We start from the raw sequence: 42,915 nt of genomic DNA, 5'->3' as shown, positions 1-42,915 counted from the left end.
GCACATGTTAAGAAGTCTAAAGAGTTGGATGATAATTCTCCAACCAAGAACGATGTAAAAGATGCCAGAGTGATTTCACGTTTAATTCAAGATGGCCGTTATTCTGAACCGCACTTACCAGAAGGAATCTATGCAGATCTTCGGGAAGGCATGAATATGTACGAGCAGTTAATGAAAGATCTTCAAGCTGTCTGATTGATAGTTTAATGGGAATAGTAATAATCGTTAATGAAATGGAGAACGCTGTAATAAAAGTAAGATAGTTTCGTGCTTAAAACTTTTTCGCTATTTCATCAATATTTCGTCGCCACGATAGGTGTATTCAGTATTTTCCAAGTCATTCAAGCTTTCCTTCTCCATTTTTCTTACATTTCTAAACTGCTGTACTGCTAATGTAAGAGCAATAAAATGTTTACTGATTAAAGCCGACATAGCGACTGTATCCAATGAAGAGCGGCGACAAATACGGTATGAATTAAATAATCATTTGAATAGCTCAAATATTGGTGGTTCTTTTAGTATTCAGACTCTTGACACTATTCCTATAATTACCGCTGTTATAATAATCGTTAAATCATTCGTAACTAGAGCTTGTTTGCCACTCATCATGATTAAAGCAGGAACAGTGAAAACTAACGATGAAGATAGCCTTTTATTCGCTATAATCCCATAAAGCTAATGAAAGAATCTAGTTTATCCCGCATGTAAGGTGCCGTAAGACTCCACTTCAAGACCTGAGTTGATACAAAAGGGTCTAAGTGGGAGAAAACGGCACCTAAATGCCCGATTCGTTCAAGGGCCTTAGGTCATACCCTTTTAGGTACTAACATTCAGTAGGAGATGGAAGAAAACTCCTACTGAATGAAGTTTCACTTTATTAGGATTGTTTTAGTAGTTTTGCCGATGAGAAGAGAAATAAGTATCGTTTCGATAGTTTTTTAGATAGATTTTTTTAAGGGCTATTGGACGGGAAAGGGAGGTAAAACTCAGTTGTTCCATGTAATAATCTTTTTCATTGGAATCGAAGTTTAAGGGGAATGTAGGTAATACGATTCCCCCAATTTCCGATTAGTAAAATGAACTCAATCAGAGCTCTAAAATAGGAGGTGTAAATTGTTTGTAAGTTAGCAGTCTATGAATCTTTAAGGTTAATAATTCCATAATATACTAAATTTTTATATTGATTTTCTTTCTTTACATGATCCATTAATATTCCTTCTTTTCTCATTCCTAATTTTTGTAGAACTCTTCCTGAAGCCAGATTTGAATGAAAGTATCGAGCAAATACTTTATGATATTGTTTTTCGTCAAATGCAAACTGAATGATAGCTTGTGCTGCCTCTGTAGCATATCCATTTCCCCAAAAATCTTCACCAATCCAATAGGCAATTTCCCCATTATTGAATTTTTGATTGTTAGATAGGGCTATCGCTCCATATAATTTTCTTGTTTCCTTATCTGTTATAGCAAATTCATATATTTTATTAGCGTTAAAATTATCGAGATGCTGCTCAATCCACGATAAAGCATCGTCGATGGAATATGGATAAGGCAGGTATAATGTATTTTTATACATATTATAACTGTTACAAAGCTTAGTGACAGTAGCGGCATCCATCTTTTGAAAAAGTCGCAACAATAGCCTTTTCGTAGTAATTGTTTTATTTTCTCTATCATATTGCATCATACATCACCCCATTCCCTATTTAATTGATCAAAAGATCTAAACTGATATAATTTTCTATTTCTATAATTCGGCAAAAAAGGTCGGAAACCTTTATTAAATATATTTTTAAAAACATAAAATAACGGCTTTATTAATTATTCTATTTAAGATGAATAACGTTATACGAATTCTTTAAATAAGAGGATGGAATATTCTATTTATATTAACTACGATGCAAGAAATGTAAAGATAGATGCTTTTTATTTATAAACTGAACCATAGAATTAGATTAAGAAATACTGTGTGGATAAAAAAATAGCAATCAACGGTTAAAAATGCCAGCGAAAGGAGGAATTGTCTTTATGAAGCAAAGCAATATGAAAAAAATCCTCTTTTTACTATTCATCTTAATTTTAGTTGCATGTCGAAGAAGATAGTAAGAAATCCATCAAAACTGCTAGGGATGAACAAGAAATTTTAGATGCGAAAGTCGCTTCTAAAAAATGAAGTAGGTACTAGTTATGATCAATCCTGTTCATGGAAGAAGGGATCCAGGTAATAACCTTTGTGAAAAAGATTTAACCTTAGTAACCACATAAGCGATTGAAAAATCCTTACGAAACACTGGTGCAGATGTTATAATGACAAGGACAGAAGATGTTAAAATATCTTTAGATGGTAGAACAGCAATGAGAATAAACAATCACCGAATGCATATATTAGTATCCATTATAATGCTTTCGAAGATTCAAGTGTAGGCGACTTTAACATTTATCCCGCATGTAAGGTGCCGTAAGACTCCCACTTCAAGAGCCTGAGTTGGTACAAAAGGGTCTAAGTGGGAGAAAACGGCACCTAAATGCCCGATTCGTTCATCTAACATTTCTTGGGAAAAGCATTCCAAGAAATGAAGTTTCACTTTATCCCGCATGTAAGGTGCCGTAAGACTCTCACTTCAAGAGCCTGAGTTGGTACAAAAGGGTCTAAGTAGGAGAAAACGGCACCTAAATGCCCGATTCGTTCATCTAACATTTCTTGGGAAAAGCATTCCAAGAAATGAAGTTTCACTTTATCCCGCATGTAAGGTGCCGTAAGACTCCCACTTCAAGAGCCTGAGTTAGTACAAAAGGGTCTAAGTGGGAGAAAACGGCACCTAAATGCCCGATTCGTTCAAGGGCCTTTAGGTCATACCCTCGTGGTACTAACATTCAATAGGAGATGGAAGAAAACTCCTACTGAATGAAGTTTCACTTTATTACTCACAAGAAACCGATTTAAGGTTAGCTGAGGCAATTCATCGTTCTCTTGCATCATCTATTGAGTTAAGGGAGCGAGGTGTTCTCCGTAATAGTTATCATGTTTTAAAAGATAATCAAGCTTTTCTATATTATTAGAGTTAGAATTTATGATGAACCTGAAAGAATTAGTAACTATTCAATCGGATGAATATAATCAACAAGTAGGTAAAGTAATTGTAGAGGATTTAAAAGCTATTTTGAATTAAAATAATCCACCTTAGAGGTGTCAATTACTATCGTTTAGCTATGGTAATTTTAAATATTTAATAGATTTATCGTTTATAGGGAGAGAAAGAAATGAAGCGAAAACATATTATCAGGTTTATCGTGTTATTATTTGTGTTTGTATTCACAACGGCATGTGCAGATACCGATAAACAGTCAGCAAAAGAGGAACAAAATGGTAGTGAAGAAAAAAATGTGCAGCTTCCTGATGGAGAATTGCAGAAACTAGATAGTGGTCAAGATGTTGAAGCATTACAGCAAGTTTTAAAAAAAATTGGTTACCATATAGATAGTAATGGGAAGTTTGATGCTGCTACAGTTTGGGCAATAACCGACTTGCAACTGCAACATGATTTACCAGTAACAGGTATATATTCTCAGGAAACTGCTGAGATGATAGAACAGCTGCTTGCGAAAGATTCCAGTAACTATCAGCCGGGTAAAGCATTACCTGCTAAAGCAGAACCTGTAACAACCAATGGTGGTGTGAATGTTTTAGCAAATCCGCATGAGCAATTAGCATTGGTAAATAAAGAAAATGCATTGCCGGAAGATTATATTCCAGTCGATTTAGTTACTCCTAGTGTTCCTTTTCCTTTTAAGGAAGATTTACCAAAGAAAAAAATGCGTGATATTGCAGCTCCTGCATTAGAAGAACTATTTGCTGCTGCAGAAAAAGAAGGGCTCGAATTGTATGCACAGTCCGGTTATCGTTCCTATGATCGGCAAGTCACTGTCTTTAATTCCAATGTGCAGTCTTTAGGAGAAAAAGAGGCTAATTTAGTTAGTGCCCGACCAGGAGAGAGTGAACATCAAACTGGCTTAACAATGGATGTAACAAGCCCGGCTATTAATTTTGATTTAACGACGGAATTTGCAGATACAGATGAAGGAAAATGGTTAGCGGATCACGCAGCAGATTATGGATTTATTATCCGTTTTCCTAAAGGGAAAGAGGATATAACTAAGTACCAATATGAGCCTTGGCATATTCGTTATGTAGGGAAAAAAGCAGCTAAGGAAATTATGGAAAATAATCTTACACTTGAGGAATATCTAACAAAATAAATGAATGAGTTAAGGCACGTAAACAGCACAATAGATTGGGCGGTGTTACGTGTCTATTTTTACGATCAGCACACAATTGATAAGTTCTTATGAAATATTCCGTTAATGAATCCTACGTGTCGGCTCTTCTTCTTCCACACTTTTGCCATTGTCACATACGTTGATAAAGTATTCGCCGTCTTTAAAGGGTCCGCTTAATGTAACTTTACCAAGATCATGATCATGATGAATCGCTTTTTTGCTATTATCCAATCGATTGATATATACGGTTCTTATTAAAACGGTTCTATTTACAAAGTAGCATTCTCTATTTCAAGATTAACATCAACATTTGCTTTAGTAGTAACAATAGGTACTATAAGTCAACATTGGCTCGAATCTAAAGGAAGGCCGACTAAAAAGTGGGCTTACCGCTTAGGCGTTGGCATACCCCTGTTACAGGGGCACGTTTTCTTTACTCGTCAGGAGTTCCAGTATACGTTGCCAATCAAACGCTTTTCGTTTTTGCTCTATGTATAGTGTTGAGTTCATTTTCGCTGTAATAAGTCTAAGCTTAACTAGTTGTTAATAAAGTTTTGCGTGATCTGAGCAAGAATGGGTTTTTAAATTAGTGAAGAATTGTTAAGGGATAATGAATTTCGTTTTTTATTAAAAAATAAAAAGCGCAGTTACCATTATGATATGACCTTCTGCGCTAATTTCTATATTCATAAGTTCCTACTTCTATAACATACCAGTTAGAAGCAAGTTCATGATGAATACATCCTCGGGCAGGACAATATGGGAGATAGTTTAAACCGTAACGGCACTAGGAATAGGCCACATCGCTTTATTTTCTGCCATATCCCAAAACATATATTCAAAATAGCTTGTTTTTACAACAATATCTTCTAAAATGGCAAGTTCATGTTCCGGTTTATCTTTGGCGATCGTATTTATTAAATCAATACAATCATTTGCTAGTTTCGTAAATTCATCGGAAGAATACATCTGTACCCAGTTGCCGTAAAACTCATGTTCTAAAGCATTTGGCCATGTTGCTAATGTTTTTCCAATAAAATTGTAGCTCCAAGCACAGGCTAGTACCGAGGCAACTGTATTTTCCACCCCACCACGCTGAGAAACGTTTAGCATATAACTTGTATAAGCAGTAGTTGTTGCTGCTGCTTCTGTTTCTTCCAGTTCTTGTGCGCTAATATTAAACTTGCTTGCATAGCTTCGATGTAGATCCATTTCCATATTTAATGTTCCATGTAATAGGTTGGCAAAAGTAGTCATCGTTGTTAAATCCGTTGCTTTTGCACTTCCTAAAGCAAACAAACGAGAATATTCAATTAAATAAACGTAATCCTGCTTCATCCAGTGCTTAAACTTCTCTTTATCCAGCCAACCTTCGCCTAAGCCTTTGACAAAAGGGTGTTCTAAATAGGTCTTCCAAATTGGTTCGACCTTTTTCCATAAACGGTCTGTAAATAACGGTTGCATGTTTTAAGCTCCTCTCAAATCTTATATTATTTTAATGCTGGAGAGGGTAACTTGTGGCAATTAAAAACCCATTCACTAGATAAGCAGGAATGGGTTATGTAAGCAATCATGATAGTTTTGTGCCTACAAACGATTTCCACTTCCCTACGCTAGTGCGAACTAGATCAGGTTCAAAGGGTCAAGTTTCCTCTCTCAGCAATAAAATTGCTCCCCTAGTGAAACAACATATTTAGCTATTTACATGTAATTAAACCATATCGTATCGAAAAGAGCAAATAAATGCAAAAGAATTTAGATAATAAAAACAATAGCTATGGTATGATTATTTTAAATATGTGTTTAAAACTAAAAAATAGGATATATCCTTTCTTGAGGAATTTTTGAATTTCTTATTGAGTGGGGTTAGTAAAGTCTTAGAATCCAAAAGAGCTAGCATTATTACAAAGGAGTGAAATCCCTACGGACTTGGAATTTTTACAGTCCATAATTATATCTAGTTTAATTGGGATGATTTTTTTATTGTTTGGATGGTTAATTTGGAAGAAACAGCAGCTTATCCTTCTTACTGGTTATGATGAATCGACTTTTAAAGGGAACAAAAATCAACTCACTAAAGAAATGGGTATATTTTCTATCTGTTATGGAATAGCTATTATCTTTGTGCCTATCGTTGAAAAATTTCTTGCCGATTGGGTGTTGTAGGGATTACTAGGACTGCTTATTATAGCACCAATAGTAATTTTGCTAAAAATAAAATACCTTAATTGATTGGTGGGTTGGTACAGAAAAAAGGTTTTTATTAAGGAAATCACTAGTTTTCAAATAATGTTCATTTAAACATACGAAAAAGGTGAACATTGCATCCAATTGGTCTGTTAAATCTATTTTAAATCAGGTACGATATAGGTAGGATTATAATAAGGAGAGGGTATCAATGCTTTTAGAAGTAATTGCAACGAATTTAACAGATGTAAAGGATGCAGCGCAATTTGGTGCAGATCGAATTGAACTTAGTCCTGCCATGACTGAATTAGGCATAACCCCTAGCTACGGTTTAATTAATAAGACAATGGAGGCTGTGAGTATTTCGGTTAATGTTATGGTGCGGCCTCATAGTCAATCATTTGTTTATAATAAAAATGATATAGAGACAATGAAATCTGATATTGAAATGATAAAAAATCTTGGTGCAAATGGAATTGTTATTGGTGCTTTGACACCAGAACAAACGGTAGATGAGGAAGTAATTAAGCAGTTATTGGATATAGCAGATGGTTTAGAAGTGACATTTCATCGTGCATTCGATTTTGCTCGTAATCAATTAGAAGCATTAGAATGCTTGGCAAAATATGACCAAATTACAACGATTTTAACTGCTGGCGGTGATTATAAGGCTCCGGATGCCATTCCTCAGCTTAATCAATTAATTCATTTGGCAAAGGATACGCATTTATCCATCATGGTTGGCCACGGCCTAAGAGCAGAAACATTTACAGATGTTTATCATCAATTGAAGCCACAAGCTTTCCACTTTGGCTCAGGGGTACGAGTTAATGATTCATTTGATAATTCGCTTGATGCAGACAAAATAAAAAAAATCAAACAGATAATGCAAGTGTCTTGAAGCAATAAATTAAATGGTAAAAAGCATAAAAACACTCTTTTCTAGGGGGACATTAACCACTATAAAGAGTGTTTCTATGCTTATTATTAAACTTATATCTATATAAATTAGATTTTGTTCCTGCAATTGGTAACTTATAGGAAAACAGGGATCCTGCTAGCTTCTCTAAATCAGTCCTGTCATGGGATATGCATTCACTTGCCGTTGTAATATAGAGCGTTTGCAAATCTTTACCACCAAAAACACAACTCGTAACATTTAAAACTGGCAGGGAAATCGACTGGAACTATTTTTCCCAGTTTTGGATCTACGCATACTACTCGTGACCCACCCCAAAGCGCAATCCATAACCTATCATCTATATCAATGGTCATACCATCAGGCACCCCATTAATTGTATTCAAATCAATTACAACTCGCCCGTTAATCAATTTAATTGTTTCCATAGAGAATGGGAAGGCCATAACTTTTTTAGTTGGAGTATCAATGAAGTACATTGTATCGGCAGATTGATTCCAAGCCATTTCTTTAGAGATACTTAATCCCTCTTTTGCTGTGGTTATATTTCCATGTTTATTTATAACATATAGGTTTGCTTTACCAGTTTCTCCTATCTCACTCATAGTTCCTATCCAGAAACGATTATATGGATCACACTTACCATCATTAAAACGAATGGTATTGGTTGGAATAGGTAAAGTAAGAAGGTTTTTTGTTTCTTTTTGGTTCTCATCATATAGTATTAGTTTATTTCTAGTTGTTAAAAGAAGTTTTGAATTATTTATTTTCGCTACACTAGTAATATTTGTTAGAAATTCAATATGGTGCAAAGACTTAGAATCTGGACTATAAATATTTAGTCTATTATTTAATATATCTACAAATAATAGTCTGTTTTGCTCATTATCCCAAATTGGTCCTTCAGATAATTGACCTTTATATAACTTTTCCAGTTTGGCTTTCATTTTTTTCTCCTTTTAGTTAAGCTTTTTTAAATTTTAACCTGCTATAAAATGGGAACGATTCAATAACGCTATTTTAGCTTTTGAAATGTATTGGATAATAGTTTTTAATAATTACCAGGGGAACTAGGTAAAATAATAGTAAACCAATCTGTTTTATGTAATAATATTTTAAATAAATTTGAGTGAAATAACAAATTTTTCTTATAATTCTACAATAGAGTAGGTGAGGCTTATGAATAATCTATTTGATCAAGGATATCTTGGTACGTATGTGTTGAAAAACCGGTATATTTTAGCTCCAATGACAAGAGTTAGTTCTGATGAGGATGGGACACCGAATGAGCGGGTACACCGTTATTACGAACGATTTGCCAAAGGTGGTTTTGCTGTAGTTATTACAGAAGGTGTCTACCCTGATACAAAATATAGTCAAGCGTATGAATTTCAAGGTGGTTTAGCGACCGAGAAGCATGCCGCAGCTTGGAAGCCAATTGTTGATAGTGTGAAGTCGCATGGTTCACTAATGATTGCTCAACTAATGCATGGGGGAGCACAAACACAAGGGAATTACTATACAGAAGTTACTGTAGCGCCATCGCCGTTTACTCCACCAATAGATAAAGCCGAGATATATTATGGAAGTGGACCTTATCCGGAAGCTAAGGAGTTGACACTTGAAGAAATCGAAGAAATAAAACAGGGCTTTGTGCAATCAGCTAAATATGCAAAAGCAGCCGGATTTAGTGGTGTTGAATTGCATGGAGCTAACGGTTATTTACTAGATGAATTTCTGTCTGAGATTAGTAACCATCGTACCGATCAATACGGCGGGAGTATGGAAAATCGAGTTAGATTGCTAAAAGAACTGATTAAGGAAGTCCATCAAGCTATTGGAGGGACGATGATTTTAGGTATTCGAATTTCCCAATTAAAAGCAACCAATAAAAGCTACAAGTGGCCTGATGGGGAAAAAGATGCAGAAATAATTTTCTCCGAGCTGGGAAAAACGAATGTTGACTACATTCATATTTCAGACGATGATGCAACTACTTCAGGATTTGGCGAAGGAACGATGACAATGTCAGAAGCGGCTAAAACATTTTCAGGAAAACCTGTCATTGCTTGTGGTAACTTAGGCGATCCCAAAAAAGCGGCTGCTGTTATTGCAAAAGGTGAAGCAGATTTTATTGCAATTGCTCGTCAGGCGCTAGCTAATCCAGATATACCACATCGTGTTCGAGAAGGGAAACCACTAGACACTTTTAATGGTAAAGCGATTCTGACGCCAAAAGCATATGTTAAGGATTTTGAATTAGAAATGTAATGTCTATACTGTCGTAAAAAGGATAAGTATTACGTACGGTTTATCCTTTTACGACAGTTAATTAGTATTGAAAAAAGTAAAGTATTAAAACTAAACACCTGAACTTTTTTTGTTACATGCGTGATACTTCTATTTCCTCATAATCAATTTCAAATCCGAGATCTTCTATCATTTGATAATCTTTCGTATCCGTTTGTCCAGCTGTCGTTAAATAATCTCCAATAAAGATCGAGTTTGCTGGATATAAGCTAAGCGGTTGCACGCTTCTTAAGTTGACTTCACGTCCACCTGAAACCCTTATTTCTTTTGTAGAATTAATAAAACGAAATAGGCAAAGAACTTTTAAGCAGTATAATGGATTCAATTCATCAGTACCTTCTAATTTGGTTCCTTCCATTGCATGGAGGAAATTCACGGGAATGGAATCAACGTCTAATTCTTTTAGAGAAAATGCCATTTGTATAACATCTTGTTTTGTTTCTTTCATACCAACAATAACTCCAGAACAAGGAGATATTTGTGCAACTTTTATTTTCTTAATTGTTTCAACGCGGTCTTGATAACTATGGCTGGTAGTAATATTAGGATGATGATTTTTCGATGTATTTATATTATGGTTGTAACGATCTACACCAGCTCCTTTAAGTTGTTGTGCTTGTTCTGGTTTTAGTATTCCGAGACAGGCACATATTTTTAAATCATAATTTTCCTTAATTTCTTGAACAGCACTTGAAATATGATTTAATTCACGACTGGTTGGTCCTCGACCGCTTGCAACGATACAATATGTGCCAGCTTTTAATTGATGAGCTCTTTTTGCACCTTGTACGATGGAATCTTTGTCTAGCATTTTGTATTTTTGGATAGGATGTGTAGAATCTCGTGATTGAGCACAATACCCGCAATTTTCAGGACACGCTCCGGATTTAGTATTTATAATCATATTTAGTTTAACTTTATTGCCAAAATAGTGTTTTCTGATGAAATAGGAACTGTGTAATAACGGTAAAATATCTTCATCCGGACATTGTAATATAGATAATGCCTCCCTTTCTGTTAATGAATAACCTTCCAAAACCTCATTTGCTAAAGATAGATAATACATTGTTCATTCCCGCCCTTTTTATTATTGTTAACCTATAAATGTTTTATGTTAACGATAATGAAGTTGTAAGATGATGTCAACATCATTCTAAAGTGGGCCATACTTCTTTCCTTTGTTATAAGGGTTTAAAGTTGTTGTTATTAATGGATGTTGCTTCCATATAGTTTAAATATGAGGATTACAGAGCTGATTGAATACTTCCTTTGATAAACCTTTGCTTCCTAATATGAGTTTCTTTAATTGGAGGAACTTAAGCAGCTATCTTTCTCTTTTGATGTGATTAAAAGATTTTTATCGAGTTTATTTTTTAAATATTGTTAAAATAATCATATGATTTTATCAAAATAGTTTCAGATCTTTGCTTCCTACTTAATAACTAATAATCTACTATTGTATAGGTATTTAACTCTAATATGGTTAAAAAAGCAGACAAAAAAGAATCATCTGATAAATGCTGTTTATTAATATTATAAAGTCTGCACGTGACGAAATATATACGCTTGCTTTATGAGTAACGATTCAATAATTTTTTTTAAATTAGATGAAGTGGAGAATGAAAATGAATTCAGAAAAGATATTGAAAAAAAGTTGGATGGAAAAGTGTATGTTCGCATAATAAAAGTTAAGTACAAACTAAACATACTCAATTTGATTTTCAACCAACGCATCCCGGTAACTAATAAGACTAAAAGTAGTGTTAAAAGTGTTGGTTTAAAATAAAGTTTAATCAAAAAGCATCCTACAAATTCTTATTTTACAGTAATTAAAAAGAATCCATTTTGAGAAAAGATTGATCAAAATGGATTTTTCTCTAGCAGGTTTAAGTTAAGTTTTCATAAAAAAGTTTGATCATTTTATAGCTGTGAACGTCCATAATCGTGGCAATAATTAACATTAACAGCGTTTTTCATCTTTCTCTAGTTCTTTAAAGAGCAAGTAAATGTCGACATTACCTGTTAATTAAAAAATTCTAAACAAATTCAAACATACTACTCCCACCTTTATATAATGAGTTACATGGTTATTTTTTTCAGCCAAAAGAGAGCATTGCACGTTAACCTATACTATTATCTATATAGTGGATATCTGCATACCCTTTTTTCGACGGTACCAAATAATAATTATCGATGCGAGAATGAGAATGACGGAAATGAATTGCGCCATTCGTAAATTTTCCGTTAACATTAAGCTATCCGTTCTCATACCTTCGATAAAGAAACGACCAAACGAGTAGTACATAATATATATTAAAAACAACTCTCCTTGCCTTAAATTTGAGCGACGGAGAAACATCAACAAGATAAAACCGCTAAAATTCCAAAAAGACTCATATAAAAATGTAGGATGATAATACATCTCGTCTATGTACATCTGATTAACGATAAATTCGGGTAAATACAAATTCATAAGAAATTCTCGTGTCACTGGGCCACCATGTGCTTCCTGGTTGATAAAGTTCCCCCAGCGACCAATTGCCTGAGCTAAAATAAGGCTTGGTGCTAAAATATCGGCAAGTTTCCAGAATGAAATGTTTCGTACCTTTGCAAATACAATCATCGTTAACATTGCTCCGATCAATACACCGTGTATAGCGAGTCCGCCTTTCCAGACGGCAATAATTTGTCCAGGATGATCCACATAATATTCCCATTCGAATATAACGTAATAAATTCGTGCAAATATAATCGAAATTGGAATTCCAATAGACGCGAGATCAACAAAGGTTTCTTTCGGAAGACCGCGCCGCTCACTTTCACGTATGGCGACCCACAGGCCAAGTAGTGCACCAGAAAGAATGATAACAGCGTACCAATGAAGTTGTATCGGACCGAGGTCGATTGCAACTGGGTCGATTGCTTCAATATTTGTTTCCATATAGCCACTCCTTGATATTATATGGATACCTTATCCAATTAAAATTTGATTTATAAATTAAATACTTTGAAGAGTTACTTTCAGATATTCCCATATTTTATAGTGTTTGGTATTGAATGGTTCATACAGTGCTATTGACTTGAACTTTCTCCAAGAATTCCCTATCCATTATCAACTTTTAAAGAATGATCCGTATCTCGAACGGTAGCATAAAAAACGTCTTCCAATCTAAAGTACCCAGTAGCTTTTAGTTCTCTCCTTAACCATTGTTCATCTTTTTGAATCAAATTCAAGTTGTGTAGCTGGACCTTACCTTCAAGTAACAACAGCAATAGGTAATCCTTTATATTTCACTTGTTGATCTAACATTTTAGGAGTAGCAGGTATACTATCTTCTTTCGCCAAAACACTCATTTCACCATTTGGTTCAAGAATTGCATATTGAATATCAATGATATCTGGATACCTATACTTGACAATAGTTCTGACAAAGGAAAATGATTTTTTTCAAATTCGATTTAACTAGTTTTCCGTGTTTAATTAAAATGGCCGGTTCACCGATAACAAAATGATTAAAAATACTATTGAAGTTTAGTTTTGATAAAACACCATATGTATGAGTATAACGATTCCAATTCCGATTAAAGCTTGTTTAATCCCCTTAACCACGATAGGTTGTATAGCTATCGTGATAATAAAAATATAGCTGTTAAGTCGTGGGACAATGCTGACTTACCCATAAATCGAATGGCAATAGTAGTTACTAGTACTATAAATATCAACGTTCCTATAAAACTTAACATATAAGCCACACCTTAATTGTATATAGATGGGTTCATACCAAGATAAATGCATGCTTTTGAGCCAATATAATATTAACTTTCTATCAAAAGACCATAACCATACTACTATTGAGACGTTATCCTTTGTTGTCCACTCGTCCTCAAGGTTTAGAGTGATCAGTAACCAAGGAATATGTAATTGTTGTGGCGAATTACCACGATAGACAAAGGAATTTATGGAAGCTGAAGGAATTCCCCATTTCTGCCAGTTTTGCATATATCGTGGTAACGTCGCTACTTAAATCCTCATTTATTAATCTATAGAACATGTTACAATTACTCGGTGCACCCCTAAGCATTTATTGAAAACCTGTTCCGTAGTTTATAATCATGGTAATTGTTATGTTCATTAAAATTCACATAGAAACGCCGTTAGACCATAGGTACTTGTTGAACGACTTTTCCTTCGATACGTTCAAAAATATCATCCAAATCATGACCTGTAATCGTAAGACCGTGATTCTTCAACCCAATGACGGCCCTTGAAGGATAATCCGCATTGCGTACTAAGTCCGATACCGCCTCGGCTAATTGTATGGTTCCACAAGGATAATTAACCTCTGTTGCTTTTATACCATCCATCCATGCATGGATATGAACAATCGCTCCTACATCAGGATGTTCTTTATAAATCATCCAATGTTCAATTGCATCTACAGAGGCTCTCTTTGGGGTAATGTTAGGTGGAACACTAATTTCCATTGCATTACTCCCCTCATTAAACCCAGTTATATATAAAATATCCTGCCCAATATTGCGCATATTCGCTTTATTGACACCGCTTGCACTCATCCAGAAATGCTTCTCATCTTCCCTGCTACTCAGATTACCGTAACTCAAACCACCGATTCCGTATAATTTTTTTAACTGCCGCATATCACGTGAGGTCAAATAATTCTCCAAAGGAAACGGAGCAGGCAGAAGATTCATAGCATCCAATTTCTTACCGGATAAGTACATTTTTTCAGTTAGTCTATTTCCATTCCATAAACTTTCATGGAGATTTTCGTTAAAGTTATTATTAATGACTAGTTGAGAAGAGGCGACAGGTTCCAACCTTTCATAAACTTTTTGGAAGAAAGACTCCGTCTCTTCTGGTTCATACTCTAATTTATAAAAACCTTGTTCCGGTGTAACAAAATAAATATATGTTTGACTTTGATTATGTAGGATATAAATTAAATGGTTTGACAAGGACCTTATTAAATAGGGATAGGCATCTTCAAAGTTATTGTTCGGTTGTATTTCCTGTTTGTCTAAATGTCTTTCTATAACCGAAATGACAAACGTTGCTTGTGCTTTACGGCGAAAAGGACGTGGTTTTTCCTTGTCAAGAATATTAAAAACAACTTTGATATTATCTACCGGTTCTTGACAATATTCGTATCCTTCTGTCGAAAATTTATCCTTTAATCCTTCCATAAACCATGTAATAAAAGGACTGCTCATGTTCCCTGTTATTGTGAATTGATTCAATTTTATTCCTCCTTATTCGGTCATTGTGTTTATGTTATGGTTCAAATACCACTTTCATTGCTGCACGAGTTTCTTTATTTGCAGCTGTATGTAAAGCAGTTTTAAAATCCTCAAGAGAGAATTGATGTGTAATTAATGAAGAAAGATCAACTTTTCCTTGACGCATTAACTCGATTGCAATATCAAACGTTCTTAGTCTCTTTCCCTGATAATCCTCTGTACTATAAGCAAAGCTTCCTTTGATTTCCAACTCATTAAGCCATACCATCGACCAATCAATACCATCAATAATTCCAGCAAGCCCTACAAGTACAACTTTTCCACCGCTTCTCGAAAAACGGAGTCCATCATTGATACTTTGCTTTCTTCCAACACATTCATAAACAATATCAGCCCCACCCTGTATTACTTCTGGACCAAATAATGGCTTTAACACCTTTCCGCTAAGGGATTCAGCTAAATTCTTGGTATACAATGATTTACGTAAGAAAATAATTTCATCTGCCCCATATTTAGAAGCAAACTCCGCTTGAATATCATGTTTAACCAAAGCAATAATTTTACAATCAATATTTAGTGAACGGATAGCTGCGATCACACATATTCCAATCACGCCTCCTCCGATCACAAGAACGGTGTCTTCTTTATTTGGAGGATTTTGTAAAACACTATGTAAGGCACAGCTAAAAGGTTCAACCATGACGCCATTTAAATCATCTACTTCATCAGGGAGCTTAAATACCTGGCTTCTATGAGCAACGACATAGGAACTCCATCCACCACCTGTGTCCCTGCAGGAACCAATTAATAAACCTGGTGCTATATTTCCCTCTGCTTTATGTACACATAAACTGAAATTCCCTTCACGACATGCCGGACAAGGGTCAGAAAACCCTCTTGGTTCACATGAAAGAATGGGATCAATGACAACCCGTTCCTCCATATTCAGTTGCTTTACTTGAGCACCGAGTTCTGTAATTTCACCAACAATTTCATGACCAATGGTAAAGGGGAACGAAGCAAACGATGAAATTGCCGGGCTATCATGTAGAAAGATGAGATTAAGGTCACTTCCACAAATACCTCCAAGCTTCACTTTCACCTTTACCCAGTTTTCATTCGGAAGCTTTGGTTCTGGTCCATCGCCAAATCGTAAACATGAAAACTTTGAATTCCAATATTGGGAAGGCATGAATTTTCCTGCTACTTTACTAAAAGCATAGCGTGGTAACGTATAATCGAATTTCAACTCTTTCAACCTATATCACCTCGTTCCTTTACCAACTAATTAACAGTATGTTTTCAAATGAACTTCTAATTATTTAAGATTTGACTATAAAGTGAAAATCCTTACTTTTCATCATTTAAATAAGGATTTTCTTGATTAATACTTTTCTCTTCCATTTCTTTCAAAGCCTCATCATAATCAAATTCAATTAACGCTACAATCATTTGATTTACGTTTGCAGCAATCCTCTTAACAAATTGAATCATTTTCTTATTAAAGACTCCTTCCTTATAAGTATTTATTTACATAGATGTTCGATGTCCAATCTTTAATAATTTACACAAAAATGATTTTTTATATACATATAATTTAAGTTTCTGTAAGTCGATAAATAAAAAATACAATTCTTAACCATACTATTAGAGATTTGAACGATAGAAAATCTCCTAAAAGGATGATAGTTGTATGATGAAAAAATTAGTTATAATGCTTATAGGTTTAGCTCTGATTTTAGCCGGATTAACTGGTATGGTTTTTCTACGCCAACAAATGATTTAGAGGATCTAACTATTACCTCTTCTTCTAAACCTGTTGTATTTTTACTTATCGATACCCTTATGGATGAACCTTTGCAAAAAGCCATGGAAGAAGGGCGAGCTCATTTTTAGCTGAACATGGACAGTATTTTCCTCAAATTGTAAGTTCGTATCCTACCATGTCAGTAACAATTGACAAGCTCCCTTTTAACAGGAACTTACGCTGATCAGCATCGAATCCCGGCACTTGTCTGGTACAATGCAGAGGAAAATCGTTTAGTGAACTATGGAAGTAGTGCAATGGAAAATTTCAAACTTGGTGTAGAGCCCAAGTCCTGGAAGACAATGTTTATAACTTAAATCAGGAGCATTTAAGTAAAAATACAAGTACCATTTTTGAAGAATTAGATGAAAGACAAGACCAATCTGCCTCAATAAATGGACTGGTCTTATGAACAGGAGCAGGGAACTTGAAACAAGTTTAGAGTCATAGTAAATGAGGTGTTACGATGAATAAACAAGCATTAATGATTTACAATCCCGTTTCAGGTAAGAAGAAGAATCATAAATATACCGATATGCTAATAAAAAAACTGAATGATATAGGCTATGAAATTACTGTTCACTCTTCTATCGAAATGAAACAAAATGGAAATGCCATTCAAGAAGCATGTGAAAACAATTGGGATGCCATCTTTATTGCCGGTGGAGACGGTACAATTAACGATACACTACAGCATTTAGCGGAACAGGAATATAGACCGACTGTCGGGATATTCCCATTTGGGACAAGTAATGAATTTGCAAAATTCATTGGTATTCCTTCTAACATCGAAAAAGCCGTATCCGTTATCGAAAAAGGGAAAACCAAAAGTATTGATATCGGAAAGTTTGGCAACCAATATTATGCTAACATTGCAGCAGCCGGTTGGCTAACAGATATTACATATAAAACTTCACCTTTACTTAAATCTTACTTTGGTGAATTAGCTTATAGTATTTACTTTATAAAAATACGACAACACACCTTAATGATGGTTATTTCCACCTTCTTACATGCAAAAATACGAATCGATTGAAACTACTTTTTGCCTTACTCGCTAAAATGCTTCATCTTACCGAAACCGTTGCACCTTTAAATTATTACAAGGTTCATTCAGCATCTTTCTCCATTCCTGATAACTTATTTGTAAATCTGGATGGAGATCAAGTGGATGTATACAGTATGGAATTTGAGGTTCTTCCAAATTATCTTCATGTATTCACACCAGAGGAAGAATAACTCAAAGAAGATTAGTATATTTATGAAAAATAAAGGATATATTTGTTAAAAATTAATCTAAAAGAATAGGTGATGAAATTGTATTATTTTATTGTGAATAAACTTTCAGGAAGTGGCAGGGCCTTAAAAATCTGGTATCGAATCAAAAATTTACTTCAAGAAAACCAAATTGATTTTGATGTATTTATTACGGAACGTCCACATCATGCAACAGAATTAGTAAAGGAAATCATACAAAAAAAAGATGTAAAAGCGATTATTGCGGTTGGCGGAGATGGCACGGTACATGAAATCATTAATGGACTAGTAGGTTCTAAGATCCCACTGGGAATTATTCCTGCAGGTTCAGGAAATGATTTTTGCCGAGGAATGGGTATCCCACTCCAATATGAAAGAGCATTGGAAAGGGTCCTAAAAGGGGAACAAAAAATCATCGATGTTGGTAATATTAACAATAAGTTCTTTGCTACAATTGTGGGAATTGGTTTTGATGGACAAGTAGCCCAGCAGACCAATCAATCTCAAAACAAAAAAATCCTGAATTTAGCGGGAATGGGCAGTATCTCCTATATCATTAATGTACTGAAGGTTTTATTTTACTATAAGCCGACAAATATCGACTTGGAGATTGATCAAAAGCTTGCTAAACATCAAAATGTATGGTTAATCGCCATTGCAAATTCACCATTTTATGCAGGAGGAATGATGATTTGCCCTAACGCAAAAAATGACGATCAGCTTTTTGATATTTGTATTGTGAAAGAAATATCAAGATGGCAGCTTTTACGGATATTTCCTTCTGTTTTCAAAGGAAAACACGTAACTCATCCATCTGTTACCATACTAAAAGCAAAACAGTTAAAAATTATGTCCAATACACCGATGACAGCACATGGAGATGGAGAAATCATAGGGGAAACTCCTTTTAAAATTATGATATCTCCATCTACTCTATTTGTTCTATAGCTAAACTAATGACTCAATCCATTCTTTCAAATCTACCGTTCGTAAATATTTAGGGGTGGAATTTGTTCCGCAGATAATGATGGAAACTAGTGAATCCTGTTTATGCAATCCTCCGTGACTAGCACCGCCAACGTGAGTCGGAGAACCCTCCCCTTTAAATTCATAGCCAGGTTTTGCGCTTGCCACGATATAATTCCCATCATGTGAATGAAGGGAAGCATACAATCTTGCTAACGGGTCTGGATAATCCTTATAGATGAGTTTTTTATTGCGAATTTCTATATTTAATAACTCATAATTTCCCTCAATAAACCAGGATTGTCCATAATCATCCGTAAGATCCCCATCTGGATGAAAATGAAGTTCTCCATCATATATCCCTGACAAAACAGTTATTTTTTTCCCGTTTTGAAAGGCAATGACGTCTATTCGTTTATCTTGCTTCAATCGGCTTACAATGTCTGCTAAAGGAACCTTTTCTGGTTGAAGAGAATATATATAAGTCATTCTTTCATTAACCCCAAGTACAATATCATCTTCAGAGGTGACACCTCTTTTCAACTTCACAATTTGATAATCTGCTAATAGCTCTTGTAAATGAATTAAAGCCTTTTTCCGATCTTTCTTTATCGTTGCTTGGCCATTATCACCAAGGATAATCCAAATATTATTTTCAAGTGCCTCCTCCCACGAATCAAACTCATTTAAAATTCGCTGTAATTGTTTGTCTACTTTCTGAAGCCCTTTTATATCTGTTCTCCCGTTTTTATGTACACGCTGATCAAAATCGGGAAGATAAACAAGGGTAAAAGGCGGTAGATTATCATTACTAATAAGATGATTCAATTCATTTACGGAAAACTTGTCGTTAAACCCGTACTTTTTTAGAGCAAACAAATTCTTAGCTGAGGAAGTTCGTTTAGCAAGTAATCCATATGAAAAAATATCAGGTACATTCGTAGTTAATTCTTTATCCATAACTGTTAAGTAAGATAAAACGAATGGAATTTTCAATTTGTGTTTCTTACTTCCTCTGTATAATAGTGTATTTATAGATGCCGTTTGATATCCCTTCTCTTTTAATGACTCATGAATAGTGAGTTTTTCTCTGCTTAAATGTTCGTGATTTAAATTATAAAACGTATCTAAAACGGTTTGCCTGATTCCAAGTTTAAACATTTCTATACTGCTGCTACCATAATTCACAATTCTGTTTTCTTTTTTATTAAACCAAACTAATCCTGGAACTTTATGTTTATCACAATATACACCTGTTAACAATGTACTGTCAACGTTCACAGACATCGTAGGAAAAGGACTAACAACATTCGGGTAATAATACCCATGTTCCATAAAAAATTTTAAAGCAGGAACCTTATCTCTTTCTACAGATGCTTGAATGGAATCATCTATCAAGGTATCAATCATAAGGAGAATAACTCTTTTTTGTTGTGATTCTTTTGAAGTCATATTTAATTATCCTTTCAACAGAAGTTTTTTCTTATTATGGAACACTTGGAAAAAAATATTTAGAAAAACTTGATAAAATAACACTTAAATACGAAGCTGGGCTCTTAATGGTAGGTGATCAGAAGCTTGTGGTAGATGTTTCACGACTTCTGCTTCGATAATCTCCATTTTTCGGTTAACAAAAATATAGTCCAATCTTAATCTTGGATGGTGAGAAGGAAATGTGTATCCACGTCTGTGATTCGTTTCATACCATACGTCCTTGTATGTATGATGAATTTTCTTCCACCCTCTTGATCCAGGTCTCATATTCCAATCTCCCATCATGACTACCGGCTGAGACTTTTTATGAATAACTTGCTTCATGTAACTGGTTTGTAGATGATGAAGATAGGGATTAACACTCAAATGGGTGACATAAACCTTTATCGGCTTATTATTTATTTCAACTGATGTATCCAAAAGTGATCTTCCTTCAACAAGGCCTGAAATAAAATTAAAATGAAAAACCTCTTGATAAATGATTGGATATCTGGACAAAAGTGCATTTCCATACTGTCTTTTCGAGGAGGATGACGCGTTCGTTTTTAAAGAAACAGATGGAGCAAAAGCCTTGTTCATATGTAATTCATTGGCAAGAAAGCTGATTTGATCCTCATAGTTGCTTCGCTTCGAAAAATGTTTATCGACTTCATTAAGGCCAATAATATCCGCATCACTTTTTTCGATTACTTCAGCAATTCTTGACAAATCCAGTTGTTTATCCGTACCCACACCATGGTGAATGTTATACGTCATAACCTTAAGTATCAAAAAAGCGCACCTCCTCATTTGAATGAAAGTAATTATTCATCATTTTACCCAATCACTTCATATAGATACGGAAATATGGAAAACATAGGACCGAATATTTTTTAACCGACTTATAAAAACTAAAACCGATTCTAAAAGGAATCTTAGAATCAAATTTATAACAATGTATGAAGGATGGTGAATGCGATGAATAACCGTGGCATGATAACTTCACTGCTTACAATTGGAGCTGCTGGAGCTGTTATTTATGGGATTACAAGAGGAATTCAAAATGGAACCTTTCAAAATTTACCTAAAACTATTTCGAATACGCTAAACAATCAAAACGTTCAACAATTAACCAAACCATTACAGAATATGATGGACAACCAAAATAGTCAACAATTAACGAATGAATTGCAGCAAGGTGCAAGTAATTTAATGGGAGATAATAATCAAAATATGCAGTAAATGGCCAGTTTTAAAATAGAAAGTAACTTATCACGTCTCTTCAGGTGTTACCATCCATTTAAAACACATTATAAAAGAGGCTGGGACATAACTAAAACAGCTGATTAAAAAACGAACAATAAATCGTCCTTGTGTATACGCAAGTTTTTAGCGTAGTCAAAATATGTAGACTCCTCTCGGGAATAGCTCGAGCTGAAGATCCCGCAGGAAAGCGATCTTTGCTTTCCGAGGAAGCTGAGGCCGTGCCCGCGGAAAGCGAAATAGTTTGACGTAGCGATGATAGGAATTTTTTTAACACAAACAAACCGAACAATTATAAATGAATTGTTCGGTTTTTGCTATTTAGTATTTGCTTATGTCCCAGCCTCTATTGTAACTTCTTTTAATTCTACGTTATTCTCTTCTACCTTGGCATGTAGTTGCAAATCGTGGTAGGTAATTTCTGTACGGCTTCCAACTCGTATGTTTACCCCTGTTTGACCTAGTCCTTCACTTATATAAAATGGTTGACCATCGTGGTAATGCAATCCTTTGACCATGTTCATTCGAACTAATTTCCCCATTTTTACAAGGTGATATGGTTTAGGGCAATGTATTTGTCCACCATGAAGATGGCCAGACAAAAGGTAGTCAAAATGATGGTCTAGCATGGTGAGAACGGGTCATGGATTAGAATTAGATTGTAGCCTTTTTGTATTTTCTTATAGGATTTATCTATGTTACTACGATTTGTGCTAAAATCATCAATCTCAATGATATTTAAACGTTTCCCGTCAATCTCTAACTTTCATGCTCATTTTGCATCGTTTTAAATCCATGTTTATTTAATAATTCTTTTAACTGATTAAAATTTGAATCGCGTAAAACATAATCATGATTGCCGAAAAAAACATAGGACCCATAACAGGGTTCAACTTATTTAGAGCTTCTAAATAAGGAACAAGCTTTGGAATGCTTCGTTTTCGATCGAGGAAATCCCCTGTCAAGGCAATAAGATCAATTGGTCGATCTTTCAAATTCGTAAATAACTGTTCTGGTGTAATTGATATATTTTCAATATGTATATCAGAAATATGAAGTATGCGTAATGAAGTGGTATTAGTTGATGGAGAGTAAAAATTGCGATCATTTAATATATCATCTTTTCCCCTCCTCTCCATCATTATAATAGAGTTTAGGTGGAATTTTTAGTTGTAATATACGGATAAAGAGGTGGAAGTTCATTCTAGGGTACTTTTCTCTACAGAATATTAGTTGAAGATTCGCAGTTTGACTATTCCCTCAAAATTAGCGTCTTACTGTCTTTCAATACGGGATTAGCGCTTCATTAAACCCTCTCATATTTGTCAAATAGCCCATCCTTTGACATGAATAAATAAAGGGGATGGTATTTTTTTGTTTATTTTATTGCTTGATAATAAATGAATAGGTAAAAGAGCTACTTGTTTAAACAGTTTGTGGTATCGGTTATGAATAGGATAAATTTCAAACCCTAATTTCTTACATCCTTTATGCAGTATTGTAATACCAATTAACCCCTTGATCTTATTCGTATACCCTTTTATTTGAATATAATGGGAAATTTCCGGGAGTGATTCCTGTACAGTCTTATAAATCGCTAAAGCTCTTCTAACTTCACTATCGTAATCTTGGATTTGCCCTAATATTTTAATATTATGCAAATGAATTTTTAGAAGCAAATCATTTTTATTAATTTCTGTACCATCCGACGTTACTTTTCTTCCTTTGTACTTTGTTAAACGGACACGCATAATTGTCCAAATGGAAATAAATTGGATCGAGTTTTTCTAAAGTTAATACTCATTCTATTACCCCTCAAGATGATATAAGTGACAGTTTTATTATTAATTAGTCGATGTTCAACTATTACTGGGAAAATCAGGTATAAGGAATCAAAATTCTTTTGTTTCACAAACTAAAACTAAAAGGAGACGAAAGTGAGATGTACAGGATTTTATTTATGCCTTTTTTACAAATCCCTTCAGGACATCATCAAGTTGCTGACACTATAAAAAATCAATTACATCAATCATCAAATGATTACAATTGTGAAAAAGTTGAAATTTTATCACATTGCTATGGCAAGGTAGAAACGTTCACTTCCTCCATCTATTTAAAATGTATTTATAAACTTCCAGGAGTCTATAGCAAAATTTATAAAGCTGTAGTAAAAGGAAAGCAAAGCAAAAAACGTTATTACATCTATGAAGTCTTATTTTTGAAAAAAATTAGAGATTTAATTAAACAAATCAAACCAGATGTAATTATTTGTACGCATGCTCTACCATCTTACCTTCTAAACCATTTGAAAAAAGAGAATTTATGGAGTGGACCAGTTATTAATGTTTACACCGATTACTTTATAAATGATTTGTGGGGAGTTGAACATATCAACTATCATTTTGTACCAAGTTTACACATCAAGCAGAAGTTGGTAATGCAAGGAATAAAACCGGATCAAATCTTTGTAACAGGAATCCCCATTGATTCAGTATTCAGAAAGGAAAAGAAAACTTCTAGAAGTAATGATCAATTAAATATTTTGATAAGTGGAGGTAATATGGGTGCTGGTTCTATTCAGCAACTGCTGCAAACTTTAAATCCCTCAGGTTCTATTCAATATAAAGTACTTTGTGGAAAAAACGAAATATTGTTTCAATATATAGAGCGTCTAAACAATCCACAAATTAAGCCACTTCCTTATCTAAGTTCAAAAGAAAAAATGAATCAATTATACGATGAAGCAGATGCGATTATTTCGAAACCTGGGGGTGTAACGATTACCGAATGTCTATCGAAAAGGCTTCCTATCTTTGTGTGTGAAGCGTTACCTGGTCAAGAGGAATTCAATTTAAGCTATTTGAAAAGTCAAGGGTTAATATTTCATTTGGATAATTGGAATTCATCAAGTAACGTAGAGGATAGGATAACCGATATATTAATGAACGGTTTATCGGATTTCAACGAACGGTTAGAGGAATTTGATAAGTATCTTGAAAAAAATGATACATCAAAAATAATAGAAAAAATATTAATGTCATTATAATGTATCCATAGGCTTGAACACTAAAAATAAGATAAACTAGAACTATGAGTAAAAAAGAAGAAGGTATAGTCCAGATGCCAGCTGTTTTTGATAAAAAGTCCACAGAAATAAAAAAGATTAAGGTGTACCCGTCTGTTCTACCCTGGGATTAGCCTATCTTGGCTCTTGTCCGGCTTCCCTCCTTTATTAGTCATGAATATACAATTTATTATATATTTAATCAATGAGATCCATTTCTTGAATTCACTAATGTTATTTTCAACAGTTTAGCTTGGTACTATATTCTAAAAACTCTTCTCGTTGTTCACGTATTTCTTTTTCAACTAAAAATTCTTCGTCTTTCCATACCTTGAAGATTGTTTTAATGATAATCCAAAAGCATCAATAAGATACTGTGATCCATACATAGCTGAAAAAGCGCTAAAACAAGAAATACGTAATTTCTTGGGTGTATGACCAGTAAGTTCTTTTACATATCGATTTATAAATCCTTTGCTAACTGGTTTATCTTTATAAGTATGTGCGATAGTAACGAATAGATAAGTTTTTTTATCAACATTTTTAATTTCCGCCATTCTTCTGCATATCTCTGAAGAATTAATAAATCCTGATCTGTTAAGTATACAGGAGGTCTATCATTGATATAAATACATTTCCTCCCTAAATTAATATGACTGATTTTTATTAAACTAATTTCCCTCGACGATAATTCATGATAAAAACAAAATCCAAGCTAAGACAGGATAATGGTGTGTTATAAAATAGTATTACTAATTACTCTTGCTAAAGCTTTTTGTTCTTCAGTAGTTAATGATTTCATATTCCTTGGATACTCTCTTGCCGGCATATCCATAAGAGGTATATGTGTGATCATTCTTTTCTTCCTAGCCAATTTAAATAAATTTTCTGTAACCTATATCATAGTTTCACGTGAAACTTAACAAAGCTAAAAAATTTTTATGGATATGATCAATTGTGAACTAATACTTATAAATTAAGTAAAATCAACGAATTTGCAGCTTTTAATAACTTAAAGTACAGGTGTGTTTATTATGAAGAATACAGATTCCCCAAAAAATAGGTCTATTCATTCGTCAAAGAAAGTGTTAAAATAGAAAAGCAACTCTAAAAAATTGTCCTAACCTTTACAAAAAACTACAATTTATTTCATTTCTTGATTCCACTATCTACTATAATCGTATGCCACGGTTGTTTAAAAATCGATAAAAAAGGAAAAGTGAATGTTAGAATATTATGCACAGTATATGTATACTATGCGAATTAATAAGGTTTTTTTACAGGATATTAAGCGAAAATTTTATGTAGTTAGAATTTTTGCCCTCTTCTAACATTCTGTTTCCACTGCTTTTAACAACCAATTTAACTTATATCATAACAACGAAACAACAAGAAAGGACGATGCTTATGAGTCTTACCAAGAAAATTTTGATTGCCTTAATATTGGGTGTAGTTGCAGGTGTTGGTTTAACCTTTGTCCCTAATAATGTATTTTCTGCAATTGATACGTATGCATTGAACCCAGTTGGAGAAATATTTTTAAGCTTGATTATGATGATCGTAGTACCAATCGTGTTTGTTTCCATCGTGCTGGGAACCGTTGGGTTAGGAGATCCATCTAAATTGGGGAAAATAGGAATTAAAACAGTTGCATTTTATTTAATTACAACTGCTATCGCTCTTGTTATTGGTCTTGGAATAGGGGTTGTGTTAGAGCCTGGTAAAGCAGGAACATTTGATACCAGCAATGTATCCTATGAAGAAGCAGCAGCTCCACCAATCATGGACACATTAGTTCAAATTATTCCGAAAAACCCAATTGAAGCGATGTCCACAGGAAATATGTTACAAATAATTGCTTTTGCTATATTTATTGGTGTGGCATTAGCAGCGCTTGGCAATAAAACAAGAGGAATTCGTAACTTATTTGAGCAGGCAAATGATATATTAGTATTTCTAGTTAATGGGATCATGAAAACGGCGCCTTATGGAGCGTTTGCACTAATTGCCTCAGCAGTTGGTGAAGCAGGACTAGACGCATTAGGTCAGATGGTTATGTATATGGTAGCGGTCATTTTATCACTTATACTACATGGTTTAATCACGTATGGAATTGCTATTAAAGTATTAGGAAAAGCAAGTCCAATAAATTTTTATAAACAGTTTTTTCCCGCAATGTCGGTAGCTTTTAGTACTTCCAGTTCAAATGCTGCTTTACCGGTTGCAATGAAAATGGCCCAAGAAAGACTTGGTGTTAAAAAGTCTATTAGCAGCTTTGTACAGCCGCTTGGAGCGACGATAAATATGGATGGTACGGCAATTATGCAAGCTGTTGCAACGGTCTTTATTGCTCAAGTTTATGCTGAGCCGTTAGGTTTAAGTCAAATGCTTATGGTAGTTTTAACAGCTACACTTGCCAGTATTGGAACAGCTGGAGTACCTGGTGTGGGATTAATTATGTTGGCGATGGTTCTGAAGCAAGTAGGCTTACCAGTTGATGGAATTGCCTTAATAATTGGTGTTGATAGATTACTAGATATGCTACGTACTTCTTTAAATATTACTGGGGATGCCGTTTGCGCATATATTATTTCAGAAGATGAAAAACGAAAAAGTGATAATCAAGTTGAGCAAACAGCTTAACCTAATAAAAACACGTCTATATTAGGCGTGTTTCATATATGCATATTTGTATTTGTAAAATAAACAAGACTTCTTAACAAGATTAATCTGATCATTTTGTATATTTTTTAAAAAATATTACTTTAAAATTGTCATAAAATATTCTAAACTAAATAATAGTTAAATAAAAAATTTTCACCATTTTAAATTAACTATTTATTAAGCGTTTTCATTTGTGAGATCTAAAAAGGTGTTTTAAATGTAAGGTCTCATTGCAAGTGAAAAAGTCTGGAGGGAACAACCAAAAAGATTGACTCCCATTGTAACCGATATCAATTCTTAATACGAGGTGATTGGATGAAAGTAAAAAAAATACCTGCTAAAGAAGGGAATTTTAATCTCCAAGACTATGAAAAAATGAGAGAAACGTTTTCTTGGGATCAAGTAAATGAAAAGTTTTCGTGGCATGAAACAGGCAACGTAAATATGGCATATGAAGCAATCGATCGGCACGCTGAAAATCCTGATAAAAGTGATCAGATCGCATTATTATATTCTTCTCCTGACCGTGAAGAAAATCTTACATTTAACGATCTTCGCAATGGAAGTAATAAGTTTGCCAATGTACTTCGAAAGTATGGAATTAATAAAGGGGATCGAGTTTTTCTATTTATGCCTAGAAGTCCGGAATTCTATATTTCATTCCTTGGAATTTTAAAGGTTGGTGCAATTGCTGGACCTTTATTTGAAGCATTTATGGAACAAGCGGTTCGAGACCGGCTTCAAGATAGTGCAGCAAAAATGCTGATTACAACTCCAGAACTATTGTATCGTGTACCTCAGAGTGATTTGCCTGATTTAGAAAAAATTATACTTGTTAGTGAACTTGGAGAAACAGAAGACAAATATATTGATTATAAGCAAGAAATGGAAGCGGCGTCGAGTGAAACAAAAATAGAGTGGGTGGATTTGGAAGATGGGATGCTGCTTCATTATACTTCTGGTTCTACTGGAAAGCCAAAAGGTGTTTATCATGTACATCATGCGATGATTCAGCATTATATTACAGGAAAATGGGTGTTGGATTTAAAAGAAGATGATGTATATTGGTGTACAGCTGATCCAGGTTGGGTTACCGGAACGAGTTATGGAATTTTCGCTCCTTGGTTACATGGAGTAACCAATGTTGTTCGTGGAGGCAGATTTACACCAGATGATTGGTATGGAACGATAGAAAAGCATAACGTGACTGTTTGGTATACAGCCCCAACAGCTTTGCGTAAGTTAGCAAGTGTAGGCGAGGCCATGGTAAAACAATACGATCTTTCGTCCTTACGTCATATTCTAAGTGTTGGTGAGCCATTAAATCCAGAAGTATTTATGTGGGGTTTGAACGCATTTAATTTGCGAATTCATGATACATGGTGGATGACAGAAACGGGTGCACAACTAATTGTTAACTTTCCTTCCCTAGAAATACGCTCTGGATCTATGGGTAAACCTATACCGGGTGTTGAGGCAAGTATTGTTGATAATGAAGGAAATGAATTAGAACCCTATCAAATGGGTAATTTAGCGATTAAAAAGGGATGGCCGGCAATGATGCGGACAATCTGGAATAATCCTGGAAAATATGAAAGCTACTTTATTAAAGACTGGTATATTTCCGGTGACAGTGCTTATCAAGATGAAGATGGTTATTTCTGGTTCCAAGGACGTGTAGATGATGTGATTATTACATCAGGTGAACGTGTCGGACCGTTTGAAGTAGAGAGTAAATTAATTGAACATCCGGCTGTGGCTGAAGCTGGCGTTATTGGAAAGCCTCATCCGGAGCGAGGAGAAATAATTAAGGCGTTTATTACCTTAAATGATGGTTATGAGAATTCAGAAGATCTGCGGGAAGAAATCCGGCAATTTGTTAGAACAGGATTAAGTGCTCATGCGGCTCCGCGTGAATTGGAAGTAAGAGATACGATTCCTAAAACACGCAGTGGTAAAATTATGCGACGTTTATTAAAATCATGGGAACTTGGATTACCAACTGGAGATACTTCTACTTTAGAAGCATAATTGAAGGAAAACGAGGCAACCACCAAGCTTTTGCCGCCGGTGTTGTCTCGTTTTTGCTTATATGTTTAGTTGTAAAATTGTATAAGGAACTAAAAGCTGGCTGTTCTAGGATAGAGGTTGGCGTTTTGTTACTGGGTTTTTACAACGTGGACATTTTTTGAAAAGAGATTCCTCTAACTAATGTGTTAAAGATATAGACAAACATAGAGCGCTTGTTTTTTCGTTGTTTATGTAGTATTTATTTGACCCTACTCAAAAATGACTCTGAAGTCTATTTATCCTTTTTTAACACATACTACAAGCATTTATGTTTTCATCTGTCTTCAAATAAGAGAAAATAGGGAAAAAGGAGGATTCGTGCTGCACCAAGAACGAAGGAAATTCCCCAGTCCGTATAACTTAGGATTGGGTGATCCGGCGGCAAATTTAGGTATTGGTTACGTTTATGGACACTTTATTAATCCAGATAAAGGACAGGCATTGTATGTATAATTAAAGTGAGGGATGGGAATGTCAGAGAAATTTTGGGATAACAGCTATTCTGATAAAGCATTCGTTTATGGTAAACAGGCAAATCGATTTGTTCAGGTGATGAGCAATCGATTAAATTCGCGCTCCACGGTTGCCTGTTTTGCAGAAGGAGAAGGAAGAAATGCAGTTTATTTAGCAGAATTAGGACATGATGTTATAGCTTATGATCAGTCTAGCGTAGGGCTTAAGAAAGCTCAGCAGTTGGCTAAGGAAAAAGGCGTATCCGTACAGGTTGAGCAAAAGGACCTTACGAAAGAAATTGTACCTGTGAATAAATATGATGCAGCGGTAATGGTATTTGGACATGTTCCGAGAGAAAAGCAACGATTTTTGATTCATAATATGTTAGCCTCCGTAAAAACAGGTGGTTATCTGATCTTAGAAGTCTATTCAGAGGATCAATTAGCATATCGGACTGGTGGTCCAAAAGAAACGGCAATGCTATATAATCCTATTGATTTATTAACATGGCTTCGTGAACAAAAATGGATTCATTTTTATTATGGCGAAGCAGAGCGTCATGAGGGAATACGTCATTCCGGATTATGTCATGTTATTCAAGTAGTAGTTCAAAAGCAATAAAAACGTAAACTTCAGTCAGTGGAAGTGAAAAACACTTCCACTGATTAGCAGTTATATTAATCTAAGTCACCTGAGATGTCGTCCTATGATGGGTATTTTTAAACCTGTTACTTTGCAAAAAAGTATTTTACGATGCTGTAATATCCTCTAAAGGACCGAATATTTCATAATGAATATCACTATCATCTACCTTTAGTTGTTTGAGAATAAGATGCGTCGTTTTCATAAATTCCTTTGGTCCACAGAAATAAAAGCTGGCATCTGTACTAGGAATAATTGTTTTCAGCCACTCACAGCTAATATGACCGCTTAGATCATATTTATCAATTTCTTCAGGCTTACTATATATCGTATAATTTAAAACCTGTTCATTTTGTTTGCTAATAGTAGCTACTTTATCTTTCATAGCATGGTATTTACTAGATTTTGCCGTATGAATAAAAATAACTTCACGTGTTGGTTGTTCGTTAATAACGGTTTCCAGCATGCTCATCATCGGTGTTAACCCAACACCACCACTAATTAATACAAGAGGTCTTGTATCATCAAGGTCAAGAGTGAAATAACCGGCTGGAGCGCTAATTGGTAAGATACTTCCTTCGGTAATAGAAGAATGCAAAAAGTTTGAAACAATGCCTCCTGGGGAATGATCGGTTTTATCCTCACGCTTTACACTAATCCGATAATAGTCTTTACCTGGAGCTGTAGACAGGCTGTATTGGCGGAGATGAGTATAAGGTTCGCCTGGTATTTCTGCTTTAACGGTTAAATATTGTCCCGGAGTGAAGGTAGGAAAAGGTAATCCATCAATAGGCTGTAAATAAAAAGAAGTAATGACATCGCTCTCTTTTGTTTTTTTCACAACTTTAAAATCACGGAACCCTGCCCAACCGCCTTTTTCTTGTTGAGTTTCATCATACAATTGCTTTTCTACTTGAATAAAAATATTTGCGATGACTCCATAAGCTTTTTCCCATGCAGTTATAACATCGTCACTGGCTACCTCTCCTAAAACGTCTTTCATCGCTAATAATAAATACTTTCCGACAATTGGATATTGATTTGGTCGAACCTGTAGACTTTTATGTTTATGGGCAATTTGATAAACATGGGGTAAGATCGTTTGTAAATTATCTATATTTGCTGCTGCAGCATATACCGTATTTGCTAGCGCTGCAGGTTGATCCCCTCTACGCTGATTTGTTTGGTTAAATATATTCTTTAATTCCGGATGATTGCTTAACATAAGGTGATAAAATCGCTTTGTAATTGCCGTCCCATGTTTTTGCAGAATTGGTACTGTAGCTTTGATCAATTGTTTTGTTTGTTCATCTAAAGCCGTTGATGTTATTTCCATAACGAAAAATTCCTCCCATACAATAAAGATGTATTTTAAATACATCTTTATTGTATAATATTAAAATATTAATAAAACCGGAATTTAAACCTTTTGTGTTACAATATTGTGAAACGAGCGAGAGTGGGGGAAATAAATGAACCTTAAAAAATATACAGATTATGCACTCCGAGTTTTAATTCTTACCGGAATGAAATCGGATAAGGAATTAGCTACAATTAAAGAAATTTCTGCTGTTTATCATATATCTCAAGAGCATTTGCGAAAGGTCGTTCATGAATTGGCTAAGATGGGTTTCATTGAATCCATTAGAGGAAGAAATGGAGGAATTCGGTTAGCCAAACCAGCAGAAGAAATCAATATTGGAAAGCTGATTCGTATACTTGAAGCGGATTTTGAATTACTGGAGTGTTTTGATAAAGGAACTAATCATTGTGTCATCTCTCCTGCTTGTACTTTAAAGCATGTATTAAATAAGGCATTAATTGCTTTTTTTAACGTACTTGATGAATATACATTGAAGGATTTAATTAATAATGAAGAGGAGCTTCGCAAGCTGATGGGGATTTAATGTTTAAGTAAGCTGGCTTTGGGAATATGTAATTATGTATTATTTTTTAAAGGAGTGAATCGACAATGGGTAAAAAAATCGCAACAGTGATTACCGACATGTTTGAAGATGTCGAGTATACGGATCCAGTAAAAGCGTTTAAGGATGCGGGGCATGAAGTTGTCACCATAGAAAAAGAAAAGGGAAAACAAGTAACGGGTAAGAATAAACAAGCTACTGTTACAATCGATTATGGAATTGATGATGTAAACCCAAATGATTTTGATGCACTATTTATCCCAGGCGGATTTTCTCCGGATATCCTACGAGCGGATGATCGATTTGTTACATTTGCTAAGCATTTTATGGATGAAAAGAAACCGGTATTTGCTATTTGTCATGGTCCACAGTTACTAATTACGGCTAAAACGTTAGAAGGAAGAAAAGCAACTGGTTATAAATCCATTCAAGTTGATATGGAGTATGCTGGTGCTCAAGTAGTGGATGAGGAAGTAGTTATTTGTCAAAATCAGTTAGTTACAAGTCGACAACCAGATGATATCCCAGCATTTAATCGTGAAGCGTTAGATGTCTTAAAATAATGACAGTGAGCCCCCTAAGCTAAAAAAGTTAGGGGGTTCTTTATGAAACGTTTTCCAAAAGAACGTGCCATGTTTTAAGTATCAATAGAAAAGAAGCTATCATTCTACTTTGGTAATTGTAAATTGATCTTGTAAAAGAAGCCAATTTTGTGGAAATGCTAAGCCGAGCTTCCAATAAGATATTCCTAATAGGTTTAATTCTTTAATTAAATCAAACTTGGCTTGAATGGATCGTGCATCTTCAAACCAGACCTCATGCCGCGTCCCTTGTGTATCTGTATAAATAAAAAATGGCGCTTGTGCTCCTTGATCAAACTTAATCTCTACATTATTTTCTCTTGCAATTTGAATCGCACGTTGTGGACTTATTGCTTGGGCAGGCTTTCCCTCATCGGCTACATAAGGCAATGTCCAATCATAACCATATAAATTTTGTCCTAATAAAATTTTATTAGCAGGTATTACAGTAAGTGCATAATCAACAACTTTTCGGACTTCATCAATGGGTGACACTGCTAATGGTGGTCCGTAACTATATCCCCACTCGTAAGTCATTAATACAACAAAATCAGCAACTTCTCCGTGAACCGCGTAATCATGTGCTTCATACCATTGCCCGGTCTGTGCGGCACTAGTCTTTGGTGCTAAAGCGGTTGACATTAATAGTCCTGCTTGTGACAGACGCTGTTTAGCTTTTCGTAAAAAAGCATTGTATGCTTCGCGATCATTACTAGGTAAAAATTCGAAATCAAAATGCACATCTTTGTATTTTCCAGAAGTTGCTGTATTAATAATGTTATCTAATAACGTATTTTGCACACTTTGTACGGTAAGAATAATATGCCCTAGCTCTGCACTGAATTGTCCGCCTTCGAGATTTGTTATAACGAGCATTTTAGCTGTCCGATTTCGCTCAGCAATTTCAGCTAAGCCGTCTAAAGGTGGAGGTGTCAAGCTTCCATCTCGTCCAGCACGATAGCTGAAAATTCCAAGGTATGTTAGATATGGAGCTGCTTTAGCAGTTGAATTTTTCAATGTATCCGAAACGGTACTTCCCGTTGGTTCGACATATGCATTGGTCGTAATTGGTCGCTTTGGAGCCGGGGGGATATAAAGCCGAAAGCCAACCGGAATAATATTACCCGGGGGAATCGCGTTAACTCGAGCCAACTCTTGATAAGAGATACCGAACTTTTGAGCAACCGAAAATAAACTATCTCCAGGTTGAGTAAAGTAATATTGACCAATGATAGGGATTACTAAGGCTTGACCGACAACAAGTTTGTCCGGAGCATCAAGCTCATTTGCGTCAGTCAATGCTTGTGTCGTTGTATTATATGTAGTTGCAATTGTATACAGTGAGTCTCCTGGTTTTACTACATATATTTGCAAAAAATCTCCTCCTTTCATAAAATATGCTACTTTCAATTTATGAAAAGAAGAGGGTGGTTATGCTAATTATATTGGTTTAATATCTGCCTTCATCACAGAATGTAATAAATATAAGGCGTAATCATTATTGTCTTTTTCTTCAGAAGCCATACAGTTTTTCGGTATGTGCATATGATAGCCGTACATATAGGCATCTTTCGCTGTAAATAAAATACAAATATCGCCAGCAATTCCAGCCATTATTAGATGATCCCTTCCTAATTCGGATAACAAGGATTGTAAAGGGGTTTGAAAAAAAGCAGAGTGCTGCGGTTTAATTAAAAAATAGTCATGATTACTCGGTTGTATTGATGTGATAATTTCTTTATTTTGGTCATTATAACAATAATCAATAATTTTTTGAAAGTCGGCTTGCCAAATGCCGTAATGGTCATTAACATAAATAATAGGCAACTGATTTTCTATGGCAAAGGTTCTTAGAGAAATGAGATGGGGAAGTATTTCCTTTGTATTAGCTAATAATTTATCCCCACCATTAAAGTTAAAATCATTAATAATATCTACAAATAGAACAGTTGTGCGGTTTAATGATGAATCCAATCCGTTTGCTCCTTTCTTAGCTTAGAATAATACATCGATTTTTTGATGTAAGTAAGTAAAAAGTTTAGGGATGAAGTAGCAAATGGAATGTACAAATATATTGCTAGTAGAGAGTCACCTGTGCCAAACGGAACGTCAGCTGAGTGACTGCTCTAAAGATTAGCTCGTCGAAATAGTCTCGTCTTATACAACCTATTCGTTGTACATTCTTAGTGAACAAGTGTTTAACACCTATCGTTTCTAGTATGATAGTTCCTTAGAATGTATATGCTAGTAACGTACAATGAAGGATATAAAGCTTAGGTTCCGAGGTACTTCGGCTGCAACTGATGCTGTAGCAAGATATATCATCCATCTATCATTTTTTGTTCGATAAACATTAGTATAAACGCTGTTTTGATGTTGAAAGAATTTTTATGTTGTAAATATGAGTGACAGCTTAGTAATAGTTGTGTCAAAGATTTGCTGGCTCTAAATTAGTACAACCTTAAAAAACGATTATATTTACATGGAAAATATAGTTCGTTCTTTTAATAATTATTTCCTAATCTCTATTTTTCAAACTACGAATGAAATGTTGTGATGAAATTGTTTGATGAAAAAATGATGCAGATCGCCATTCAAGAGGCAAAAAAAGCTGCTGAAAAAAATGAAGTTCCCATCGGAGCCAGCATTGTATATAAAAATGAAATCATTGCTAGAGCCTATAATCTTCGGGAGACTTCCCAAAGCACGTTAGCACATGCGGAATTGCTCGTCATCCAACAAGCGAATCAAAAGATTGGCAGCTGGCGCTTAGAGGATTGCACATTATATGTAACATTAGAGCCGTGCCCGATGTGTGCTGGTGCAATTGTTCAGTCACGTATAAAACGGGTCGTCTATGGGGCAAAAGATCCAAAGGCAGGCTGCGCGGGGACACTGCTCAACTTGCTAAATGATGATCGATTTAATCATCAAGCAGAAATAACAGCAGGAATCTTAGAAACAGAATGTGCTAATTTGTTGAAGGATTTTTTTAAAGAGCTTAGACAGCGGAAAAAGCAGGGAAGCTAGAAAGGTTAATAGCGAAAGAAGAGAAAGGATAAGGAATCTCAGGTATGAAAAAAACAGGATTGCAGGATTATTGTTTTTCTTTTCATCGTAAGATCGCTTTTTAGCTACACCCATCTCGATCAAGGATGTTGTCATGAATTTAGACGGACATCAAGTACTAATTTATACCGCATGTAACTGGCAGTAAGATCTGCTCTTTCAGGCCACGAGGTGAAATCTAGGAGGAAAAGCTTGGTGGGATCCAACTGTAAGTCAAATAACCGATTGTTCATTTAACCATCCGTGTGAGCAAAAGAAACCCTCGCTTTATTAAGTAATAGAAGGAAGGTTAACCCCTTCCTTTCATAGCGGAGTTAATTGGCTGCTTAGAGTTTTTCTTCATTTGATATAAATGGAATGCCCATCGTGATAGGTAATAGCCAATTAGTATTCCCGTCATATTTAAAATAACATCATCTATATCTATAGATCTGCTCCCATATCCAATGTAATAGAGGATATATTGAATGGATTCAATCATAATTGGAACAGCTAAACCAATACATAGTAGATTTAAAAATTTTATCTGTTTCCATTTGTAAACAATAAATATCCCGATAGGTAAAGTTAAGATAATATTTCCGAATAAATTACTGGCAATAATATAAAAAGATAAATCATTGCTAAATAGTTCCATTATTGTTTTAAAAGGAACTAGATTAATCGGTAAATAGCCAAAATCAGGAGCTGGCGTTAACCATACAATAAAGGTAAAACCTAATAAATATAGATAAATAGTCAAGTTTCGTATTTCACTACGTAAGTTCAATTTATATTTATACATGAGTAGTAACCGAAATAATGCGTATATGGCGATTCCAGGTAAGAGTATGTATAAAAAAATATCAGTTATCCAAAACATGGTAACCTTCCTTTCTCTTTTACGGTGTGAGGTTGAGACAAAAGTATTTAATCAAAAGATAAATCCGAATCAATTGGCTTTTGAAAACCGCTTCAGAAATATACTCCGCTTTCCGTGGGCGGCTGGCGAGCCTACGGTTGCTTTGCAATCCGGGGTCTCGCCTAGGCCTTCCTCTATTTTCAATTATCGTTCGTCTTTTAAGCAAACCTTTTTGTTATGTCCCAACCTCCTTCTGTTTTTATTGTATAATCTTACCGTTTCCCTTTATTCTATCACCATAATCACCTTTTTTTGTCTTTATTACTTCGACTGTATAGGTTCCTTTTTTTGTTTTACCAAAGTTACGTTTATAGTATAAACCATTAGCTGGGATGTTTGTTGTTGCTTTTGATGATAAGCCTTTATTTAAATATACTTTATAAGAGGACTTACTCTTTTTCTTTTTCCCATTAGCAGTATACGTATCACCTTTTACTTCAGTGCTCGTTGTTTTGGCTTTTAAATTGAACTTAGTTTTCCCCTGAACACGGTGAGCTATATCAAAGGAATAAGACTTTGAATAAGCACTAACTGTTATAGGTGTTAAAATTAGTATAAATAAAGCGGATAAGACTATGAATCTTTTAACGTTCAACTTCATGTGTTTTAAATTTTTATAACAGGCCTGTTGACCATATTATACCAAATAATATATTATTTGGTGAGAATAATCATTTTTTATTGAAATGTTTGATATCTAATACTATTTGCTAGTAAAAATGAGTTGAAATTGGAGGTAGGGCATTTGAACTGTTTATTACGAGCGGAAAGAATTAGTAAGTTTTATAATAGCAATGCTAGTAATGTGGTTAAATCAACCTCTATATCTATTAACAAAGGAGAAATCCATGTCATCGAAGGAAAGAGCGGATCCGGGAAATCAACACTTTTAAGTATGTTAGGCGGTATAGAACCGCCTAGTCAAGGGAGTGTCTTTTATAAAAATAAATCACTATATATATTGCCTGAAACAGAACAAGCGAAAATTAGAGGAAATTCCTTTGGGTTTGTATTTCAAGCGTTTCACTTAATTCCTGAATTTACAGTAAGGGAAAACATAGAATTACCGTTACACTTTTTAAATGTTCAAAATAATGAGCTGCGTACAGAAGAAATTGCTAGAGAGTTAGATATTTATTCTCACTTGGATAAATACCCCAATTATTTATCTGGTGGAGAGCAACAAAGAGTTGCGATAGCAAGGGCAATAATTACATCTCCGGAAATTATCTTTGCTGATGAGCCCACGGGGAATCTTGATCAGAAAACTACCGAGAAGATGATGGATGTTTTAATAAATTTAAGTACAATGAAGGACGTTGCTCTTGTTATTGTTACCCACGAACAAAAGTTAATTCGCATTCCTCATTATCTATATACCATGCATGATGGAGTACTGAAGGAGAATGGGGAACATGTTTAAATTGTCAATTCGTTTGCTGCTATCTCGGAAAAACTGGTTGTTTCTGCTGGTAGTTACAATAGCTGTTTCCGTGGCCACTATTCTATCCATTTATTCAGGAACGGAAGCAATTAAAACCAAATTAGTAGAAAATGCATACAAACAATATGGTTCGCATTCTGGTGTTTTGTTTGGAGTTCATGAAACAAAAAAATCCGTAGCTAAAAAGGTTGATGGAGTAGGACAGTTTCAATTATTAAATACGGTAAAAGCAAACAATGGAAAAACAATCACCGTCGGCTGGATGGATCAAGATGCAATTATGTATGGAAAAATTAAATTACTAAACGGAACCTTTCCAACCAAAAAAAATGAAGTAGCGATAGAACAAAGCTATTTAAAAGCACTGGATATGGATTGGAAAATTGGAGAAAAAAAAGTGTTACAAATTAATCATCGGTCGGAAAAGGTAACACTATCAGGAATCATTCAAGATTATTCGGCAAACTGGACAGTACCAATAAATATGAAACGAGGGATAAATGATTTTCCGAATATATTTGTTTCTAAAGAATATGTAAATAGGGAAACCAATAATTATAACTTTTTATTTGCATTTAACGGAAGTAAAAAAAGAGCGATATCTTCAACAACCAATCTTTTAGATAATTATAATGCTAATAATGGTATCATTAATAGTCGATTATTTGATCTAGGACTTAAAGATTACGATACAATAAGTAACTTATCGTTTATATATATAGTCATTATGCTTATTACTACTTTATTAGCAATATCTGTTTTGTTTTTTTATTTTAATCTCGATCAACAGAAAAAACTTGGTCTTTTTAAAAACTTTGGAGCAAGTCCTAACACCATTAATCTGATTTGCTTCTATCAATGCTTGATTATTTTCAGCTTGGGAATTTTAGTGGCTGTCCCAATTAGCATACCAGCTCACTACTATATTATTAAAACCACATATGCAGAAGGACAATTAAGCTTTACCAATATTTTATTGCTTGTTATTCTGGTTATCATGTATTTGCTCATTGTATTTATAACCATAGTGATTTATTCCTTAATGTCGATTAAAAGAGTACAAACCCATTCTATACATGATGTAATTGAACAACGAAACCAAACAGAAGTAATACAGGTTACATGGATTAAAAAAGTGAACACGTTTAAATATAAACAATTGCTTCGACAACTGTTTACGAATCCAATAAAGTCGCTGTTTATTATGTTAAGTTTATCTAGTTCGATATTAGTAGTTTCATTTTCCATTTTATTACAAAAAGAGACGGCAGGTATCTGGGATACAAAGGACTTCCACTATCTTGTGTCACAAGAAACATATGGCTATGAAAATATTGACAATTTCAAGGTACTAAATAGTAAACCAGTCTATTTTTTTAAGAAAGATGTAGACACTATAGAGCATATGGAAGGAATAGAGCGTGTTGAAAAGATCCCGTTTATGGCAGATGTACATGCTTTAATTAACGATGATTTAGCGAACAGCGAACAACTAAACACATATGATCATCAAGTAATCCTTCCTGATGTGAAATATATTCTTTTAGATAAAGAAGCATTTGAAAAAATATATGGTAAGGGAATGTATGAAAGTTTTGCTAGAAAGGCGATCCTACATATACCAGATTCAGCCAATCTATCTTTGGAAAAATGGCAAGGGGAAACAATACGTTTGATACGAAAATATAAAGAAGCATCTACATTAAAAACCAAACAGTGGGATTATGAAGTATGGAATGTGATAAAAGAACCATTTGCTGATTATGACACGATTACAATTGTACTGGATGAAGAAAAGGCAATAGCGGATCAGTTATTTCCTGGATATGAAGAACTTTCTATATACGAGGATGATGATATAACAGCGGCACAGAAGAAGGAAATTAGAAACTTTATTCATCATATGGTTTCGACTACACCAGGAAGTTTATATCAGGATAATAATTTTATGGTTGAAGATACAAAAATTTCAAATTTAATTGGGATAATAGGGCAAGTAGCTTTTTTAGCTTCTGTTATTTTGGCCGTAATTAGTATTGTTGTCATTGTGTTTAGTAAATATCATGCACAAAGGAAAATCTGGGGGACGTATCTTTCAATTGGTATGAATAAAAAACAAGTTTTGCGATTTTTAAGGTTGGAGATGTATAGTTATCTGACAATTGCTTCGGTGATTAGTTTAGGTGTGTTTCTAATAATTCTGCTGATGATTGATCATATTTATCCCACATATATCTATATCCTGTATTTTATCTTATCCGTTGCAATTATTGGGGTTTTTATTTTAATTGGTGGATTAACAATAAAAAACAAAGTTAATCAACATTCGGCATATTCTTTGTTACGTTCAGACTATTAATTTATGTGAAAGCTGCTTAGTTTAGACGACGGTGAAAGAAAAAAGCGGTAACGGAAGAAAAGAGCCATACTAACCCATTTCCTAAACAAAGTATTTTGTATTTAAAAGATGTGCGATATTTTTTTGTAAATAGTCCGAAATTTTTCCATGATCTTCTATTGCATTTTCTCTTTATTATCGTTATAATGAGTAGTGCCGTGCTAAGCGGGGAGGTAGCGGTGCCCTGTACTCGCAATCCGCTATAGCGAGGCTGAATTCCCATCCGAGGTACGATGACTTTATGGTCTGCCTCAAGGAATTGGTGTTGACGTTTAGGTCCTGCGCAATAGAAACCCACGAACCCTGTCAGGTCCGGGAGGAAGCAGCAGTAAGTGGTTATTTCTGTGTGCCGCAGGATAGCCTAAGCCGAGCCATGAACTTGGGTAACGCATAGGGTCACCATATCGACGATGGGTGCACGGTATACATAAGATGAAACACGCTCTTACCAAATTGGCTAGAGCGTTTTTAATTTGATCATGGAGCTACCATTCGCTTAACCGTATTTTCTCTATGTAGGTCGCCATGGGATAAATTGTCCTGTTTAAAATATAAGTGCGGTTCTGGGAAGTGCGCCTGTGGTAGCCCAGTTTTAAGTGCTTTTTATATTGAATTTACAAGCAAATTACTTGGGTCGAACAATAGGGCGCCTTAAACGGACGCCCTGTACTTTTGATACCCGTCTACAATAAGATCCAGCTTCCCTGTATTGGGATCCATCACAAGACCGTGAACCGGTACGGTAACCGGCATCAGAGGGTGATTACGGATCGTAGAGACACTATGCTTCACACTATCTTCTACTCGATCAAAGCTTTTAAAAAATCGGTTAAAATCGACTCCGGAATATTGTAGGGTATCCAATGTTTCCTGACGAATCCCCCGTTGCTTTATTTTTTCTAATGTTTGTGCTGCTTTAACACTTGCCATTCCACAATCATGGTGGCCAACGACACAGATTTCATCTACTTCTAGCTCATAGACTCCTACTAAAATACTGCGCATAATACTACCAAATGGGTGGGAGACAAGTGCACCAGCTGTTTTAAGAATTTTGGCATCGCCATTGGCTATATTCATTGCCTTTGGCAGAAGCTCGACAAGTCGCGTATCCATACAAGATAGAATAAGTACGTGTTTGTTGGGAAACTTACTGCTTTGGTAGTTTTCATATTTTTTCTTTTCTACAAAATCTTGATTATGCGTTAGAATATCTTCTAAAAGACTCATAAGCAAACTCCTTATCTTAGTTTGATCAGTTTAAGAGGGTGCCTGAAAATTTCAGTAATATGTATCATATTTCTTCGTACTATAGGAAAGTATAAAATTTTAGGGTTTATCCCGCATGTAAGGTGCCGTAAGATTCCCACTTCAAGAGCCTTTAGTTGATACAAAGGGTCAAAGTGGGAGAAAACGGCACCTAAATGCCCGATTGGTTCAACTAACATTTCTTGGGAAAAGCATTTCAAGAAATGAAGTTTCACTTTATAGTATAAGAAAAATTACAGCTTTCGCTAAAGACTTGGCGAGAAGCCAAGTTTTTCTAATATTATCTTTCACATGCCCATCTACTAAATCTCCATCAGATTCATTTTTTATTAAACAAACCTTATAATGTTAATTATAAAAGAAAAATTATAAAATATCAGCAGGTAATGCTGAAAAACTATATAAATGTTATGATTTTTCTTCTTATTAGTTTTTTAACGGTTTAGGGAAAGCTATCCGCTCTACTTGGTAAATATCTTTTTCACACTATAGGAAAGCATTCCTGTAATAAAGCAAAATGAGGATTGAATAAAAAAAGCCCCCTTGGTATGATACGAGGTGTCCTGATCACTGTAATGTGGTGTAAAAAGGACCCTTAAATTAGAACCAAGGAGGACTATTATGCATTATAAACAAAATGAAAAGATTTTACAACTTACCGAGCAAATTTTAATTGTTGGGGTTGATATTGCCAAAGAGAAGCACGTTGCCCGCGC

At 34.8% G+C, this 42,915-nt stretch carries 42 protein-coding genes, 1 other RNA gene, 3 pseudogenes and 1 riboswitch; of the genes and pseudogenes, 22 read left to right on the top strand and 24 right to left on the bottom strand.

Features of this window, described 5'->3' with window-relative positions; genetic code table 11:
- A pseudogene (locus KQI21_RS04700) lies at positions 1-183 on the top strand (IS110 family transposase); the annotation flags it as partial.
- Between the two features lie 102 nt (positions 184-285).
- On the opposite strand, the gene KQI21_RS04695 reads toward KQI21_RS04700, so the two are convergent.
- Positions 286-447, bottom strand: coding sequence for a YIEGIA domain-containing protein (locus tag KQI21_RS04695; protein WP_301281726.1), 162 nt, complete (start codon positions 445-447; stop codon positions 286-288).
- A gap of 685 nt (positions 448-1,132) precedes the next feature.
- Positions 1,133-1,684, bottom strand: coding sequence for a GNAT family N-acetyltransferase (locus KQI21_RS04690; RefSeq protein WP_216482875.1), 552 nt, complete (start codon positions 1,682-1,684; stop codon positions 1,133-1,135).
- Positions 1,685-2,268: 584 nt separating this feature from the next.
- On the opposite strand from KQI21_RS04690, the gene KQI21_RS16680 reads away from it, so the two are divergent.
- Both KQI21_RS16680 and KQI21_RS04680 read left to right on the top strand, forming a co-directional pair.
- A complete protein-coding gene (locus KQI21_RS16680; RefSeq protein WP_373687626.1) occupies positions 2,269-2,424 on the top strand; it encodes a hypothetical protein in 156 nt (51 codons plus the stop codon).
- An 837-nt stretch (positions 2,425-3,261) separates the two neighbouring features.
- Positions 3,262-4,257 carry a D-alanyl-D-alanine carboxypeptidase family protein gene (locus KQI21_RS04680; protein ID WP_216482873.1) on the top strand — a complete coding sequence of 332 codons (996 nt, stop codon included), beginning with the start codon at positions 3,262-3,264 and terminating at the stop codon, positions 4,255-4,257.
- 792 nt (positions 4,258-5,049) lie between these two features.
- Here KQI21_RS04680 and tenA read toward each other — a convergent pair.
- On the bottom strand, positions 5,050-5,742 hold the full coding sequence (gene tenA / locus KQI21_RS04675; RefSeq protein WP_216482872.1) for a thiaminase II: 693 nt from the start codon (positions 5,740-5,742) through the stop codon (positions 5,050-5,052).
- Positions 5,743-5,866: 124 nt separating this feature from the next.
- Positions 5,867-5,966: riboswitch (TPP riboswitch) on the bottom strand.
- Between the two features lie 295 nt (positions 5,967-6,261).
- Between tenA and KQI21_RS04670 the strand changes: the two genes are divergently transcribed.
- Both KQI21_RS04670 and KQI21_RS04665 read left to right on the top strand, forming a co-directional pair.
- Positions 6,262-6,444, top strand: a complete 183-nt coding sequence (locus tag KQI21_RS04670; protein WP_216482871.1) for a DUF3784 domain-containing protein — start codon at positions 6,262-6,264, stop codon at positions 6,442-6,444.
- Positions 6,445-6,676: 232 nt separating this feature from the next.
- Positions 6,677-7,366, top strand: coding sequence for a copper homeostasis protein CutC (locus KQI21_RS04665; protein ID WP_216482870.1), 690 nt, complete (start codon positions 6,677-6,679; stop codon positions 7,364-7,366).
- Between the two features lie 52 nt (positions 7,367-7,418).
- Here the strand turns inward: KQI21_RS04665 and KQI21_RS16005 are convergent, their stop codons facing one another.
- On the bottom strand, positions 7,419-7,637 hold the full coding sequence (locus tag KQI21_RS16005; protein ID WP_253291303.1) for an SMP-30/gluconolactonase/LRE family protein: 219 nt from the start codon (positions 7,635-7,637) through the stop codon (positions 7,419-7,421).
- Positions 7,597-8,331, bottom strand: coding sequence for an SMP-30/gluconolactonase/LRE family protein (locus tag KQI21_RS04660; RefSeq protein ID WP_253291302.1), 735 nt, complete (start codon positions 8,329-8,331; stop codon positions 7,597-7,599). Before KQI21_RS04660 ends, KQI21_RS16005 begins: the two co-directional genes overlap by 41 nt.
- A 232-nt stretch (positions 8,332-8,563) precedes the next feature.
- Between KQI21_RS04660 and KQI21_RS04655 the strand changes: the two genes are divergently transcribed.
- Complete coding sequence (locus KQI21_RS04655) at positions 8,564-9,655, top strand: oxidoreductase (protein WP_216482869.1); 1,092 nt, start codon at positions 8,564-8,566, stop codon at positions 9,653-9,655.
- 112 nt (positions 9,656-9,767) lie between these two features.
- Here KQI21_RS04655 and bioB read toward each other — a convergent pair whose 3' ends face one another.
- The 8 genes and pseudogenes from bioB to KQI21_RS04620 form a co-directional block, all read right to left on the bottom strand.
- The gene (gene bioB / locus KQI21_RS04650) at positions 9,768-10,760 is read right to left on the bottom strand and encodes a biotin synthase BioB (RefSeq protein WP_216482868.1); all 993 of its coding nucleotides are present in this window, start codon (positions 10,758-10,760) and stop codon (positions 9,768-9,770) included.
- A gap of 894 nt (positions 10,761-11,654) precedes the next feature.
- Positions 11,655-11,717: pseudogene (locus KQI21_RS16365) on the bottom strand (YqzL family protein); the annotation flags it as partial.
- A 114-nt stretch (positions 11,718-11,831) separates the two neighbouring features.
- Positions 11,832-12,635 (bottom strand): prolipoprotein diacylglyceryl transferase, encoded by an 804-nt coding sequence (gene lgt / locus KQI21_RS04640; RefSeq protein WP_216482867.1) that lies wholly within the window; start codon positions 12,633-12,635, stop codon positions 11,832-11,834.
- Between the two features lie 161 nt (positions 12,636-12,796).
- Entirely contained in the window at positions 12,797-12,961 is a 165-nt protein-coding gene (locus KQI21_RS16675; protein WP_373687625.1) for a YetF domain-containing protein, read from the bottom strand.
- A complete protein-coding gene (locus KQI21_RS16000) occupies positions 12,951-13,070 on the bottom strand; it encodes a hypothetical protein (protein ID WP_507236661.1) in 120 nt (39 codons plus the stop codon). Before KQI21_RS16000 ends, KQI21_RS16675 begins: the two co-directional genes overlap by 11 nt.
- A gap of 779 nt (positions 13,071-13,849) precedes the next feature.
- Positions 13,850-14,953 carry a class II aldolase/adducin family protein gene (locus KQI21_RS04630; RefSeq protein WP_216482866.1) on the bottom strand — a complete coding sequence of 368 codons (1,104 nt, stop codon included), beginning with the start codon at positions 14,951-14,953 and terminating at the stop codon, positions 13,850-13,852.
- Between the two features lie 34 nt (positions 14,954-14,987).
- The gene (locus KQI21_RS04625; RefSeq protein ID WP_216482865.1) at positions 14,988-16,211 is read right to left on the bottom strand and encodes a zinc-dependent alcohol dehydrogenase; all 1,224 of its coding nucleotides are present in this window, start codon (positions 16,209-16,211) and stop codon (positions 14,988-14,990) included.
- Positions 16,212-16,303: 92 nt separating this feature from the next.
- Entirely contained in the window at positions 16,304-16,447 is a 144-nt protein-coding gene (locus KQI21_RS04620) for a hypothetical protein (protein WP_216482864.1), read from the bottom strand.
- A gap of 195 nt (positions 16,448-16,642) precedes the next feature.
- On the opposite strand from KQI21_RS04620, the gene KQI21_RS04615 reads away from it, so the two are divergent.
- The 4 genes from KQI21_RS04615 (at position 16,643) to KQI21_RS04605 (ending at position 18,965) form a co-directional block, all read left to right on the top strand.
- Positions 16,643-16,849, top strand: a complete 207-nt coding sequence (locus KQI21_RS04615; protein WP_216482863.1) for a hypothetical protein — start codon at positions 16,643-16,645, stop codon at positions 16,847-16,849.
- 377 nt (positions 16,850-17,226) lie between these two features.
- A complete protein-coding gene (locus KQI21_RS04610; protein WP_253291300.1) occupies positions 17,227-17,796 on the top strand; it encodes a YegS/Rv2252/BmrU family lipid kinase in 570 nt (189 codons plus the stop codon).
- The gene (locus KQI21_RS15995) at positions 17,793-17,999 is read left to right on the top strand and encodes a diacylglycerol kinase family protein (protein WP_253291299.1); all 207 of its coding nucleotides are present in this window, start codon (positions 17,793-17,795) and stop codon (positions 17,997-17,999) included. Before KQI21_RS04610 ends, KQI21_RS15995 begins: the two co-directional genes overlap by 4 nt.
- A 72-nt stretch (positions 18,000-18,071) precedes the next feature.
- Complete coding sequence (locus KQI21_RS04605) at positions 18,072-18,965, top strand: diacylglycerol/lipid kinase family protein (protein ID WP_309245501.1); 894 nt, start codon at positions 18,072-18,074, stop codon at positions 18,963-18,965.
- On the opposite strand, the gene KQI21_RS04600 is transcribed toward KQI21_RS04605, so the two are convergent.
- Positions 18,966-20,435 (bottom strand): alkaline phosphatase family protein, encoded by a 1,470-nt coding sequence (locus KQI21_RS04600; protein ID WP_216482861.1) that lies wholly within the window; start codon positions 20,433-20,435, stop codon positions 18,966-18,968.
- An 84-nt stretch (positions 20,436-20,519) separates the two neighbouring features.
- Positions 20,520-21,248, bottom strand: coding sequence for an endonuclease/exonuclease/phosphatase family protein (locus tag KQI21_RS04595; RefSeq protein ID WP_253291298.1), 729 nt, complete (start codon positions 21,246-21,248; stop codon positions 20,520-20,522).
- Between the two features lie 186 nt (positions 21,249-21,434).
- On the opposite strand from KQI21_RS04595, the gene KQI21_RS04590 reads away from it, so the two are divergent.
- On the top strand, positions 21,435-21,698 hold the full coding sequence (locus KQI21_RS04590) for a hypothetical protein (RefSeq protein ID WP_216482859.1): 264 nt from the start codon (positions 21,435-21,437) through the stop codon (positions 21,696-21,698).
- Positions 21,699-22,051: 353 nt separating this feature from the next.
- On the opposite strand, the pseudogene KQI21_RS04585 reads toward KQI21_RS04590, so the two are convergent.
- Positions 22,052-22,858 (bottom strand): annotated as a pseudogene (locus tag KQI21_RS04585) (metallophosphoesterase).
- Between the two features lie 186 nt (positions 22,859-23,044).
- On the bottom strand, positions 23,045-23,470 hold the full coding sequence (locus KQI21_RS04580) for a YkoP family protein (protein ID WP_216482858.1): 426 nt from the start codon (positions 23,468-23,470) through the stop codon (positions 23,045-23,047).
- 191 nt (positions 23,471-23,661) lie between these two features.
- Between KQI21_RS04580 and KQI21_RS04575 the strand changes: the two genes are divergently transcribed.
- A complete protein-coding gene (locus KQI21_RS04575; RefSeq protein WP_216482857.1) occupies positions 23,662-24,765 on the top strand; it encodes an MGDG synthase family glycosyltransferase in 1,104 nt (367 codons plus the stop codon).
- Between the two features lie 323 nt (positions 24,766-25,088).
- On the opposite strand, the gene KQI21_RS04570 is transcribed toward KQI21_RS04575, so the two are convergent.
- The gene (locus tag KQI21_RS04570; RefSeq protein WP_216482856.1) at positions 25,089-25,340 is read right to left on the bottom strand and encodes a hypothetical protein; all 252 of its coding nucleotides are present in this window, start codon (positions 25,338-25,340) and stop codon (positions 25,089-25,091) included.
- Positions 25,341-26,190: 850 nt separating this feature from the next.
- Here KQI21_RS04570 and KQI21_RS04565 point away from each other — a divergent pair.
- From KQI21_RS04565 to KQI21_RS04555, 4 genes are all read left to right on the top strand, one after another.
- Positions 26,191-27,426, top strand: coding sequence for a dicarboxylate/amino acid:cation symporter (locus tag KQI21_RS04565; protein WP_216482855.1), 1,236 nt, complete (start codon positions 26,191-26,193; stop codon positions 27,424-27,426).
- Positions 27,427-27,762: 336 nt separating this feature from the next.
- The gene (gene acsA, locus KQI21_RS04560; protein WP_216482854.1) at positions 27,763-29,478 is read left to right on the top strand and encodes an acetate--CoA ligase; all 1,716 of its coding nucleotides are present in this window, start codon (positions 27,763-27,765) and stop codon (positions 29,476-29,478) included.
- 357 nt (positions 29,479-29,835) lie between these two features.
- A complete protein-coding gene (locus KQI21_RS16360; RefSeq protein ID WP_301281725.1) occupies positions 29,836-29,970 on the top strand; it encodes a hypothetical protein in 135 nt (44 codons plus the stop codon).
- An 18-nt stretch (positions 29,971-29,988) separates the two neighbouring features.
- A complete protein-coding gene (locus KQI21_RS04555; protein ID WP_216482853.1) occupies positions 29,989-30,591 on the top strand; it encodes a class I SAM-dependent methyltransferase in 603 nt (200 codons plus the stop codon).
- A 127-nt stretch (positions 30,592-30,718) separates the two neighbouring features.
- On the opposite strand, the gene hmpA is transcribed toward KQI21_RS04555, so the two are convergent.
- Complete coding sequence (gene hmpA, locus KQI21_RS04550; RefSeq protein ID WP_216482852.1) at positions 30,719-31,948, bottom strand: NO-inducible flavohemoprotein; 1,230 nt, start codon at positions 31,946-31,948, stop codon at positions 30,719-30,721.
- A 136-nt stretch (positions 31,949-32,084) separates the two neighbouring features.
- On the opposite strand from hmpA, the gene nsrR reads away from it, so the two are divergent.
- Together nsrR and KQI21_RS04540 are read left to right on the top strand one after the other, a co-directional pair.
- Positions 32,085-32,519 (top strand): nitric oxide-sensing transcriptional repressor NsrR, encoded by a 435-nt coding sequence (nsrR, locus tag KQI21_RS04545; protein ID WP_216482851.1) that lies wholly within the window; start codon positions 32,085-32,087, stop codon positions 32,517-32,519.
- A 65-nt stretch (positions 32,520-32,584) separates the two neighbouring features.
- Entirely contained in the window at positions 32,585-33,100 is a 516-nt protein-coding gene (locus tag KQI21_RS04540) for a type 1 glutamine amidotransferase domain-containing protein (protein WP_216482850.1), read from the top strand.
- A gap of 99 nt (positions 33,101-33,199) precedes the next feature.
- On the opposite strand, the gene KQI21_RS04535 is transcribed toward KQI21_RS04540, so the two are convergent.
- Both KQI21_RS04535 and KQI21_RS04530 read right to left on the bottom strand, forming a co-directional pair.
- Positions 33,200-34,492, bottom strand: coding sequence for a glycoside hydrolase family 18 protein (locus KQI21_RS04535; RefSeq protein ID WP_216482849.1), 1,293 nt, complete (start codon positions 34,490-34,492; stop codon positions 33,200-33,202).
- Between the two features lie 66 nt (positions 34,493-34,558).
- Positions 34,559-35,092, bottom strand: a complete 534-nt coding sequence (locus tag KQI21_RS04530) for a cysteine hydrolase family protein (protein WP_216482848.1) — start codon at positions 35,090-35,092, stop codon at positions 34,559-34,561.
- A 582-nt stretch (positions 35,093-35,674) separates the two neighbouring features.
- Between KQI21_RS04530 and tadA the strand changes: the two genes are divergently transcribed.
- Positions 35,675-36,148, top strand: a complete 474-nt coding sequence (gene tadA, locus KQI21_RS04525) for a tRNA adenosine(34) deaminase TadA (protein ID WP_216482847.1) — start codon at positions 35,675-35,677, stop codon at positions 36,146-36,148.
- Positions 36,149-36,476: 328 nt separating this feature from the next.
- Here tadA and KQI21_RS04520 read toward each other — a convergent pair whose 3' ends face one another.
- A complete protein-coding gene (locus tag KQI21_RS04520; RefSeq protein WP_216482846.1) occupies positions 36,477-37,049 on the bottom strand; it encodes a VanZ family protein in 573 nt (190 codons plus the stop codon).
- Between the two features lie 238 nt (positions 37,050-37,287).
- Complete coding sequence (locus tag KQI21_RS04515; protein ID WP_216482845.1) at positions 37,288-37,689, bottom strand: hypothetical protein; 402 nt, start codon at positions 37,687-37,689, stop codon at positions 37,288-37,290.
- A gap of 144 nt (positions 37,690-37,833) precedes the next feature.
- Here KQI21_RS04515 and KQI21_RS04510 point away from each other — a divergent pair, with 144 nt between their 5' ends.
- From KQI21_RS04510 to ffs, 3 genes are all read left to right on the top strand, one after another.
- A complete protein-coding gene (locus KQI21_RS04510; RefSeq protein ID WP_216482844.1) occupies positions 37,834-38,511 on the top strand; it encodes an ABC transporter ATP-binding protein in 678 nt (225 codons plus the stop codon).
- Entirely contained in the window at positions 38,504-40,891 is a 2,388-nt protein-coding gene (locus KQI21_RS04505) for an FtsX-like permease family protein (RefSeq protein ID WP_216482843.1), read from the top strand. Before KQI21_RS04510 ends, KQI21_RS04505 begins: the two co-directional genes overlap by 8 nt.
- A gap of 195 nt (positions 40,892-41,086) precedes the next feature.
- An RNA gene (ffs, locus tag KQI21_RS04500) (signal recognition particle sRNA large type) lies at positions 41,087-41,352 on the top strand.
- 229 nt (positions 41,353-41,581) lie between these two features.
- On the opposite strand, the gene KQI21_RS04495 is transcribed toward ffs, so the two are convergent.
- On the bottom strand, positions 41,582-42,160 hold the full coding sequence (locus tag KQI21_RS04495) for a beta-class carbonic anhydrase (protein ID WP_216482842.1): 579 nt from the start codon (positions 42,158-42,160) through the stop codon (positions 41,582-41,584).
- Between the last annotated feature and the right edge of the window lie 755 nt (positions 42,161-42,915).

The sequence above is a fragment of the Virgibacillus proomii genome (genome assembly GCF_018916875.1).
Classification (GTDB): Bacteria; Bacillota; Bacilli; order Bacillales; family Amphibacillaceae; genus Virgibacillus; species Virgibacillus proomii_B.
The sequence above is the reverse complement of the archived record's forward strand: the minus strand, read 5'-3'. Positions and strand labels throughout refer to the sequence as shown.

What these genes read in the sequence shown, in the direction of transcription:
- KQI21_RS04565 (WP_216482855.1), top strand. Translation starts at nt 26,191, where the DNA reads ATGAGTCTTACCAAGAAAATTTTGATTGCCTTAATATTGGGTGTAGTT.
- KQI21_RS04520 (WP_216482846.1), bottom strand. Translation starts at nt 37,049, where the DNA reads ATGTTTTGGATAACTGATATTTTTTTATACATACTCTTACCTGGAATC.
- KQI21_RS04505 (WP_216482843.1), top strand. Translation starts at nt 38,504, where the DNA reads ATGTTTAAATTGTCAATTCGTTTGCTGCTATCTCGGAAAAACTGGTTG.
- acsA (WP_216482854.1), top strand. Translation starts at nt 27,763, where the DNA reads ATGAAAGTAAAAAAAATACCTGCTAAAGAAGGGAATTTTAATCTCCAA.
- KQI21_RS04570 (WP_216482856.1), bottom strand. Translation starts at nt 25,340, where the DNA reads ATGGCGGAAATTAAAAATGTTGATAAAAAAACTTATCTATTCGTTACT.
- KQI21_RS04660 (WP_253291302.1), bottom strand. Translation starts at nt 8,331, where the DNA reads ATGAAAGCCAAACTGGAAAAGTTATATAAAGGTCAATTATCTGAAGGA.
- hmpA (WP_216482852.1), bottom strand. Translation starts at nt 31,948, where the DNA reads ATGGAAATAACATCAACGGCTTTAGATGAACAAACAAAACAATTGATC.
- nsrR (WP_216482851.1), top strand. Translation starts at nt 32,085, where the DNA reads ATGAACCTTAAAAAATATACAGATTATGCACTCCGAGTTTTAATTCTT.
- KQI21_RS04580 (WP_216482858.1), bottom strand. Translation starts at nt 23,470, where the DNA reads ATGCGTGTCCGTTTAACAAAGTACAAAGGAAGAAAAGTAACGTCGGAT.
- lgt (WP_216482867.1), bottom strand. Translation starts at nt 12,635, where the DNA reads ATGGAAACAAATATTGAAGCAATCGACCCAGTTGCAATCGACCTCGGT.
- KQI21_RS04610 (WP_253291300.1), top strand. Translation starts at nt 17,227, where the DNA reads ATGAATAAACAAGCATTAATGATTTACAATCCCGTTTCAGGTAAGAAG.
- KQI21_RS04690 (WP_216482875.1), bottom strand. Translation starts at nt 1,684, where the DNA reads ATGCAATATGATAGAGAAAATAAAACAATTACTACGAAAAGGCTATTG.
- KQI21_RS04515 (WP_216482845.1), bottom strand. Translation starts at nt 37,689, where the DNA reads ATGAAGTTGAACGTTAAAAGATTCATAGTCTTATCCGCTTTATTTATA.
- KQI21_RS04590 (WP_216482859.1), top strand. Translation starts at nt 21,435, where the DNA reads ATGAATAACCGTGGCATGATAACTTCACTGCTTACAATTGGAGCTGCT.
- KQI21_RS04495 (WP_216482842.1), bottom strand. Translation starts at nt 42,160, where the DNA reads ATGAGTCTTTTAGAAGATATTCTAACGCATAATCAAGATTTTGTAGAA.
- KQI21_RS04665 (WP_216482870.1), top strand. Translation starts at nt 6,677, where the DNA reads ATGCTTTTAGAAGTAATTGCAACGAATTTAACAGATGTAAAGGATGCA.
- KQI21_RS04575 (WP_216482857.1), top strand. Translation starts at nt 23,662, where the DNA reads ATGTACAGGATTTTATTTATGCCTTTTTTACAAATCCCTTCAGGACAT.
- KQI21_RS04540 (WP_216482850.1), top strand. Translation starts at nt 32,585, where the DNA reads ATGGGTAAAAAAATCGCAACAGTGATTACCGACATGTTTGAAGATGTC.
- KQI21_RS04655 (WP_216482869.1), top strand. Translation starts at nt 8,564, where the DNA reads ATGAATAATCTATTTGATCAAGGATATCTTGGTACGTATGTGTTGAAA.
- tadA (WP_216482847.1), top strand. Translation starts at nt 35,675, where the DNA reads ATGAAATTGTTTGATGAAAAAATGATGCAGATCGCCATTCAAGAGGCA.
- KQI21_RS04600 (WP_216482861.1), bottom strand. Translation starts at nt 20,435, where the DNA reads ATGACTTCAAAAGAATCACAACAAAAAAGAGTTATTCTCCTTATGATT.
- bioB (WP_216482868.1), bottom strand. Translation starts at nt 10,760, where the DNA reads ATGTATTATCTATCTTTAGCAAATGAGGTTTTGGAAGGTTATTCATTA.
- KQI21_RS04555 (WP_216482853.1), top strand. Translation starts at nt 29,989, where the DNA reads ATGTCAGAGAAATTTTGGGATAACAGCTATTCTGATAAAGCATTCGTT.
- KQI21_RS04605 (WP_309245501.1), top strand. Translation starts at nt 18,072, where the DNA reads ATGAAATTGTATTATTTTATTGTGAATAAACTTTCAGGAAGTGGCAGG.
- tenA (WP_216482872.1), bottom strand. Translation starts at nt 5,742, where the DNA reads ATGCAACCGTTATTTACAGACCGTTTATGGAAAAAGGTCGAACCAATT.
- KQI21_RS04680 (WP_216482873.1), top strand. Translation starts at nt 3,262, where the DNA reads ATGAAGCGAAAACATATTATCAGGTTTATCGTGTTATTATTTGTGTTT.
- KQI21_RS04620 (WP_216482864.1), bottom strand. Translation starts at nt 16,447, where the DNA reads ATGATTCAATTTGTTAAGAGGATTGCTGCAAACGTAAATCAAATGATT.